Origin of the sequence: Paenibacillus cucumis (ex Kampfer et al. 2016), assembly GCF_019748695.1 — a bacterium.
GTDB lineage: Bacteria > Bacillota > Bacilli > Paenibacillales > Paenibacillaceae > Paenibacillus > Paenibacillus polysaccharolyticus.
Window position 1 is genome coordinate 1 of sequence record NZ_JACLIC010000057.1, and the last position, 41,414, is coordinate 41,414.

The window sequence follows — 41,414 nt, forward strand, 5'->3', positions numbered from 1 at the left end:
TTTAATTTGTCCTTTACAAGGGGTACATTTTAATGAAGGAGCGCCCCTTTTTAATGCATATGCAGCTTACTAATCTCGAAACTTCGTGCTCTAACCAAACCCTTCAAGCGTTCGACGGGTGAATTAATGTCGTGGCTGACGTTGGTTTAGCAACCACCCCTGTCCCATGCCCACGCTACTATTACACGTCTATCTCATGCTCTTGTCTGTCTATCCCACTCACTTGTTTGTCTATCTCACGCTCTTGTACGTCTACCTCATCCCATATCCTCTTGTATCTACTTTATACCTTATGCCTTCGGCAATTGGAATGAGCTTTTCAGCGATACAACCCGGTTGAATACGGGACGGCCTGGCTCGGAGTGTTTTGGATCAACACTGAAGTAACCGTGACGGAAAAATTGGAACTTGTCCTGTGATTTCGCTTCTTTCATCTCTTGCTCCACGAAGCCGTGAACGATCTCCAGAGAGTTCGGGTTCAGCTGATCCAGGAACGTTTTTTCCGGTTGCTCGGCAGTCTCTGCTCCAGCTCCAGTCACATCGGCCTCAATCTCAGCCCCTGCTACAGCAGCAACCACTTCGGCCTCTGCTTCCGCTTCCGGCGCTTCCGCCGAAATCAACGGCTCGTACAAACGGAATTCTGCGGGTACCGCTTGAGTTGCCTCTACCCAGTGAATCGTGCCTTTGACTTTGCGGCCTGTAAAGCCGCTGCCGCTCTTCGTTTCTACATCATATGTGCAATGAATCTCAACAACATTACCATCCGCATCCTTGATCACGTCATTACATTTAATGAAGTAGGCATGTTTCAAACGAACTTCATTGCCAGGGAACAAACGGAAGTATTTGTTCGGTGGATTTTCCATAAAATCGTCTTGCTCGATATAAATCTCACGGGAAAACGGAATTTGGCGGTTGCCCATCTCCGGATTTTCCACGTTATTCTCGGCTTCCAACCACTCCACTTGTCCCTCAGGATAGTTGGTGATAACCACTTTGAGCGGGTGCAGGACAGCCATGGTGCGCGGAGCTTTCAGTTTCAGATCCTCACGAACAAAGTGCTCCAGCGTTTGCAGATCGATCACGCCTTGGCTTTTGGAAATGCCTGTTTCGAATACAAAATCACGAATCGCTTCCGGTGTGTACCCCCGGCGACGCAAACCCGAGATCGTTGGCATACGCGGATCATCCCAGCCATCGACATGGCCTTCATCCACAAGCAACTTCAGCTTACGTTTGCTCGTTACCATCTGTGACAGGTTCAGGCGGCCAAACTCGTATTGACGCGGCTGACTTTGCATCTCACACTCTGCAACAACCCAATCATAGAATGGACGTTGATCTTCAAACTCCAGAGAACACAAAGAGTGTGTTACACCTTCAATGGCATCTTCCAGCGGGTGTGCGAATGCATACATCGGGTAGATGCACCATTTGTCGCCCGTATTATGGTGATGTGCATGAGAGATACGGTAGATGACCGGATCACGCAGGTTGATGTTAGGCGAAGCCATATCAATCTTGGCACGCAGTACCTTTTCTCCGTTCTTGAATTCGCCTGCACGCATACGTGTGAACAGGTCGAGGTTCTCTTCCACCGAACGGTCGCGGTACGGGCTGTTTTTGCCCGGCTCGGTCAGCGTTCCGCGCATTTGACGGATTTCGTCGGCGCTTTGGTCGTCGACATAGGCTTTACCTTTTTGAATAAGCAAGACCGCACGGTTGTACATCTCATCGAAATAATCCGAGGCAAAACGTTTCTCGTTCCACTCGTATCCGAGCCATTTCACGTCTTCCTGGATGGAGTTCACGTACTCCACGTCTTCCTTCACCGGGTTCGTGTCATCAAAGCGCAGGTTTGTCTTGCCGCCGAACTCGCCGCCCAGCGTAAAGTTGATCCAGATCGCCTTCGCGTGACCAATATGCAGATAACCGTTCGGTTCCGGTGGAAAACGGGTAATAACTTCCTGGACTTTGCCCGACCGGAGGTCCTCGGTAATGATATTTTTAATAAAGTTAGGTGGGGTTGTGAATCGGTTGTCCACAGTTATCAAACCTTTCATGAATGGATTGGAGCTTGCAAAAAGTACAATAGTACAGCAATTCCGGGTAAAATTCCTTAATGACGAAACCATTTCCTGAAAATATCTTCTTTCATGGAAAGTTTCGTACGCGTTTCATTTAAATATACCTTTAACGGGGAAGGAGTTCAATAAATAACAACATGAAAATCGGGATCAAACGCACACGCTACCCGATTCAAGTTAGGCCCAATACCATTTTGACGAGTTCGCACGAATCATGTAGCATATGAGTAAAACTAAATTTAAGGGAGGGTTTCCCAAGTGAACGCGCTAAAACTGACCAAAGAACAGCAGGATGAAGCCATTCGCACGATCCAGTCGTATTTTGAAGAGGAACGCGGCGAAGAATTGGGCGATCTGGCAGCATGGGGCGTCCTCGACCTGTTTATGACACAGCTTGCTCCCTACATATATAATCAGGCACTCAGTGACGCACGCACGACGGTAAACCAGCGCATGGCCTCCATGGAAGAAGATCTGTTTGCTCTGGAGCGCAAATTGCCCCGGCCTCCCCGCTAATCTACCTATTATATAAAGAAAGAAGGTTGCAATCATGTTTACCTATTCATTGGATGAATATACCGAGCTTCGCCCGCTCTTGATGGAGCACACCAAACCGCTGTTCGAACTGACGGACCGTTCCCGGGATCAACTGAGACATTGGCTGCCTTGGGTAGATCAGGTGACCGACATGGAACATACATCGAGCTTTATTACGAACGCGTTAAAACAAGCTGCGGAGAACGGCGGCTTCACAGCCGGCATCTGGTTAAAAGGAGAACTTGCAGGTATCATCGGTTTCCACGAGATTAACTGGACAAGCCGTTCCGTAAGCATCGGATACTGGCTTGGCAAAGGCTTTGAAGGACAGGGCCTAATGACCAGTGCCTGCCGTGTCTTGGTGGATTACGCCCTCGTGACACTGGATCTGAATCGGGTCGAAATTCGCTGTGCCACCAACAACAAACGTAGCCGTGCTATTCCGGAACGACTTGGCTTCGTGCTTGAAGGTGTCATTCGCCAGGCGGAAAAGCTGCCTAAAGGATACGTCAATCATGCGGTATACGGCATGTTACAGCATGAATGGGAACTTTTGCGATAAAACAGCCTTACATAATGGACATATCATCATACATCACCCTAATCCGCTTGCCCTTTGTCTGTGACGGCACATGTCCCATAGATGAGGGGTATTTGTGGTTAGGACACCATTTTTTACTTCCCCTTAAGGTTGAACTCATCTCTGCTTCATGCTCGGTGCCTAAGATAGCGTTGTGGCTGTATAACCACAAACTCTATTCAAGGAAGAAGGATGATCACGGATGAAGAAAACCACAACATCAAAGGCAGTCAAAGTAACCAGCGCTTTAGCTTTAACACTTGCACTTGGCGGGGGCTTGGTGGCAACAACTGCGGTTCATGCAGACCCTGCGGCGAAAGCATCCGATGCACTCCAAAACAAACGCACTGCCCCGATGGGGTCCCATATATTGAAACCACCTGGCGAAGCGGAACGAGGACTTGGACCTTGGTTCGGGCCTCATGCTGAAGAAGTTCTCTCTGTGCTGGGCATCACCAAAGATGAGTTGAAAGAAGCCATTAAAGCAGATAAGTCCCTTGCTGAAATTGCTGCCTCAAAAAAGGTTGAGACACAGACGATCATTGATAAACTGGTAGCCACGGAGAAAAAGGAACTGCAACTACAGCTTACCGACTCCAAGATCACACAAACCCAATATAATGAACGTTTGGCCGCTCTCACGGAACGCGTGAGTGAACTAGTAAACGAAAAACCATCCGCATTACGTGAGAAAAAACCAGAACATCCTGCGCCTGGAATGGGTTTGCCTGGACGGGGGTTTGGCCCTGAAGTCGATCGCAACCTGGACAAGCTCGCGTCTTTACTCGGAGTGACCACCAATGAATTAACTTCATCACTCAAAAAAGGGGATACCCTCGCAGCCATTGCCTCTGCCCAGAAGGTAAACGTGCAAACCCTTATTCAGCAGCTTGCAACCGATAGAACGGCCGATCTGCAGCAAGAGTTGAAAGACGGGAAAATTACACAGGCTCAGTATGATGAACGGGTTGCCGATCTAACCCAGCGCATCACAGACCTTGTTAATGGCAAACGCCCATCCGTTCAGCCCGAGCATCACCATGGCTCTCGTTTGAAAGACGAGTCTGGCACCCCAGTTAAACCTTTGCCAGAGAACGACAAAACAGACAAAGCAGGCACGACAGATCAGGCAGGTACGAGCACTTCTGATCTTAGTAAAGATCCTGCATAACCAACCGTTAGCAAGCAAATCGTACGTGGAATCTCACCTGTCTCTGCATCCTACAGGATGATTTCCATGCCAAGCCCCTCCTTCCCACGCTGTCAGCAGCGGTGAAGGAGGGGCTTTAATGTTTATCAGGTACATCGTCCTTTAGAGCGCGCGCACCATGCCACCATCCACAATTAATGATGTTCCGGTAATGTAGGAGTTGGCACCAGACAACAGAAATACGACAGCTTTGGCGAATTCCTCCGGCTGTCCATAACGCCCCAGCGGAATCTCTTTACGGAACTGCTCGGCAATCTCGTCTTCACTGACTCCATTCTGTTCTGCCCTCGCCGTATCCAACTCACGAATCCGATCTGTTGCGATGCGTCCAGGGGCTACGGTATTAATCAGAATACCGTATGGTGCAAGCTCCTGAGAGAGCGTCTTGGCAAGACCAAACACACCCGTACGAAACGTATTGGATAGAATCAGACCCGGAATGGGTTGCTTCACCGATGTGGAGGCAATGTTGACGATATGTCCTCCGCTTGCCTTCATATACGGAAGCACACCCCGAATCAGCCGCACATAACTAAGCATGTTTAGCTCAAACGCACGCTCCCAGTCCTCGTCGGTCAGTGACTCGAACGTACCGGAGGGCGGGCCGCCAGAATTGTTAACCAGAATGTCGATCTGGCCAAACTGTTCTGCTGTAGCCTGAATAAGTGCCGCGATGTCCTCCTTGCGTGTTACATCCGTTGCGACATATTCGACACATCCTCCGCCGCCAAGTGCAAGCAACTCTTCTTTGACGATAGCGAGCTTGTCCCCGCTTCGGCTGGCCAACATCACATCCGCACCTTCCAGTGCCAGCTGTGCCGCAACCGCTTTGCCCAGGCCTCGACTGGAGGCCAGCACGAGTGCTTTTTTACCGCGAAGTCCCATATCCATTGTGTATTCCTCCCTAAGCAAAGTTTGTTCTCCTACACATCCGTCTAACCGTCTAGGCATCAATAAAATAAGCCATTAAAATGTCGTCTACATCCCTGCCACCGATTCGGAACTCAGATACAAGCCTGCCTTCGGTTATAAACCCACATTGCTCATAGAAGGCAACCGCTCCCGGGTTGCTGGATAATACACGCAGTCTCAGCTTACGAATGCCCTGCTCCAGCGCGTGTTGCTTCATCGCTTTCATTAGAGCTGTTGCCACACCAGAGCGGCGAAAATCCGGATGAACAGCAATATGGATTTCATAGACATGCCGATTCACTGGCATCCCCGTAGGGGGATGGAAGCCCACGTATCCGCATACCTGATCCTCTTGTACCGCAATGAGCTGACTGCCAGGAGGACAATATTGCAAATACTGCTGTCTGGATCTCCATTGCATCGGTGCAGGCGAGGTGGATGCATTCCAGACCAGCATATCCAGCTCCATTAGCTGGTTTGCATCCTTCATCTCGGAAGCACGGATTTGATACGTATGACTGGTGAACATGCTGATTCAACCTTTCGATATCTTCATTCAATTTTTTGATTCGCTTCATTTAAATATCTTTTTCCCTAGCTTGATTACGCTATCTTTATCATGTTCTTTATTCTGTTATCTATTGTAGCATAGCCGCCGGGAGGACTAAAATTCCACCTTCGTTTGACCAAATCATGAAAGATTAGAGCACACTACAACTTGCCTGCTAGCATAGCCGATGCCCTCTAATTTCTGGACCCAGCAGAAAAAAGCAGATAACCATGGACTTCGACAAATCAATTTACCTTGCCGTAACGTCATACTTTATACTGATTCCATGGTAATACTTATAGATACGGTTCAATAAGGTAAGGAGGTACATCCGGTTGAATATCAAAGAAGCCGCTTCCCGGCTGGGGATTTCCGCAAGAGCCATTCGTTTTTATGAGGAAAAAGGGTTAATTCAGCCTGCCAAGCAGGTCAGCAACGGATACCGCACTTATACGGAAAATGACATTTGGCGTTTGCAGACAATAGCAGCGCTACGCGAAATTGGCATGTCTTTGCAGGATATTACTCACGCGCTCGCCGAGATAGATCAAGGTAACCAGCAGGGGTTAGAGGAATATCTGGAGTTGCAGCAAGCGGTGATGTACGCCCAGTGGGTGGAGTTAAAACGTATGATGGATACAACCCAGCGGATGATCGACCTGAACCGTCAGGACGGGGCGCTGGATGTCAGCCACCTGCATGATCTGGCTGGCAGTGCACGCAGACTGCGGGAAGCAAGGCAGAACTGGCATGACCGCTGGAATTATGATAAACAAGCGGCCATCCATGATCAGCGGGTTCAAACTATGACAGATACAGAGGATTACACTCCACAAGCAGATTCAACCCTATCCACGACTGCGTCCTTAGGCCACGTACAAACAACAGCAGACAAGCCATTTAACCTATACCGTAATTACGACGAAGCATTAGAACAGACCTTGCAGTCTATTGCTCCTCAGCCTGGAGAAACTGGCTTGGACATTGGCACTGGGACAGGCAATCTGGCTGGCAGAATGCTGCGTCAGGGTGCTGTCATGACCGGGATCGATCAATCACGGGAAATGCTGCGAACATGCCGCCTCAAGTATCCTCAGATGCAGGTGAAGCTTGGTAATTTTCTGGCCTTGCCTTTTGCCGATCAATCCTTCGACTTTGTTGTATCCAGCTTCGCCTTCCATCATCTGGGTCCGGATCAGCAACAGCTCGCTTTGGAAGAAATCCAGCGTGTGCTCAAAACCAGCGGCACGAGCAGAATCTGTCTCACCGACCTGATGTTTAGGGATTCCGCCCATCGTGACGCTTACCTACGACATGCCAAGGTCACAGGCGACAAGGAACAACAACGCGCTTTGCACGAGCGCCATTTCCCATTGCTGGACGAATTACACTGCCGTCTGACTCACCTGGGCTACGAGACCAAACATGTCCGTCATAATGAATTATTGCATACCGTACTTGCGGTTCCGCTATAATAGCAGGTATCTGACAACAACCTCCAGCGAAACACGAATGATATAGGAAAGAGCCAACTCTCCGAAAGGAGGTTGGCTCTTATTGCTGGTCTCGCTAGAGAGGACAGCAATGACTAGTTTACATATAAATATCAACAATCGTACGCTCAGCCGTGCCGCTTACTTCTTTGAACGCATCCAGCGAGATGCATACCCCGCCTTCACGATAACGGTTCACTGTACGCTCACCAGCCACGTCTTTGCCATTCACCGTTACACGGCTGACAGCTTTCTCATTCAGGTGGTAGATAAACGTCACCGGCGTGCCTGCATATTCGAATTCGAATTGCATGCCATCCAGCTCAGCTGGCAGTACCGGGTCAATGACCAGATTACCGCCTTCCTGACGAATACCGAGTGCATTCGAGATCAACTGGTTCATGTAGATTCCAGGGCCGCTGGAGTAGATTCTCCATCCGCCTTTCACTTCTACCGTCCCTTTGCGAAGCTGGTCAAAATGTTCCTGTGCCTCGTAACGGGTGTTGAACTTGCCATCCGAACTACTGAAGTACGCGTTCGCTTGGCGAATCTCTGCATTAGGCACAACCTCACGGATCCCCACCGGATTGATCATCGCCAGACCGTTCCACACTTGATCCGTTTTACCCAGCTTCGCCATCGCTTCCACGTAACGGATGTGGGCATGCACATATTGCAAACCGATCTCACGTCCGAAGTTGGATGCTTGCTCTGCACGTTTGAAGTGTGTGCTCACACCGCCAGCATATTGCGCAGGACGGTTCATCAGACGTACGCCATCCGGGCAGAGGAACTGTTCACGAATGAGTGCATAGTGTGACTCAGCCTGTTCTGCGTTCAGCAGTTCGCCGATCATGCTGCGTGTCATTGGCAACAGACGATATTGGATACCAGTCTCGGTGTCTGTCGGGTGCAGCATCAGCTTCGCCCGATCTGCCTCTTCCATGTACACAAAGCCTGGAATTACATCTGTGCCCAGCATGTAACGGTTGAAATCCTCGCGGATGCCCTGTGCCAGTTCGGCAAGCTCTTGCGCAAAAGCTTCGTCTTTGGACTTCAACGCCTGTGATAACACGTTCACGGACTGATACGTCAAGGCAACCGTCCAGCTACTCACCATGTATTGCTTGAGTTGTGCATTAGCTGGTTGCAGGGTATCATCCCAGTCTCCATCTCCATAGGAGGACAGGAACGTATCGTGCAGGAAGTGTGCACGGATATACTCGATCTCTTTTTTCGCGTGATCCAGTACGGTTGCTGTCTCTTCTGTGAATCCAAAGCTGTGTTTAACTGTATAAGGCACTTTCTCATCCAGAATGGCATAATCGCGTGTCGCAGTAAGGTAATCTGCCAGCACTTTCAGCGGCCATACGATGATATCGCCATGGCTCTCTTCCTGTTGAATCGCAAAGTACTTGTCAAACATAAACCATTGCGGCCAGTTACCATCATCTTCGTATTGGTGTGTGTACACCATTTTGATGATATCGCGAACCTGCTCATATTTTTGAGTGGCCATGAAATACTCTACCGGACCTTGGCACACATCACGCGTACCCCATGCCGCACCGCCGTATTGCTCCAGACCATGAGGCACAGAGTAGTGAACCAGCATGTTGTGGGTGTACCACCAAGCAAGTGCGTTGACTTTGAACAGATCTTCCGCATCCTGGCTCTCGCCGCGGGACAAACGGAAACCATTCATGACACCTGCAAAGAACTCACGGTATGCCTGCACTTCTTCTTCAAAAGAAAGAGTAGAAGTTGCTGTGTCAGCACCCGCAGTCGCCTGACCTTCCAGCACGCCCTGAACCTTCAGCGTCCATTCCGCAGTCTCTTCTAAGCTTAACGTTACAAGTGAAGCAGCACCACTGCGAACACCGCTGGCAAGAAGTGTTTCGTCCCCGGCTTGTACAGAGGCACCTTCAACAGTCATGCGGTACTCCAGCTCAGGATACGTTCCTGCACTCAGAGACTTCGAATCCGCTTTGAAAATCAATGTGCTACCATCCTGCGTCATGTGCAGTGGATACTCGTACTCATTCACGTTCATCGTAATCTGGTTCGTCACCAGGTAACGATAAGCTTTGCCACTTGTAGAACGCACATTCATGCGTACTTCCGTAGAATGCGTCGTTGTGTAATTCGTCACGATGAGTGTATCGGACTCCATTTTGTATATCCAGCGAGCATAGTTAAACCCAATCTCGAACAAAGACGGCATCGTCAGCAGACGATATTGCCCATCGATCTCAACATAGATGCGTTGTCCGGCCGTTTTTGGCACGTTCAGAGCATTGCGGGCATTACTGATCATTTTATTAAAATTGGTGTTACCAATGACAAGCTGTGAGTTAAACATTCCGTACATATACGAGGTGGTTGTAATAACCTGTGCACCAAGTTTTACATTACCGCCGCTCATCAGAATATGTCCGTGTGGACGCTCCACCAGCAGTTCTTTGGCTTTCAATACGATATGCTCGTAAGATTCGGTAAAGAAGGACAACAGCCGATCCCCGCTACGTTCTTCCTGATGACGGTCAGGGTACAGCTGGTTAATCTCTTCCTGCGTCAGATCCAGTGCCGCCAGTGGCTCACCCAGAGACGAGGAAAGTTTCACCTGTTCAAATACTTCACCTTGTTCTGCGTTCAAAGCCTGTACTTCGTTCCATGCTGCTGCAACTTCATCTCCATACTCCAGTGCGGTAATACCCGATGCATGGTTAGGCTTCGCCAGTCCGTAGAAAACAACCTGTGCCTCACCGTTCAATTCCAACAACTCGGATTGCAATGCAGTATAAGCGAACTCATACTGGTAAGTTTCGTTTGCCAGAGACGGGCGACTCAGGCTTTCAGGTTGATTGGTTTCTTTGTAAGATAGTCCGAAGAACTGGAATCCATCTGTTGAGTAACCCACCGCTTTGGTCAAAGAGCCTTGTTGCATGTAAGGGAACACGCCGCCCTGTGGCTGGTTTTGACGTGAACATACCACATAGCCTTTTGCATCATCTTCAAATACCGTATGGTCGATATATTGCGACAGATAGGCTTCATTACTACGTACTGCGCCCGGATCAGCAAGTCCCACATCTTGTCCATACACCACATCAACACGCTGCTGTTGTCCTGTAATCTTCACATCCCAGAACCAGATTCCTTGCGGGGCAAGCGTAAATACAACTTTATACTGGATCGCCTGTCCTGCAGGGTTCGGTTGCACACTGCCTGTCCAGATCAGCTGACGGTCTGCATGTAATTTGCTCGTAGATACTTGGCTACCGGAATGCACGCCGAGGAGAGGGAAGGAAAGAATCTCCCCATTTTCTCCGTATACACGCAGGTATAGATTATTCAAAGACCCATCAATCGGGTTGCTAAGTAGTTGATTCAGCATGGTTGAGCCGGAAGTGGCTTGATACAAATCTCCACTGTTCAAAAAAGTAAATGTGACTTCTCCGGCTGCCAGACGAATCGTTTCATTCATGGTTGTTGCCATCTCTCTATCACTCCTTAAATTAGTTTACGACTTAAAATCGAAACGTTTCGATATTTTTGAAAAAGAATAGGGCTCCCTTTGAACCGGTCGTTCCCGACCCGTTCCAACGATAACCCTCATGCTGTAATACAAGTAACACATTGTGTTCACTTACAGATCACACTTCTCGTCGTTATGTATCCATCTTAGCCAAGTCTTGCTGTGATGAATACTTGCTCTGCCTTTTGCATCTACTGCCCCAGTTGCCACCAATATTACATACCATGATGCAAACTCGGTAACCTTATTTCCTACTCTCGACCTTAAGGAGACCCCACGGACCCGCGCTCTACCAGATCAATCGTTAATGTATAGGATGGATTAACACTCTCTCCATTCAACATCTGGAACAGCAGATGCCCGGCCAGTGATCCCGCCTCATGCTTCGGCTGACGAATCGTGGTCAGCGGTGGTTGAATATATTCAGACAGCTGGATATCATCGAATCCAATAACGGAAACATCTCCCGGCACCGAAATACCACTCTCTTCAAATGCCTTCAGTCCACCAATAGCCATCTCGTCATTCCCGTAAAACACTGCTGACGGCAGCTCTCCCTGCATAATCATCATCTTGGTCGCGCTGAAACCGCCCTCGCGCACAAAATTGCCGTTCAAACGCCACTTGGATTTTTCGGTAAGGCCTGCTTCCCGCATCGCTCGGAGATACCCCTGGTAACGTAGCGCATTATCATAGGAATTGGACGGTCCGCTGATATAAGCAATATTCTCATGCCCCGCTCTAATTAGACGGCGAGTCGCCAGATATCCTCCCTGCTCTCCATCCACCAGTACGCTAACAAGATGATCGCCAGATAGCTGTCGATCCATGACAATAATGGGGAATCGCGACCCGGCAGACTGAACCAGGATATCATCATCGATGTTATGAGCCAGAACAACGGCTCCGTCCACTCTTTTTTCACGCAAAAAACGTACGGCCGTTGAATCCCCTCCACCCATCGAGCTGCACGCAATCAGGTCATACCCGTTCGCCAGCGCCACATCCTGCACACTACGAATCAACTCGGAGTAATAAGGTCCCGACAAGTCTGTCAAGATTAGCGCGATGGTATTGGTCCGGCTCCGTTTCAGATCCATGGCAAAGCCGTTTTTACGGTAATTCAGTTCCCGTGCTGCCTCGAGCACTTTGGCTTTGGTCTTGGCACTAACCTTGCTGTCCCCATTCAATGCATAGGAAGCAGTAGAGAGTGCTACACCCGCCAGCTTTGCCACATCCTTGATCGTTGCCATTCCTAGTTCGCCCCTTCTTGCTTCACTCGTCCATGACTATTTCGTTCTGTGCTCTGTTCTTTTATAGTTACTATTCATTGTAATGCAAATATTTTGAGATGATGTTTCAGGGTACCTCTAAAGTATGTTATGGTTGTACTATTATTATAAATCTTGAGTTGCTTCTAAACCATTTCAATTATGGATCGAAACGTTTCGAGGTATTTCCAAAAAAATAATTCATGCTCAACCTTCTTGTCTCTCTGCTGTAGTACAAACAAAACTGTAGTCATGATTCGTTCCTTCGTAATCAAATTCTTCTTAATCATATAAAAAGAAATATTGAGAAATCTGCTCTACACAACAGATTGAAACGTTTCGACATTCTCATTATAGTCGCTAGTGATAGCGATTTCAACCATTTTATTTGATTTTCGCAGAAAAGAAGAACATATTCAATACGTTCATATCTCACTTTGAACCTCACACAGGCTTCAACGCTTATGTTCAGCATCAATGATTATAAAATGAGGACTTGCTTTATAGGAAAGCCTATACCTCAAATTGTCCCAAGATCAGCCTTAAAAATCCAACCCTAAGATCAAAATAAAGATTATAGATAAATATCCATATAAAGCAAGTCAAACGATCTAACGAATGAGACTTACACAGAATCAGATTACTTTTTTACCGCATGAATAAAATGAATCGTCTCAAAAGCAGACAAGTCATCTGTTCGTTGACTGAAATACCGCTCCTGTACTTCTTCAGGGGATAGATGCTCATAGATGAGAAGACCTGCTTTTTCCAGCAGATGCTCCATGTCTTCATACGTGAAGCAGGATAGCATCGGTTCGCCCCCCATCGTAGCCATTTTGACCATGTTTTCGACACGGTTATATTTGCCCTTTTCCTGAAAGAGATGTTCATCTGCATAATCAAACACGATTGAACTTCCAGCTGGAAGAGGTGCAAAAGCGTGATGAATTAAACGACAGAGGTCTTCTTTGGGCAAATAATACGAAACGCCAAGCAGTGTAAACATGGTTCTCACATCTCGGAATAGACTGCTCCAAGAATCCGTACGAATCATCTCACGGGTGAAGTCCATGGGTACAAAATGAAGATTGCGTGGAATAACCAGCTCTGCCTGCCTCAAACGCTCTTTCTTTAACTGCTGTTCAGATGGGAGATCTACCTCGAATATGTCCAACTCATCCCCCAATTCCGGGTGTCTAAACGCAAACGTGTCCATACCGGCACCAAGAACAATCATCTGCTTCACGCCCAGCGCAGCTTCCTGTAGCATCACCTGTTCACTGTAGGCAGAGCGAGCCAGCGTGATCGGTGACAGCTGGACTTGGGTTATCCATTTTAATATCTGATTTGAATCACCCCTGAACTGATGATCCGCATCCGGGTGAAAGAAATGAATGCCTCGTATCATGTTTTCGCTAATTGTTGCGAATTCTTCTGAAGTGATCAGTTTTCGACTTACAAAATCATTAAAGATAAGTGGTTCATCATGCTCCATATGGTAGGCTCGGGCAAATGCTGAAATCAGAGACGTTATACTGGACTCCTTCTTCTCGCTCATCATGTTCCTCCCGTATCAACAAAAATAAGGTCCCCCTGGCCAGGAGAACCTTAGTATATACGGAAAGTTTATATATGTAAATTATATCATATATAAACTTTTTTGTCAATCTCATTTTTAGATAAGTTCATTAGAATCTATATTATTTCAGTCGTCTCTGTTGTTTAGATTCAGTACGTTCATTTTGTCCGTTTCACTTAGAATCCTATGCGTCCAAGCCGTATTCCCGAGTCTCCCGGTTACGGTTCAGCGCAGCATGTAATACAAATCCAAGCAGGGCTATTGAAGCCGTCCCGGTTGCCAGCCATGCTACAGGGATTAGACCCTGTTTATCATACATAACCCCCATCGCATACGGCCCGATTACACGTCCAACCGCTCCAATTCCGCCCGAGACACCAATGTAAAAAGGGGCTGCCCTCCCCGCATGCTCCGATATAAATGCCGGTGTTGCCGGTGAGATTAACATCTCTCCGAAAGTAGCGAGCACCATCGCAAGTACCATGCCCGGATAATTGTACATCGTGATCATAACAATGTAGGCGAGCCCATAAAATAAGGCACTTGCTGTCATCTGGGCGCTGGAGGTACGAGCCATCGTACGTTTTATCCAACTGGTGAATGGTTGCCCCACAAAGATCAGCACCCCGTTAAGTGTCCAGAGCAGACCGTACATTCTTTTCTCCAATCCTTCTGAAATAATATACGGGGATACGCCTGTATTCCAGATGGAGTTGCCAAACAAAAGGAACAACACACCAAGACTCATAAACAGATACAGCCGAGTGTTTCCCAGCAGTGTCCAGATGCCCGGACCGTCTGGTACGGTTTTACGTTTCGTCAGCTGTACTTCTCCCTGCTCCGGCTCCGCCCGGGAAAGATAAAACCAGAAAAACACTGCAAATCCTGCTGAGGTCACCCCGTTTAACACAAAGCTCAGATGATATGAAAAGTCAGCGAGAAATCCGCTAAGCGCCGTTCCAATCGCCACACCGATGTTGTTCGCCACATAAATAATGTTAAACAGTTCTCCGCGCCGCTCGGCAAACCGGAAGCCGATAAACGCTTGAATTGCAGGCAACGATAATGAACTGAATAACCCAATCCAACCCATTGCACAGATAAAAACAACCCAGTACGCGCTAATCCAAGGCAATGCGAACAATCCTGCCGCGTTTAGTGCAAGCGAACCAATGATTAGTTTTTTCACACCTACACGATGGTATAGAGAGCCACCAAGCAGCTGTCCAAAAATACCACCCAGAGATTGAATCAAAATAACAAAACCTGCGTTTGCCATCGTGCGCCCCAGCTCGTCGAATACATACATAGTCGTCAGCGGCCACATGAGAGCACTACCCGTGGCACTCACCATGCTTGCCAGCAAAAACACTTTCACTTCTTTTGGATAGTTATCCAGCCATCTCAACATTTTACCCATACTCCTTACATCTTCTAGCCTGACATACCCTTACCATTGTCCGCACAAAAGGCTCCCGCACACGTGGCACAACTCGCCACGGCGGAAGCCTGTAAGTTAAAGATATTATAATATGAATCTATATTACATCAAAACTATCTGGCTGCAAGCACACTCATTGCCGCTTCACTTCAACAGTGGCCGAGAAAAAGGTTGCACCGTTCCCCATATCCGACAAGCGGCCCGATGTCAGGGAATTGGAGCGCTGTTTTTTGCCCTCGCCGTCCCACCACAGTCCTTGGCTGATGACCGTTCCCGGAAGCATGGCATCCGTAACTTTGGCGGTCAGTTCAATACGTCCCCGTTCATTCCATACCACAACCGCATCGCCATCCTGTACTTCGCGGCGAGCCGCGTCCTCTGGATGAATTTGCAATAGCGGCATCTTCTCCAGCCGTTGATGTTTAGCTGAATTACCAAAGTTGGAATTCAAGAAATTATGGTTCGGCGGAGATACAAACATAAGTGGATACGCTTCATCTGGACCAGCCGGATTCTCTCCATCAAAACCTTCAACTAACGCGGCGTATGTCGGTAATGGCGGTAGTCCCTTCTGCTGCATCTGCTCGGAGTATAATTCAATCTTGCCTGATGGCGTAGGCAAATGTTCCAGGAAAGATTCATGAGCCGACATGTCCAGCTTCACAAACCGCTGTTGCTTCAGACGATCCAGTGTAATCCCATTCATATAAGGGTTCTCCGTGCCCTGAAGTGCATTCTCAATCATCTGCTCCGGCTTCTCACCAAAGATGTCCGCATCATAACCCATGGCTTGGCCAAGTAACGAGAACAGCTCCACATTGCTTTTACTCTCGCCGATTGGTGCGATCACCGGCTCTTGTAACTGGACATATTGGTGCCAGTAGGACAGGTACAGGTCTGTTGCTTCAAAAGAAGACGTTGCCGGCAGCACAATATCTGCATATTTTGCCGTATCCGTCATGAACAGGTCATGAACCACAGTAAACAGATCTTCCCGTGCAAAACCTCGCTCCACTCGTTCCGTATCCGGTGCTACCACCAGTGGATTGCTGCAGTAAACTAACATAGCCCGGATCGGCTGCTCCGCCTCCAGCAATGCTTCGCCAATCCGGTTCATGTTTACGACCCGCGGATTGGCATTTTGCCTTAGGTCAGGCCGCTCCAACGCGTCACCGTTGGTGCTCCCGTAGCTGTTCGTGCGAACTGCACCGCCGCCGCGCTTCAGCCACTGCCCTGTAATTGCAGGCAAGCAGGCGATGCTGCGCACGTTCATGCCCCCATTGTCATGGTGCTGCAAGCCATTGCCAATGTGAATATGAGCGGCCTGCGCTCTTCCGTAGAGCTGTGCCAGCTCTACGATCGTTTCTTCCGGCACGCCTGTAATGCGTGCTACGCGCTCCGGTGTGTAACTACGGACATGCTCGCGTAGTGCTTCGTGTCCCACGGTATATTTTTGCATAAATGCTTCATTCGTCAGTCCTTGCTCAAACAGCACATGCATCATTCCCAGTGCCAGCGCACTGTCCGTACCCGGATAGAGCGGGATGAACCAGTCCGCCCATTGTGCCGTACGATTTCGGTGAACGTCAATGACAACGATTTTGGCACCGTTCTTACGAGCCTTCTCCGCCAGTACAACCTGATGCATATTGGTGCTGACAATGTTCCCACCCCACACCACAATCAGATCTGCATGCTCTGTATCCTCAGGCAACGTGCCGTGGTTGGCTCCCATCGTATATTTCCAGCCTGTGTTACCGGCAGCATTACATATCGTCTGCTCCAGCACGCTTGCGCCAAGCGCATTGAAGAAACGCCGATCCATGCCGTCGACACCTAGCACACCCATATTACCGTAAAAACTATAAGGTAGAATGCTCTCAGGTCCATACGTTGCAGACAAGTCTTTGAACTTTCCTGTGATTTCCTGAATCGCTTCGTCCCAACTGATACGCTCGAACTTGCCTTCACCTTTGGCGCCGACACGTCGCATCGGATATTGAAGTCGCTCGGGATGATACACCCGCTCCGTCATATTTCGAACTTTATTACAGATTGCACCCTTCGTAATCGGGTGATCCGGATTACCGGTGACCTTCGTAATTTTACCGTTTTCTTTATGTAATAGCAGACCACATGTGTCTGGACAATCGAGCGGGCATACCGCTGGAAATACACCATTCTCCTGTTCAATCATCATTGGGCTCCCCCTCTTTCAATAGCTATCCCTATATCATATCCCGTTCAGTGTTATAACGTAAAGAGAACAGAATAAATCGGCCAAATCTTCATCATTGCTGGGTAGCATGTTATGAGTGCAAACTGGTCATTCCATTCAAAAATTTTAATTTCGAAAAAAGTTTTCTGCCTATGATTCATTCTCTGAACCCTAGGGTAAATTAAGAACAAGGCATTAGGCTGGTGTTTCCCCACTTCCTCCTCATGCCATATCATGGACCACTCCCGAAATTCGCCATGCTCAGGTTTCGTTCCCCCGAACCTTGTCATGGCGAATTTAATTTTGGGCAAAAAAAAGATGGCCACCTCCCATCTCCCCACGATCAACCCTGTCGTGAAGCGATGAGATGCACCATCTCACTTCGTTATTCCGTATTCTTACAAATATGATGCTACAATGCTCCTAAGTGTCGACTCTCCCATAAATTACGCCTGTTTACTCCACATCGCTCTGCCTTCTGCTTCCACTGAAGAAACCATAGCAGGAACAACCGTCTCCGGCTTGGCCGCTGGCTCTGTTTTACGCAGATATACCATCCAATACGCAGCCGCTACGAACAACGCTCCACCCGTCAGATTACCTAGCCAAACCGGAATAAAATTCATGACGTACTGGCCCCAGGAAAAGTGCCCCTCAAAGATCGCCGCTGGAATCAGAAACATGTTGGCCACAACGTGCTGAAATCCGATAGCCACAAACGCCATCGTTGGAAACCAAATGCCCAGAATTTTACCGCTCATCGTATCGGATGCATAAGACAGCCAGACAGCCAGCGCTACCAGCCAGTTACAGCCTATGCCTGAGATAAAAGCCTGCAGGAAGCTGTCATGCAATTTGTGTCCTGCCATATCAACCACTTTGCTCAGGTATACACCCTCTGCGGTGAGCCCAAGCACATGACCAAAGAAAAAGGCCACAAACAATGCACCGAGCAGATTACCCACGGTCACAAGTAGCAGGTTCTTCAACATGCTGGCTGGAGAGATTTTACGTGTGATTGCAGCGAGCGGTACAGCCATCATATTGCCCGTTAACAGTTCTCCACCACCAATCAAGACCAGAATCAGACCTACCGGGAACACCGCCGCTCCGATAAACGTTGCAATGCTCCCCCACTCCGCTGGTGCAGATGCAATTACGCGAATATCGAGCAGAAACCCAAGCGCAATAAAGGCTCCCGCCAGGAAACCAAGAATCAGCACAGAAGAAACCGGATTCTGTGCTTTCTTAACACCAGCCTGCGCCGTATATCGTGCAACCTCCAGAGGTGTTTTGGTCGCCATATGTCATCCTCTCCTTTGTCTTCTATCCGTTCGCAAATCATTGAATTCATCTATGGTTTTATTGTATCTCGACCTTGTCGAAAACTTTGTGCAAATAATCACAAAGTAATCTAAGAAGATGATTCAATTTGCTACTTAGACGACAAAAAAAGAAGACTGACGATATGATCGCCAGCCTTCCTTCTGTCTTTATTTTATGATGTACCCAATTTTAATATCGTTGCTAGCCGCCTACATTCATGACTCACCTCACCGACTTACACCAGCGCTGGCGCTTTAACCTCTACCGGAGGCAGGGCTTGCAGACCTGCTGTGTTCAGGAAGTTCCAAGGTTTGTTGTAGTGCGGTTGGAAGAAGAAGTCGATAAACGCCAGCTCATCCACCGTCATGTTGTTCTGAATACAAACCGAGATCGTATTGATCGACTGCGTCAGATCCACTTGTGACATTACCTGTGCACCGACAATCCGGCGAGTCGCTTGTTCATAAACCACTTTAAGCAACAGTTTCTCAGCCGTTGGCATGAATTCAGGACGGTAGCTGTCTTCCAGAACAACCGATTCGACAACAAGCCCCTCTTCTTTAGCAGACATCTCGGTCATTCCTGTTCCTGCAATATTTTGCTCATAAATTTTGATGCCCGATGTGCCCTGTGTTCCCATATAAGGTGTCGTTGGACGAACCAGGTTTCTCGCTACGAGTGTACCCATCCGCACGGCGTTTGTTGCTAGTGGAATGTAAGCCGCTTTGCCGGTTGGATTGTAGTGGATCGCACAGCTGTCACCTGCAGCAAATACATCTTCCTGACTAGTTTGCATATATTTATCGACGATAATTGCACCGTTTGGCAACATATCCACTTGGCCTTTAAGCAGCTCTGTATTCGGGCGGAATCCGATGCAGAGAATGACCAAGTCAGTCTCAAACTCCCCTTTGGATGTGATGACTTTGGTTACTTTGCCGTTCTCGCCCGTAAATTTCTGTACGGTTTGACCGAGAGCCAGTTTAATGCCTTTATTCGTGAGCGTATCTTCAATTCCATCTGTAAATTCAGGATCAAGGTATTTGTTCAAAATACGATCCACACTGTCGATCAGCGTCACTTCTTTACCGTTCATCTGGAATGCCTCGACCAGTTCCACACCGATGTATCCTGCGCCGACTACAGTAACACGTTTCGCATCTTTGGCTTTTTCGATAATAGTGTTGGAGTGATTGTAGTTTTTGCAAAGCAGGATGTTTTCCATCTCGATGCCTTCCAGCTTCGGTACAACAGGCCATGAACCTGTAGTCACGATCAGTTTGTCAAATGTATCTTCAAATTCTTCCCCGGTTTGCAGATTTTTAGCCCGCAAGGTGTGGCCTTTGGCATCCACTGCTGTAACTTCGTGAAGCATCTTGGTAACTACCCCGAGATCTGCCAATTGATTCGGCGAAGAGTAGAACAGGCCGTCAGGGTCTCTGACCACTCCACCTACGTAGAGCGCAATACCGCATGACAGGAAAGAGATATTATCATTGCGTTCATATACGGTAATGGTGGCATCCGGGTATAATTTGGCGGTATTTACGATGGCTGCTGTTCCTGCGTGTGTACATCCGATGACTGCGATTTTCATGAGAGTTCCTCCTTGGAGTATATAAAATAATGAGTTTAATAAACATGGTTAAGGTTGTGAAATATTTCACTATTCATTCGGTAGATCACTTGTGATTTATTTCACTTTATATACTCATTATAATGTGATCTTTTTCACATTGCAATAGGTTTTGCAAAAATAAATTCAAATTCCTCATAAAACATGCGACAGTTCTACTTTTGTCTTAAGTTCGCCATAGATTTTTATACGTTATAAGTACGGACCCAATCTTATTTTCACTGCTTACATTTTCCCCGAGTTGCCTATTGCTTATGCCCTCCAAATCATTCAAATTCCGTTTTAGCGCAGTACCAGCTATCTTCTATCGAACACACAATAGGCAGGATGAATGAACAGAATGCGAAAATGGATGCCATTTAAAATTAAAGGTTGATTTCTTTATTAGTAAGCGCTCACAATATATAGAATCCTTTTATTGGATTATATAATATATATGTTCCATATTAGTTCGGGAAAATAATAGCTTAAGGAGGCGTTCATTTGAGTAAACCTAAATTGTTAGCCCCATTACGCATCATACCCCTTGCACTTTCTATGGCCATGATCACTGCCGCATTAGTCACTCCACATGCCGCTGCTGCCGATGTTAATGCTTCCTCCGCCCCAGTGACAATTAAAACCGAAGTGTTGCCGAGCCAGAAATCCAGTTCTACCCTTGGAGATGTGTCCTCTTTGTTGCAGAAATTCAGGGATATAAGCAACTTCGCGACTGGGGATCTCGCCAAAGATACGGCTTATGCACTGAATATCGTATCCTGGCAGATGCCGCACGGAGGCTTTTACAAAGACATGGAGAAACAATATGCAGCACCTTGGGATGGTGTAACGGAACGTTCTGGCTGGAAAGACCCGAGCGGTGTTGAGCTTGGAACCTTTGATAATGATGCTACAACATCGGAAATCCGCTTCCTGACTGAAATGTATGTCAAAACCGGTAATCCGATCTTTAAGGACAGTGTCCGCAAAGCCGTTGATTTTATTCTCGTGTCACAGTACCCTTCGGGTGGCTGGCCTCAGGTCTATCCTAAACGCAGTAATTATTCGGATGCCGTAACGTACAATGACAATGCGATGGTGCAAACGATGATTCTGCTGGACGATATCACCCAGCGCAAACATGGATTCGATAATGATATCCTGACGAGCCAGGAACGCAGTAAACTAAAGGCCGCATTGGATAAAGGTATTGCTTATACCCTGAAAGCCCAGATTATAAATAATGGAGTACCTACTGTCTGGGGTGCACAGCATGATCCTGTGACCTATGAACCGTTACCTGGCCGAGCCTATGAGCTGGCTTCCAAATCGGGATCAGAGTCCGTTGCCATTACCGCTTTCCTTATGTCTTTACCTCAGACACCTGAAATCGAACATGCTGCTAAAAGCGCCTTGCAATGGTTTGATACCGTTCGTGAAGATGGCACCAAATACAATCGGCAAGGCCCCGTTTATTTCGAGCCTGATGCTGGCAGTGTCATTTGGTATCGTTTCTATAACGTCGATGAAGATGTTCCCTTTTACGCAGATCGGGACGGCAAAAAATATATGAACATTCTCGATATCAGCGAGGAACGCAGACATGGCTATTCATGGGCTGGAAGTTATGCTCGTAATCTGCTGAAGCTTGCCTCCGAACAAGGGTATTACAAGCTTAGCAAGCCACTTCCCAAAACATAATAATTTTGAGTAGAGTATTCTGTGTAGATACAACACTTTAGACAAATAAAAGAAGCCTGTCCCTGCGAAATAGCAGGACAGGCTTCTCGTCATCATACGTTTACCTTACAGCAGATGTAGCACATTAACCGAGCAATTGCTCAATCGTTGCACTCATGGACTCTGGTGATTCTTTCGGTTCAACGCGGCCAACAACTTCACCTTCGCGGTTTACAAGGAACTTGGTAAAGTTCCATTGAATATCGCTGGTTTCACCTGATCCGGGCTGTTGTTCTTTCAAATATTGAAAGAGGGGATGAGCCTCTTCTCCGTTCACATCTACTTTTGCAAAGACCGGGAAATTAACGCCGTAGTTAATCTGGCAAAAAGATTCAGCTTCTTCGCTTGTTCCCGGCTCCTGCCCACCAAATTGGTTACAAGGAAATCCGAGTACGACGAGGCCTTGATCACGATAACGGTCATAGAGCTTCTGCAATTCACCGTATTGCGGGGTCAATCCACATTTACTCGCTGTGTTTGCAATAACGAGCACCTTGCCTTGATACATATCCAGCGGCACTTCCTGATTTGCGGTGGTTACCGCCTTGTACGAATATACGGACATTGCTAATTCCTCCTATGAGATCGTAATATCCCAATTATAAACGTGTTCAAGTGTGAACTTCAAATTTACCGGGAAGCTACAATCGCCTCATATCGAGTTTGCCGCTCAGCTTTGCTCAGTTTGGGACACGTGTAACAATAATCTTGACCCCCGTCCACCTTATAATACAGGCAGCATGTTGACTTCATTAAGATCTTCTCCCCCGGTTGATACGGGCTGTCTATCTCTACCGGCTTGAATTTCAACAGATTTTTACGTAATCCCAGAACTTCCGGTGGCATCGTTATGACATGCTCATACCCCTGAATAACAGCTTCTCGCTCCTGATCTGTAATCTCCATCTGAACAGCCAGCGTTTTGAACCATCTCAGGATCGACGCAAGCTGTGCCCACATCTGACCTGTATTCGCCCCGCCAGCCAGTGCCACTCCTTCAATTAAAGGCCGAAGCTGTTCTCCGTAATAAGCTGTAAGCATCGCCTGACGTGTAGATGTAGAAGCTACCGCTGAGTGGTGCTCGTCGTTGACGGGGGGCGCTGGATGAGCCTTTTCAGCGTCATCTAGCAGTTGAAAATGAAATGCGGGATATCCGTCCTGCAGCGTGAGTTGTAATCGAATATTATCCAGAGAAATATCCAGCACCTTGTCACACATCGCGTTTAGGTAATGTATACCCAAGAGCAAACCACGAACGGAATGCATGAAATACACCGCTGCGGTTTGCAAGCTATCTGCACGCAAATGTTCGTTATATGTTGTTAGCATATCTCTTGCCTGCTCTGCGTCCCTTAACGAAGCCAGAGGTGCAGCGTAAACAGAGTTCAAAATGGGATTCCTCGAAATACGTGCATATTGTTCAAGCCAGGTGTAATTGATTGCGCTCATTAATGAAACCTCCTGTGAATGCGAATGAGCCGCGTGCTAACAGCGCACAGCGGCTTCATTTCTATAATTCAGGATCGCACATCCGATCCAGCTCGTTTATTTTAACTGCCTGTTGCTTGCACACGATGTTCGGCGCGACCTGCCGCATGAACCATCGCACTGTTCACTACCTTGGTTTCAGGAGCAACTGGTTTTGGACGTTCGCCAGCGAGCGCATATGGCAAGCAGAGCGGTACATTGGAGCGCGGGTCCATAACGATGTCGGCTTCAATGTTAAATACTTCACGCAGCACGTCTGAGGTCATCACTTCAACTGGGGAACCTTCTGCAATGGCTTTACCTTGCTTGATGCCGATCATATGCTGTGCATACCGAGATGCATGATTCAGGTCATGGACGACCATCACAATGGTACGATTAGCAGTGGCATTTAGATGCTCCAGCAACTGTAATACTTCAAGCTGGTGAGCCATATCGAGGAAGGTTGTCGGCTCGTCCAGGAACAGAATATCTGTTTCCTGTGCAAGTGCCATAGCGATCCACGCACGTTGACGTTGTCCGCCGGACAACTGATCGATCGGACGGTCATGGAATTCCGTCATGCCAGTCACTTCGATCGCCCACTCAATCATGCGTTTGTCTTCTGCACGCATGGAACCGAATCCTTTTTGATAAGGGAAACGACCATAGGAAACCAATTCTGTAACGGTCAGCCCTTCCGGTGCTGTAGGATTCTGAGGCAGAATCGCTAGTTGCTTGGCAACTTCACGCGTAGACTGCTTATGGATGGACTTGCCGTCGAGTAACACGCTACCTGCCTTCGGAGACATAATACGTGCCATTGTCTTCAGAATCGTTGATTTCCCCGAACCGTTGGCCCCCACAAGTGCGGTAATTTTCCCTTGGGGAATCTGAATGTTCAGATCCTCAACAATCAGTCTTTCCTCATAAGCGATATCCAGCTTGGACGTCTCCAGACGAAACATGCGATCATCCCTCTCTCATTAATCCCGGTATGTATTCCGGCTATCATAACGACAACGAAATTGAAATTATATTCTGATTCATTACTTCTGAATTTTCCGACGCTTTAACCTTCTAAAAGAAACTGTTTAATCTGCTACACTAAAGATACTGATAATCATTATCACTTGTCAACCAAAAATCCCAATTTTTTTGATGATATAAGGCATTTTTTGCTCGAAATCAGCATCTCGATGGCTACTATGACACTTATTATATGAGAGTATTTCTCAGTCATTCCGTGCGATTTTTCACCGCTCGCCTAATTACCTTAATTTGAATCAATTGATATATGTCTAATTTGTGAACAAAAACAACTCATCAGCACACTTCATCTAGAAAAGATAATTGTTACACAAAAAAAGATGATTCTGAAACCTCCGTTTCAGAATCATCCCTCAAATCTCACTTTATAGTTCCTTGCCTGTTCCGATTCAAATGGGGCCTAATACACAAATTCAACTTGGCTCCCGCATCAGGTTAATCGTGATCTCCGAGCCTTCTGCACCTTGCTGGATGCTCACAACATGCTCGGGTTTGATATTGTCTGGCAACTTAATCTGCATGCCATAGGGGTACAAGCGATCTGCTTCTGCCAAGGTTAACGGTGCCTTGGTGTCCGTTTTATTCTGGCCCTCTGGTGAAGCTTCATCGGTTGAATTATCACCTGTTTTATTTTGGCTTTGCTCCGGTGATTCATTTGTTGTGCCTGTTGACGCGTTGTCAACTTCGGATGGAGCACCCTTATCCGCTTCACTCGTTGAATCAGCTGAACCTTGACCTGTATTTTCTGTATCAGAGCCTTCACCACGATTCAGGCTTTCCCACTGGTCTGTAACATCGATATCCTTTGTGCTTCCGTCATCCATACGTAGCTGAAGGTTCCCCTTTTCAAAAGGAATTCCGCCTGTCTCGCTCCGAAAGCGGATGACTAATTGGGCTGGTGATTTAGACCCTTCCTGCTTGTTCTCTGCAACAATATAAGCAATGTAGTCTGCTGGCTTCTCTTCTGGATTCGTGGCAACTACAGGTTCCCGATCTATCGGTGGCTGTACCTCAGGTTCAGATGAATTGTTCATCAGAGCATACGTACCACCTGCAACACCGAGAATCAGGAACAACAGCAACATTCCCATCCACCGTGTTTTCTTCCTTCCTGTTAACATGCGCATGAACGGAGAGGCAAGTTCCGCTTTGGCCCGATCATAGACCGGCTTCAGCGCTTTTCCTGCTTTGGCATAGTACGGCTTAAAAGCAGACTTGGATCGGAACGCTTCCCGATCATGCGTTTTGAAATACAGGATGATGGCATCTGCATATCCTTTATGTGCGTTAGAACCGCGAACAAACATGCGCTGCGCACCAGACCATTCAAAAAAAGTATAGATCTCTTCGGGGTGCCCCATATGACTGCGTGCAAACTCGATCAGACCCGAATAATCAAGCCGATTACTCCCGCTACCCCCACGATAAAACGCAAGAGACAATGCCTCATACGCTGGTGTTCCGGGCTGATTCCGTAGCTCTGCCGCGAGCCAGCGACGAGTCCAGCGCTGAAGCTCATCCCGCTCAGCAAGGGAGAGAGATTCCATTCCTTCTTCCGCATTACCGTCACCGCTAAGCCATGCTCTGGCTGCCAGCATCATATTGGTTCTTGCAACGACATCCGAGCCTTGACGTACCGCCCAATCCCGAACCTCATGCTCATGCTGCAAAATATCGATCTGCAACAGTTGCTCCCGATTCACCCGTTCCAGATCAAGATCCTGGATCATAAACAGGTTGATGACATAAGCAAGTTTGTCAGCTAGCTTGGTTAAAGCCTCCTGATATGCAACCGGTTGTTTACCAAGGGACGGAGTGGTTGGTTTGCTGGTAGGATGCGTAGTTGTAGCCTGCTGTCCTGAATCGGCAAAAAACTCTGTTTGTCCGATATATCCGGTAATTTCCGATTCCATCGCACTACTCTCGGTGATAAAGTCCAAAACGCTAACCCGTTGAAGAGCTTCGTTCGCTGATTGCACCGGATTGGGCGCAGAACACAGTCTTTCCCGTAGCTCGGTACAAGACCGTTCCACTAAAAAAGCGGATTGGATGGCAGATGGATGAGCCGTAACCCATCGCTGGATAAGCTCAATCACGCTTGCTGCCGTTTCGGTACGTTTCAGCTGATTGTCCAGATATGGCTCAAACAGCAGTTTGGTTAAAGAAGCATTACCCAGCACCTTATCAAAGAAGGCCTGATTCAACTGAGCATCCCGATCCAAAATGGTATACAGCTCCTGCACAGCGCGCAATCGTTTCTGCGCTCGTGCATTGTTTACACCGTAGATAAAATAATCCACAATCCGGGCCTTCACCACTGGTGCAGCGACCCTAAAATACTCACCGATGCGAGAAGCCACCACTTCTTCGGGTACATTTTCCCGGCGTACACTATCCAGCTCCCGGCTGAGCAAGGTCAGGAACAGTTCGTTCAGACGTGAACGCTGCTGTAATCCGCCCTCCGGCTTCAGATATGTCAACAAGCCGCTCAAGACCTCATGTTTGTTATTCAGATATAAATCCTCTACGCCTTGTTCAAGGCTGTAAAATACAGATAGCTCCCCATAGGCTTCGATGGAAAGTTCACGTCCAGGCTCCATGCCTGCCAACATCTCATCGGCAAATCCATAAAACTCGGCCGACCTTGCCTGATCCTGCATCAAAAACCACGCAAATTCTGCGTATGGTAACTTCGCAACTGAAGCATCCGCGTGTGTGACACGCCCAGAGACGAGATCAAATGTAAAATCCTTCTCCGTATTTCGATCCTTGGGACGCAGTGTGCCACGCTCCACAAATTGCACATGAATACCTTTCTTGGCCTGTGGCTCTTTGGCAAATGTCATAAAACCAAGCTGACGTCGGAACGCATACGGCAATGCCTTGTACAGCAGACGAAGCAATGCCTTGGCTCCTGCTGTTACTTCCTCTGCTGGCACATCCAGTGCTATGTATACCTTGCGACGTGCAGCCACAGATTGCATCACGGCATACAGCATACGCTTGAACAATGTCTCGTCCATTTTCAGAGCGCTTAGAATCTGGCTCGGTGACGTGTTTGCCTCAAAGCTACCACCGGGCAGTTCAGTTCCAAGTCCTGCTCCACCTTCTGTCGCTAAAGGTAATGCTGCCAGTGCAGGTAGCTCTGTACCCTGCTCGATATCATATGAGTTGGCGAACACGGCATCTAGCCAGTCGCCACGTTTCATATATTCTTCCGAGCTTGCCGGTGATAGAACATAATTGTGAGCGAAAAACGCGCTGCGCAGGCCGGTAAAATCCGCAGCCTGATACACATTTTGCCCGAGAATGGTCTCGCCACTCTCCAGATGTAGCAGATGCATCGAAGCCGGATACTTGCTCTCGTCCTTCTCACTTCGGCCTGTCAGCTCCGCAGGAGCATCATAGACACAGTAAGGATGAAGTATTTTTTTGATAAAAGAAGGTTCCAGTCCCGGTGATGCAGCCACCGTGTCAAACCCCTCCGTTGTCCGGAATACCCCGCGCCGCTCTCTCGTGTACATCTGCTGTTCAATGGGCGGAGTGTTAGTAGAACGCATCATCCCACTCTCCCCTCAATGTACTTGAGTTTGTATAGCAGCCACAGGAAAGGCTCGTCCACTCGGATGGGACTAACTACACCCTGAATTTTCATATCTACCGGATTACTTCCCAGCGCAGATACGGCAAAATAAGCGGTGTCTTTGAAATACACATCCATCGTACCTTTAAACGGACGGTCCACTTTCTCGATAAAACGGCGGATCTCCCCGTCGATATTCTCGAACTCGGTCAGGTCGAAAGAGTCGCGGTGCACCATGTTGCGGAACACATTGCTATTGGATTTGATGTAATCGCCCTCCTCGTCCTTGAGGGAATGTAACATGTCACTTTTGGTGAGCACGACAGCGGTTGGAATATTGGTTTTGGCCTTGTCTTGATAGGCGATGAAGTCACCAAAAAGGGTCAGTACCACATCGCGTGGCTCATCGTACTTCGGCGTCCATTCTCCCGGTTCGTTACCCAGGTTAATGCGGATTTTGTCCCGGATCGAACGAATCTGAAGCGGGTCAACCATGAACAGAATACCTGCCGAGTTTTTGATATGCTGTCCGTGCAAGCCCAGATAATCCTGCTCCACCATACCTTCACCTGCCACGTCAAAAAACACCAGGGTCAGCGGCGCTTTATCCTCGTCCTTGAACACAAACTGAAAAATAAATGGCTCCTGCAGCTTTTCCTTCTGCGTGGAATCCAGCAAGTCGCCTCGTTCGAACAGCGGCTCTTCATAATCCGCACGGAAACGGCGGCTGATCTCGGCATTCAGCGGCATACAAGCGGCATCAAAATGATCCGCAGTATAATGCTGCAACGTATGAATTAAGGAAGTCATATACACGGATTTCCCGACCTGGGATGCACCAATAATTGAAATGATATTGCTTGGTGCCTTACCCGCTGTTACAGGCAACTCATTATGACAATGCGGGCACAGACGGCGGCGTGTCATCACACCGTAACGATCATTCAGGCCCATGACAATGTTATCCGAATAGATCCGGTGCTCCTCCGGTACATCATAAGGTGACAGCACAGCTTCCATATCAAATACCGTATCCAGCCCAAAGCGTTCCCGATATCGGTTGAGCTTGGCATCTTCTCCGAGTGCATAATCCTCGTCATCATCACGATGGTGAGCCGCACGGAACACAACCTCTTCCGGTGAGAATTTGCTAAAGCAGTATGGACATACGATATCGTAGAACAACGGCCGTTCCTCCGGCTGCTGTCTCTTCAAAAACCGGCTAAAAAAACTCATAGACACTCCCCTCCCCTTATCTGTGTAAAATACATCCAAGTTAAATGGAGTTATTTACACGGTACACTTCGATGACAGAACAACCTTCCAATCGCTTGAAAGCTCAACTTCAGTCGTCATGTCTGTTTAATCTGATATCAGCCGATAGGCAGCTCCGTACTTGGGGCCGTCCGTGAAGAATAACCTGATATAGTCGTCTTTGGCCACTTCCACGGGCGGCATTTCATTTTTCCCCGGTACAAAATCACTCACAAATGGATACACCGTTCCATCGTCCTTGTTCAGCGGAACGCCACCTTGTTTACGAACATAACAAAGCGCTTCTTTAGGCACAGGTACCTCAGCAGTTACCGTGATCAACACCGTCTTGCGTTTCTGAAAAAAACCGCTCTTATAGCGAATGGCAAAGCGGATATCCGCCTTGCCTGCACTTGCAATGCCCTGATTATCTTCATCCTGCTGACGGATCAGTACAGGCCCATCCTCATGCATCTGGCATGCGTACACCGTGTACTGAATCGCACCAAAGCCGGTCATTCGATCCACATACCCGTTATTCGCCTTGTACTCCTCTCGCGTATACAGCTTCAGCTTGCCCTGTGTCGATCCGCCCACATGGTCTCCATAATCAACAACGCTCCCGTGTTCTTCACCCACACGATCCGTATTCATAAGATTAAGTTCCAATCGTTCCACGTATACCGCCTCAAGTTGCTCCGGCCAGAGCCAGCGAAGTGTGCAACGACCTTCGTCTACTGCGAGCGTCAACTTTCGAATCCGGGGAGCCGAAGGATCTGCATCTGCATTCATAAACCGCATATTCCGTTGACCTCCCCGATGTTAGAATCCTTTGCTGTGTGTATCTCTTGGCCGCCTACCGAATCCTTCCGCAGAAGAAGTTCCACGGCCAGCATCCCGGCGCCCTTTACTCTTGCGTGGTGTGTTCTCTTTGATCGGAACAATCCAGGAGAAAAGGGTAAGTATACCTGACAGGATCAGCATGGCTCCAAATCGAACGAAAGCATCACCCACACTAGAACCGTTTAACCCCCACTCCAGTAACAGTCCGGCTAGCAAACCTGATACTGCACCACCTACACCGAAGCTGAGTGCAAGATGACGGTTATCAAACACAAGTCCAAGGGATACGCCAAGCGCCACACCGATCAGCAGCAAAGCCACAACACGGAAAATGGCCAGATACATACTGTGTTCCATCGCACCCGTACGCTCCGTCACGAGAGTACGTTCATCAATCGTATCGTAAATCTGCTGAAACGCGACATTCAGCCCACCTGCGTCAGGTACATCATAGTACATCCCGCCGGTTTGCTGAGCAATGCTCTTAAGCAAATCCGTACCCGAAGGGTCTACCAAGCTCAGACCAACAGTATGGATAGCTACTTGTTCCTGTACATATTGTGGCAAAATACCTGCGATATCAGCATCACTGAATCCGTCCGATAACAGGATAACGACTGTTCCCCGTTTCGGATCTTGTTTGCCTTCGATCAGTTTCATGCCTTCCCGGAGTACCGCATCAAAATTCGTCCCCCCGGATGTGGTGACAATGCCGTCGATTTTGCTATTCACTTCGCTTTTGGCAGCTTCACTATCTACGGCAATAAACGGCTGCAACAGTTGAGGCTGATCGTCAAACGTAATGACAGCCACCTGTTTGTCGCTCTCCATCTGATTAATGAGCGTCTTGGCTGCTTCAAACCGCCCGTTATTGGGATCAGTCTCGTTCATGCTGCCTGAATTATCAATCATCAATATGATGTCTTTGACCTGTTTTGCTCCGCCCGGATTGATCTGGTACAGCAATTGCAATCCCATCCCTACAACCAGTAGCAGTGCTAGCGTTGCAGGCACAAGCAGCTTCCAGGACAAGCTGAGATACCTGAGCTTCCACGAAGCACCGTTCAGTCTTGGTGAGATCATCTCTGCCAGTAGGCAGAACAGCCCCACGCTAAGTGCTAGCACACCGAAATATAACCCCATCAGCAGCAGGCGCGGCATTTCCCCAAGCCACTGATGCAGCATGATTTCTCCTGCCGCAAAACCAACTGCTCCGCCAATTAGGCTGAACAGCACCAGGAGAAGATTGATTTTTCGCTGCATGTCTGCATGCATCCTTTCTCAACGCCCGCCAGAAGCGGGCTGACTTAGTACCCACGAAACATAGAAGGACACCTCTGCTTAATCTAAGCAAGTTGAACTTAAAGATGGTTTACCTCTACACTCCCTTAACAGGATGCCCCTTCCAACGTGCATTGTGCTATATGTTCTTTCATTCCGCTACCGAAGCGGAGACAGTTTCTCTGCTAGCTCCGCAGGGTGAAGCTCATAACCATTTTCCGTATAAGAATCGTAGTACACCTTACCATTACGGTACACCATAAGATCCTCCAGATGGAAACCACCCATCAGATTAAGCTTCTCTACCCCGCTACTACGTTCCTCATAGACTATACCCAGTTTATAAATGCGCGAGGTTTCCTCTGCATGTGCCGCGTAGTCCATAAAAGCACTGTGATGGTCGCCAAAAAAGTACTTCTCTTCATACCGATGCTCTTGCGTATAGTCGAACACCCGTATCCGAACAACGGCCTGATCTTCTAATGTGCGATACAGCCTGCGGAATAGATCATCACGGGTCAACACATCCCGATCCCTGTACGTAATCGTCACATTAGCTCGCTGCAGTAGTTCCTCTTCAAACGATAAGCGTAGCGGTTCCGCGGAAAGCAACAAGTCACGGCAAACTTCCATTAAGCGTGCAAGCAAACGGTCACTGCCTTTGATCGCAAGCTCATTCATATCTCCCATGTAGCGATCTTCGAACCATACTTCCCGCCCCCGTCTTGCCTCCAGATCGGCGATCAGTTCTTCCGTTACTTTGCCGTAATACTCCATGACGTTCTGACCAATGTATTCGTCAGCAGCGGCAATGCTCTCTTCCGCTACTTCACGCAATGTACGCTCCAGCGCTTCAAGTGAGGTTGTAACTTGACGACTGTAGCGATGCAGTTCTTCCATTTCCGTATCGTAGATACGAAGCAAATGCAGTTCATTTTCTAACCGTAGCAGGTCTACCTTGGGTTCATATACACGTTCCAGTAAACAATCGATTAGATTGCGCACGTTCTGCTTATCACGGAAGAGCGCACGTTTGATCGGTTGATCCTCCACCCGCTCTTGCTGACGCTGTTCCATCAGTGCCCGTGCGGATTCGAGTTGCATCGATTTGTCGCGGATCAGTGCGAGCAGAGCTTCACGAACACTCCCTGGCTCACCGTCGCTCCAGGCAGCCCACTGAAAGTATCCTATTTCGGGATATTCCATATGAGACTGCTCGGCCTGACGGCGAAGCGACCCCGAAGAACTGCGCTCGCGTACACGTTCCTGCACCGGACGGACAATATTTTCACGGAAGTAGGCTTCCGCTCCTTCTCCATATAGCGCTCGCTCAGCCTCTCTTAAAGAGAGCGGCTTGAGTTCAGCAAAGCTGCGATTATGCGTCATGATGCCGCTCATGCCACTAACGAGGTCTTCGCTTGGCAACAGCCCCTCCACCTTACGTTCCACGGAGGAGGCATCCAGTCCGAAAAAGGTCATTTTGTCCTTGATGCTCCAGTCTGGCTCCTGTTGCATCCGGCTGAGCAGATAACGGTACAGATGGTACAGCACGGTCAGTGCGATCGGTTTGTTCGGCCGCCTGATCTCGGCAAAACCTGCACTGGCATACCCATGCTGATCCGAGGTGGTACGGATATTATTTTTAAACGACGTATTATTGTAGGTATTCGCGCCCGTGCTGGCGATGGCAGCCCGGTCTTCATAGCTTTCCTCCTGCTTTCGGTTCTTCAGCAGGCAGATGCGGCAGATGATCTCGGCATTTTCAATCCAGCCGCCAGGTACACCGGTGCCACGTTCGTTTTTGTCCGAAAGTACATAGACCAGATCAAACAAGGGCGCTGCAGGATGGGTTACGGGAATGGATATCCCGTCCTCCGTCACCAGCAACTCGCCGCTGAACATGTAATCCAACGATTGCATGTAATCGAGCTCACGCAGAAAAGCAAGTCCCGCTGCGCTGGCATATCCAAAGGAATCGACCTGCTCCATCTCACTAACCAGCACATGAAGATCCGTCTGTACCGACTTGAAAGACTGTGCCAGAATGGTCTCGGCCAGCTTCGTTATCTCCGGCAACAGTACATTCAGCGGATCATCGGCCCGGGTAATGACGGTTACGTAAATTCGATCAAAGGACGAATACAGCCGTCCATATTCAGCAATACGGTTGCTTACCCGCCGCATCATTCGATTTAATCCAAAAAGCGCCGCTGCCGACTCGTGAAAGCGACGGTGTACATCCTTGCGCAGCGTTTTGGAAGAACTCCGCTGTGAATGCGAGGTGGAGATTGGTAAACGGTGGTACGTGACCTGAGCGTTTTCATAGGATGACTCGGCCCCGTAACCTGATTTTGCTTTCTCCTGATTGTGAGACGAATTCGTTGCATTCACTGCATCCACTGGATTCAATGTGTTTGAAGCATTTGAAGGACTCGAAGGACTCGATGCATTTGCAGCATCGGCTTCATTCGATGTATCATCTGTCCCAATGTGTACGTATACTACACCGTCTTCGTTATCCCACTTCAACTGGTTAATATCATGCACAGCGGACACTGCTGGTTTTACCAGATCACCGACAAAAAGGAACAGCGCCGGGTAATGGATGCTGCTGCGTCCATCCCCTTGGCTTCCTTGGCGTTCCTGTTCTACGGCGTACCGGGAAGCGTACTTGTAAAGCTCACGCTTTAAGGCGTGCTGCATCCCGTTTTCTTTTTGCTGCATATTCATTGGTACATTCATACCATCAGCCACCTTATTTCAGCCTTCTGCGAATATCGTTCAGCTTCGACGACATCGTTCTGTAGAACTGGTAGATGTCTTCTCCGTTCGCGAGTTCTACCCGTTCATACTCCAGACGGTCACGTGACTCCATAAACAGTGCCGCCAGATCATCCAGCTTGCTCAGGAGCGGTGTAATATCCTCGGAAGCGGTCAGGTCGTTGTCGCGACGGGAGGATTTGCGTAGCAATGTACTGCGATCCTTCTCGGACAGGCCGCGGAAGTTGCCAAACACTTCGTATTCAGCGAAATTACGGCTTTTCATCAGGTTAGCGAACGGTTCCCATGCGTCTTCCTCCGGATCACGGTCATAGACGTATAGTGCACCCTTTTTAACAATCGTATCTGTATAGAGTGCTTCGATGAAGCGATCATACCACTGCTCTTCATCCTGATACTGTGCGAGAATGCCTTCCAGTTCAGCCACTTTCGCAGTGATTGCATTCATCTTCGCCAGTTCCTCACGTACCCGCGCGATAAGCTGTGGAGAGCGTACAAGGTTTTCTTTCGCCATATCTTCATTAATACTTCCGAAAATATCCTTCACATCCACCCGCGGCAGTCCTTCGGATTGCAGGCGTTTCAGCTCCATAACAGCTCGTTTCACCTCACCCAGATTCGGTGCGTTCGATGTGAGACGCATGTCGTAAGCAGCCAGCTTGGCAGACAGGTCAAACGGTTTCGTCGTGACAATCGCATATCGGTTACTTGTATTTTCATCCTGCGATTTGGCAGTGACAATGTTATAACCGAGCGCTTGCTCGAATTCATTGCGAACCCGTGCATTATACTGCTTCACGCGGGCATTCTCGTACACATCTCCCCAAGACTTTTCCGGGATTGGAGATGGCAGGTACGTCCAGTTATTTTTCTCCGTCTGCACCAGATGGCGTCCAATGCCCTCTTTGTCCAAAATCGTGCGTTCATAGCTCTCTTCATACACTTTGAGCGGTGTATATACAAAGAGTGGTACCCCGTTGCGTGTATTCAGCCAGAAAATACGGTTCCGCACTTCGCTCTCTTTAACAGTAAAGTGGGATTTGCCTACGGCATTGTTCTGGTAGTTACGAATCCCTTTCAAGATACCCGGAGCCTGTGCTGGCACGGACACAAACCCCCAGGAAGGGAAATGTAGACTGCCTGTGCTATTGCTCAGATTAAATACCGGCACGGCCTCGTCATCCAGCTTACCTGCAATAAAACGTTCCACGAATTTCTCAACGGACTCGTCTTTCCCATATTTGATCACCAGGAAATCTTCCATGGAGCGAGTAATGAGATCACCAAACTTCTCACTCAGGAAATCAGAGATGGAGCTGACGATATCAATCTCGTTTTCCTTCACCCACTGGCTCGAATTCTCCAGCAGCTCACGCGAGAAGTCGCGGATCAGATCATCCGTGTCGCGTTTGTCCAGCAACCCGTCCACCACGCTCACGATATCCGGTACACTTACCACGTTCCAATAATAGGTTTTGTTTCCTTTATGATCCGTTTGCTCTTCGCCGCGTGTCAGCAGATCGCCGTTCTTGGCAAAGATGGAGCTGAGTGCATTCAGCGTCTCGGAAAATACGTTATAAATGCGACTGTTCTCTTGATTCAGCAGCTCATACAGATCTTCATAGAACTCGATCATCTGGTCGTTGCGTTCCACATCGGCGTGCAACCAGTATTCATGAATCTTCGCTTCGATATAAGCATTCTTTTTCTTCTCTTTGGAGACAAAAGCACTCTTCGCATCACCCAGCTTCTCTTCGGATTGCTCCTGAGCCGCTTCAATATCACGTGGAATGCGGAATGCATTTTCCCGTAGCGTTTCGATGTACGACTGAATCATTTTCAGTACACAGAATCCTTTTTCGGTATAAATCAAACGAGAGACATAGAACGGCCCCTGTTCAGGATGCAAAAACATCCGCCGGATCTGCTCGGTAAACTGACCCGCAATCTCGCCCGGAAGCTGTTTCTTCGCCTTGATATATTCCTCACGGGCACGTGCCAGGAAGTTCTGTTCCAGCTCCGTATCCATGTTGACGACCTGGGATTTCACCACGTTGCCATAGGATAGACGTTCGCTGTTCTGGTAACCCGGTAGTGGTTCAGGTACGCGGGATTCGAAGGATTTGACGACACTTTCGAGATCGATGCCCAGCTTACGTGCAAACTTCTCGGTATCTTCCTGATTCGGTGCTTTGGAGAACATGGTGCTCATTTTGTCGAACATCCGGTAGGCCAGATATGTTGTCATCTCTTCAATCGGCAGTACAGCCGAAGATGCACCGATGATGTTGTAGTCGTAGTTGGCCGGGTACACTTTGTTCATCTGTGCGATGTTGGTGCGAATGTTGCTGATATAGTCATGGATCGCAAATTCCTCACCCGACTGCTTCTCTTCACTGGAGATAAAGTTGGTGATGTTCTCCGCCGTAACGTTCATGCAGTAGTCGTAGGCATTCTCCAGCAATTTACCTTCCGTATTCGTCGCCGAGATCAGATGACACAGGTTAAATGGCGGCAGCGGTGAGTTCACGGCCAAAATGTTGCCGTACTTCTGGGTAAACCGCTCACCGCGGCTGTCCACGTTCATCCAGTAATCCAGCTCTTTAAGCGCTGCATATCCATTCTTGCGAATATATTCGCGTGTATGCTCACTCAGGCTTTTATTGGACAAGTTCACGTCTGGCGTAAACAGGTAACCGAGCGTGTTGACGCGGTCAATCCCGGCAGAGCCGTGATCCCGCTCAATGATGCCACGCACGATATAGGAAATATCGAGGAAGCAGCCGCTGCCTGTACCACCGGACAATCCGGTGAGCAGGAATACCATTAGTTTTTTATTCGTACCAACGGATAATGTTTTGATCTTTTTATCGATGGCCTGTACGACTTGATTGATCTTCGTAAACAGCAGCAAACGTCCAGCCTGACGCACCCCTGCGGCTCCGTTCATACCGTCCGTGATGCTCAGTTCAGGAGACAGCCAGTCTGTAATATACGGCTCCAGCACGCTGCGGTTCTGCAAAAGGCCACCAATCTCGGCATTCGAAAGCAGTACAAATTCGTTGATCGGATCAAGTCCGATGCCTCTGTATTTCTTCGCGCGATCCTGTTCGTTCGTTTCAAACGCCAGAAATTCAACGTTGTCCGGCTTCTCCATCTTTTTCTTGGACACCGGGTCTTGTGGCAGCTTGAAACGACGATTGATCTGATATTTCAGACGCAGTAGCGCGTCAATTCCCGTTCCGCCCAGACCGATAATCAGAATCGGGTTGTCAATCGTATCGACCCTGATTTTCTCACTGACGATACCTCCGCCCAGTGATACATCCAGTTGTTGAATATGTTCTCTCACGATCGGTTTCATTCAATATCCTCCCTGTATTTCAATTAAAAAGACTAGAAATATCATTTACACTTGCCACTCCGATGACAGAATAATCTTACGATCGCTGTTATCCCCGGATATCTTTGAATATGTTTTTCAAGGTTGATATCCGGTGATAAAGGCGAACGCTTCGCTTCTCCAGCTTTTTTCTGTCCTCTCCGTTAACGTGTAAATTGAAATCTGTCTTTTAAAGCTCTCATTCACTGAGCTCTAACACGTTACACCAAATACTCAATCAAAATCGTTTTATCCGCCTGTTGCAGCGGGATGCTCAGTCGATCACCGTTCTTCAGTTCAACGCCTGAGCTTGCATCTACCGCACGACCTGATTTCTCCAGCGTACCTCCTGCGGTATTGCGAATGATCAATCGGTCTCCATTGCCAGGAGTAAATATATATTTTTCGGTTTCCTTCAGTTCAGGATCAAGCTGCAACAATTGATGCAGGTGGAACTTGCCCCGGAAGGATGCCAGCTTTTTGTATTGCGGATAGGATTTGTCTCCAGTGTTCTCATCCCGAATCTCCACGATGATCTGACCGACAAAGCCGCGGTTTTTGCGTTTCAGCCAGCCCATCAGGAACCAACCGCAGGCCGCCACCACGATCAGGGCAATCACACCCAGGATGACGGGCAACCAAGGGAACGGCTTATCATTCGCAGCAGGTGGCGTTGTAGGTTTTGCCTGACTTCCGCCTGTGCTCCCTGCGTTGATGACAATCGGTGCACTTTCACGGTAAAAGCTGTCTTCCTCTGCACGGATGATCAGTTCATAGTTGTGATTGTCCGGCACTTCAAAGGTTCCGGCAAAACCGGAGCCGGTGTTCTTCAGCGGTTGCTCTTCACTCTTGCCTGCGTCCTTGTCATTCACGATCAAGGTGGCCTTCATGTCCGCGTACAGATCTTTATCTTGTAGCGGTTGACCGCCATTTTCCAGCCTCGCTGACAGGTCGATCTTGTCGCCTTTCGTATAGGACTTGGTCTTAATTGGGTCCGCAACGAGTTGAAGATCGTAGTTAAACAGCAAGTTGATATCGATGCTGTCTTTGGGAGCCCCTTTTACCCGAAGTTTCCAGTCGCCCTCCTGAGGTTTCAAGAGCTTCACCAGCGAATAACTTTTGGAGGTAGATAGCTTGGCCTCATTCGAATTCAGGTTTACGTTCTTGCCAGAAGGATCGGTTAACTGTACCTGTACTGGCTTCGAAGACATGATGGAAATATTGGCCTCGAGCACGCTGTCATTCGGCACGTTCACGGTAACTTCCTGATAACTGCCGTTTCCGGTTACAGAAGGTAGCTTCACAACATTCAGCTTGGCATGATCGGCGAAAATTTCACTCAAAATCTGCGGCAGATCATCCGGTGTATCGGTGATAAACGACTTGCCTTTTGTTTGTTTGGCAAGGTCTGCAAGTGCATTTTTGTTCAGCTTGCCATCGGCATTCAGTCCGATCGTGTAGACTGGAATACCTTTCGCTTGCGCATCCTTGACGGCTTTTGCCAGATCCGCGTCCGACTCGGCCTGGGTGCGTCCTTTGCTTTTGTTAAAATCGTTATTGCCATCCGCAAGCAGTACAATCATGGGCGAGTGCGACGGGTCGGCCCCATGGCTCAATATGTTCATGGCTTCCGCAACACCTACGGATATATCGGTGTATGGGCCTCTGCCAAGCTGGTCGATAAAGTCTTTCAGATTACTTTTATCTGCATCAGACTGAATCTCAAGCATTGCCTTTTCTCGCTCCACCTGATCGGTGTAAGCCACGATACCTACTTTATCGCCGACGGTGGGCAGCATATCTATAAACATTTTCATCGCTTCGTTACTGATCTTGTCGCGATCACTTGTATTCATCGAGTTGCTGACATCGGCTACAAGCACCGCGTCGATTCCACTCGTTTGTGCCTGGGCAGCTTCCGCTTGGGGGAGCAATGCCGAAGGCAGCAGCAGGGTTAGTAATGCCAGCAGAACCAGAGTTCCGCTAAGCCAGCGTTTTTTGCGTATCCGCAGCATGGGCTGTACTCCTTCACGTTTGAGATTAAAATGCGAATAGTTTATTATAGGCGTCAAGCCTTAAGGAAATCTTAACAGTCTTCTAATAAAATCTGAAAAGCACCCCTATTCTGAGTTACAATTTTGTAATGTCTGACAAAAATCGACGATTTTAGCGCTTTTGTTGGAATTCAAATTCCAACTATGGAAATATGATATAGCTATTACCAACAAACCGCAATATAACAGCGCTTGATCTTCAAGCCTTAGAAAGGGACGGAATTATGGTTACATACGTATGCCTCGCCATAGTGTTTCTTTTTGTTATGATCAAGGTGATCACGTTTCAGGTTCATCGGCGAAAGACCGTCTCCCGTGAAGACACGGATCGTACCCTGTACAATATTCTAAATGGTGGGCGTGATGGAGCATGAGTAGTACGAAAAAAGTAGTATCCATCCGGCCTTTCTATCGAACGACATATGCCTACCAAAAGTTGCATATCTGCAAACGCTGCGGGCAGTATACCTGCCTCTGGGAAGATCAGTGCACTTCCTGCGGACGTAGCACCCTTGTCACCGTAGAGGAAAAAGCAAGTTCACGAGTAAAACGCAGGATGGTCCGTGATGCTTTCTTTGTTCTTTTGATCGGCGCCGCAGCTACTTATTTCGGTGAAACGCTGGACCAGTCTATGATCGCTGTTACGGTGACGCTGTTACTGTTCGGCGGCCTGATCTTCTTGCAGCAGCGTTCATTCCAGATTGAACAACGGCGCGAAATGAGACAGTTGCTACGATTGGACGAAGAGATCATTCGCCAAGGGATCAATCGGAACTGGGCCCTTGTTGCCGAAGCGCGAAAAGAAGACGAGGCACTCGCCTACGAGATGTTGCGCGAGATCGGCTCCCTGATCTATAACGACCGGATTCGTCTGCAACAGATCGCGTTACTGCAATCTTTCGTGTTACGCAGCGATATGGACTTGCAACTTAAACCGCTACTGCTCCAGAACTTCGAGCGGCTGCTCGCCGAGTATATTGGCGAAATTGCCCGGCTGAAGCCGGAACTGATTCGTGAAGACGCGATTCGATATATCGCCACGTATGAGGTTCACATTTTACAGTTGCATAATGGCATCCAGATTCTGACCGCCGTGGCGGCCGCTGCCGTGCGTAAGAGCAAATATATTGAACTGTTTCCCAGTCTGATCACCCGCTATGCACGTTTCATGCCCAAAGACCGGTTTATGCGGCTTTATCACACGATCGAGCGTTATCCAACCAAGGCACGCGGTGGACTCGCGGAGTCCGTCGGCCGGGTATATAACGAGAAATACCGCGACCAGTATGCTGATGTCCATGGGTGACCGTCTGTGCAACAAGCCGGTCTATATCGTATCAAGACTGGCTTACGTTCAGATTCGGATTTATAAAAAGTGAGCGAACCGCGTGTAATAACCAGTTAACCCGTAAGTAAAATAATGCAAATCAGCTCCCTAATTATAGACGAACGGTACACCGAGCTTCCCTGCATTGTTGTGATCTAGTAAGCAAGATATCGTGCCATCTTTTAATCATATAAGTTTTAAACCAAAAACACCCCGTCCTTAGGTCTAGGATGAGGTGTTTTGTCGTTCTGGTTCATATTGTGCGAATTCTAGCTATGATGAACGTAAACAAGGA

At 48.3% G+C, this 41,414-nt stretch carries 26 protein-coding genes; 6 read left to right on the top strand and 20 right to left on the bottom strand.

Features of this window, described 5'->3' with window-relative positions; genetic code table 11:
• Positions 1-290: 290 nt before the first annotated feature.
• Entirely contained in the window at positions 291-2,063 is a 1,773-nt protein-coding gene (locus tag H7T88_RS28055; protein WP_221791680.1) for a glutamine--tRNA ligase/YqeY domain fusion protein, read from the bottom strand.
• Positions 2,064-2,345: 282 nt separating this feature from the next.
• Here H7T88_RS28055 and H7T88_RS28060 point away from each other — a divergent pair, with 282 nt between their 5' ends.
• The 3 genes from H7T88_RS28060 (at position 2,346) to H7T88_RS28070 (ending at position 4,375) form a co-directional block, all read left to right on the top strand.
• Positions 2,346-2,603, top strand: a complete 258-nt coding sequence (locus tag H7T88_RS28060; RefSeq protein ID WP_090924184.1) for a DUF2164 domain-containing protein — start codon at positions 2,346-2,348, stop codon at positions 2,601-2,603.
• Positions 2,604-2,637: 34 nt separating this feature from the next.
• The gene (locus H7T88_RS28065) at positions 2,638-3,186 is read left to right on the top strand and encodes a GNAT family N-acetyltransferase (RefSeq protein WP_154891995.1); all 549 of its coding nucleotides are present in this window, start codon (positions 2,638-2,640) and stop codon (positions 3,184-3,186) included.
• A gap of 220 nt (positions 3,187-3,406) precedes the next feature.
• Positions 3,407-4,375, top strand: a complete 969-nt coding sequence (locus H7T88_RS28070) for a LysM peptidoglycan-binding domain-containing protein (RefSeq protein ID WP_221791681.1) — start codon at positions 3,407-3,409, stop codon at positions 4,373-4,375.
• A 141-nt stretch (positions 4,376-4,516) separates the two neighbouring features.
• Here H7T88_RS28070 and H7T88_RS28075 read toward each other — a convergent pair whose 3' ends face one another.
• Together H7T88_RS28075 and H7T88_RS28080 are read right to left on the bottom strand one after the other, a co-directional pair.
• On the bottom strand, positions 4,517-5,305 hold the full coding sequence (locus H7T88_RS28075; protein WP_154891997.1) for an SDR family oxidoreductase: 789 nt from the start codon (positions 5,303-5,305) through the stop codon (positions 4,517-4,519).
• Between the two features lie 52 nt (positions 5,306-5,357).
• Positions 5,358-5,855 carry a GNAT family N-acetyltransferase gene (locus tag H7T88_RS28080; RefSeq protein WP_090924180.1) on the bottom strand — a complete coding sequence of 166 codons (498 nt, stop codon included), beginning with the start codon at positions 5,853-5,855 and terminating at the stop codon, positions 5,358-5,360.
• A gap of 356 nt (positions 5,856-6,211) precedes the next feature.
• Here H7T88_RS28080 and H7T88_RS28085 point away from each other — a divergent pair, with 356 nt between their 5' ends.
• Complete coding sequence (locus H7T88_RS28085; protein WP_090924179.1) at positions 6,212-7,351, top strand: methyltransferase domain-containing protein; 1,140 nt, start codon at positions 6,212-6,214, stop codon at positions 7,349-7,351.
• Positions 7,352-7,469: 118 nt separating this feature from the next.
• Here H7T88_RS28085 and H7T88_RS28090 read toward each other — a convergent pair whose 3' ends face one another.
• From H7T88_RS28090 to H7T88_RS28120, 7 genes are all read right to left on the bottom strand, one after another.
• The gene (locus tag H7T88_RS28090) at positions 7,470-10,868 is read right to left on the bottom strand and encodes a GH36-type glycosyl hydrolase domain-containing protein (RefSeq protein ID WP_154891998.1); all 3,399 of its coding nucleotides are present in this window, start codon (positions 10,866-10,868) and stop codon (positions 7,470-7,472) included.
• Positions 10,869-11,170: 302 nt separating this feature from the next.
• Entirely contained in the window at positions 11,171-12,160 is a 990-nt protein-coding gene (locus H7T88_RS28095; RefSeq protein WP_090924177.1) for a LacI family DNA-binding transcriptional regulator, read from the bottom strand.
• Between the two features lie 658 nt (positions 12,161-12,818).
• Positions 12,819-13,739: a class I SAM-dependent methyltransferase gene (locus H7T88_RS28100; protein WP_154891999.1), complete on the bottom strand. Its 921-nt coding sequence runs from the start codon at positions 13,737-13,739 to the stop codon at positions 12,819-12,821.
• 202 nt (positions 13,740-13,941) lie between these two features.
• Positions 13,942-15,165, bottom strand: coding sequence for an MFS transporter (locus H7T88_RS28105; protein ID WP_154892014.1), 1,224 nt, complete (start codon positions 15,163-15,165; stop codon positions 13,942-13,944).
• A gap of 166 nt (positions 15,166-15,331) precedes the next feature.
• Positions 15,332-17,395: a molybdopterin-containing oxidoreductase family protein gene (locus H7T88_RS28110; protein WP_221791691.1), complete on the bottom strand. Its 2,064-nt coding sequence runs from the start codon at positions 17,393-17,395 to the stop codon at positions 15,332-15,334.
• 467 nt (positions 17,396-17,862) lie between these two features.
• Positions 17,863-18,720, bottom strand: a complete 858-nt coding sequence (locus H7T88_RS28115; protein ID WP_221791682.1) for a formate/nitrite transporter family protein — start codon at positions 18,718-18,720, stop codon at positions 17,863-17,865.
• Positions 18,721-18,977: 257 nt separating this feature from the next.
• Complete coding sequence (locus tag H7T88_RS28120) at positions 18,978-20,339, bottom strand: FAD-dependent oxidoreductase (protein ID WP_221791683.1); 1,362 nt, start codon at positions 20,337-20,339, stop codon at positions 18,978-18,980.
• Between the two features lie 576 nt (positions 20,340-20,915).
• Between H7T88_RS28120 and pelA the strand changes: the two genes are divergently transcribed.
• On the top strand, positions 20,916-22,058 hold the full coding sequence (gene pelA, locus H7T88_RS28125; protein WP_221791692.1) for a pectate lyase: 1,143 nt from the start codon (positions 20,916-20,918) through the stop codon (positions 22,056-22,058).
• 124 nt (positions 22,059-22,182) lie between these two features.
• On the opposite strand, the gene H7T88_RS28130 is transcribed toward pelA, so the two are convergent.
• From H7T88_RS28130 to H7T88_RS28175, 10 genes are all read right to left on the bottom strand, one after another.
• Positions 22,183-22,662: a glutathione peroxidase gene (locus tag H7T88_RS28130; RefSeq protein ID WP_090924172.1), complete on the bottom strand. Its 480-nt coding sequence runs from the start codon at positions 22,660-22,662 to the stop codon at positions 22,183-22,185.
• Between the two features lie 65 nt (positions 22,663-22,727).
• Positions 22,728-23,546, bottom strand: coding sequence for a ferric iron reductase (locus H7T88_RS28135; RefSeq protein ID WP_221791684.1), 819 nt, complete (start codon positions 23,544-23,546; stop codon positions 22,728-22,730).
• Positions 23,547-23,647: 101 nt separating this feature from the next.
• Positions 23,648-24,532: an ABC transporter ATP-binding protein gene (locus tag H7T88_RS28140; RefSeq protein WP_090924170.1), complete on the bottom strand. Its 885-nt coding sequence runs from the start codon at positions 24,530-24,532 to the stop codon at positions 23,648-23,650.
• 495 nt (positions 24,533-25,027) lie between these two features.
• Positions 25,028-28,177, bottom strand: a complete 3,150-nt coding sequence (locus H7T88_RS28145) for a GAP1-N2 domain-containing protein (protein WP_221791685.1) — start codon at positions 28,175-28,177, stop codon at positions 25,028-25,030.
• Complete coding sequence (locus H7T88_RS28150; RefSeq protein WP_090924168.1) at positions 28,174-29,433, bottom strand: TRAFAC clade GTPase domain-containing protein; 1,260 nt, start codon at positions 29,431-29,433, stop codon at positions 28,174-28,176. The genes H7T88_RS28145 and H7T88_RS28150 overlap by 4 nt, the downstream gene beginning before the upstream one ends.
• A gap of 126 nt (positions 29,434-29,559) precedes the next feature.
• Positions 29,560-30,252 carry a beta-mannanase gene (locus H7T88_RS28155; RefSeq protein WP_221791686.1) on the bottom strand — a complete coding sequence of 231 codons (693 nt, stop codon included), beginning with the start codon at positions 30,250-30,252 and terminating at the stop codon, positions 29,560-29,562.
• Positions 30,253-30,273: 21 nt separating this feature from the next.
• Positions 30,274-31,557: a vWA domain-containing protein gene (locus tag H7T88_RS28160; RefSeq protein WP_221791687.1), complete on the bottom strand. Its 1,284-nt coding sequence runs from the start codon at positions 31,555-31,557 to the stop codon at positions 30,274-30,276.
• A 177-nt stretch (positions 31,558-31,734) separates the two neighbouring features.
• On the bottom strand, positions 31,735-34,317 hold the full coding sequence (locus H7T88_RS28165) for a transcription initiation factor TFIID (RefSeq protein WP_260511204.1): 2,583 nt from the start codon (positions 34,315-34,317) through the stop codon (positions 31,735-31,737).
• 13 nt (positions 34,318-34,330) lie between these two features.
• The gene (locus H7T88_RS28170; protein ID WP_221791688.1) at positions 34,331-37,720 is read right to left on the bottom strand and encodes a tubulin-like doman-containing protein; all 3,390 of its coding nucleotides are present in this window, start codon (positions 37,718-37,720) and stop codon (positions 34,331-34,333) included.
• Between the two features lie 239 nt (positions 37,721-37,959).
• Entirely contained in the window at positions 37,960-39,753 is a 1,794-nt protein-coding gene (locus H7T88_RS28175; protein WP_221791689.1) for a vWA domain-containing protein, read from the bottom strand.
• A gap of 409 nt (positions 39,754-40,162) precedes the next feature.
• On the opposite strand from H7T88_RS28175, the gene H7T88_RS28180 reads away from it, so the two are divergent.
• On the top strand, positions 40,163-41,098 hold the full coding sequence (locus H7T88_RS28180; protein ID WP_221791690.1) for a hypothetical protein: 936 nt from the start codon (positions 40,163-40,165) through the stop codon (positions 41,096-41,098).
• The last annotated feature ends 316 nt before the right edge of the window (positions 41,099-41,414 follow it).

Coding starts and splice junctions, on each gene's coding strand:
- H7T88_RS28120 (WP_221791683.1), bottom strand. CDS start 20,339: ATGAAAATCGCAGTCATCGGATGTACACACGCAGGAACAGCAGCCATC.
- H7T88_RS28155 (WP_221791686.1), bottom strand. CDS start 30,252: ATGCGGTTTATGAATGCAGATGCAGATCCTTCGGCTCCCCGGATTCGA.
- H7T88_RS28135 (WP_221791684.1), bottom strand. CDS start 23,546: ATGAGCGCAATCAATTACACCTGGCTTGAACAATATGCACGTATTTCG.
- H7T88_RS28150 (WP_090924168.1), bottom strand. CDS start 29,433: ATGAGTTTTTTTAGCCGGTTTTTGAAGAGACAGCAGCCGGAGGAACGG.
- H7T88_RS28055 (WP_221791680.1), bottom strand. CDS start 2,063: ATGAAAGGTTTGATAACTGTGGACAACCGATTCACAACCCCACCTAAC.
- H7T88_RS28090 (WP_154891998.1), bottom strand. CDS start 10,868: ATGGCAACAACCATGAATGAAACGATTCGTCTGGCAGCCGGAGAAGTC.
- H7T88_RS28070 (WP_221791681.1), top strand. CDS start 3,407: ATGAAGAAAACCACAACATCAAAGGCAGTCAAAGTAACCAGCGCTTTA.
- H7T88_RS28095 (WP_090924177.1), bottom strand. CDS start 12,160: ATGGCAACGATCAAGGATGTGGCAAAGCTGGCGGGTGTAGCACTCTCT.
- H7T88_RS28170 (WP_221791688.1), bottom strand. CDS start 37,720: ATGAAACCGATCGTGAGAGAACATATTCAACAACTGGATGTATCACTG.
- H7T88_RS28160 (WP_221791687.1), bottom strand. CDS start 31,557: ATGCAGCGAAAAATCAATCTTCTCCTGGTGCTGTTCAGCCTAATTGGC.
- H7T88_RS28065 (WP_154891995.1), top strand. CDS start 2,638: ATGTTTACCTATTCATTGGATGAATATACCGAGCTTCGCCCGCTCTTG.
- H7T88_RS28110 (WP_221791691.1), bottom strand. CDS start 17,395: ATGATTGAACAGGAGAATGGTGTATTTCCAGCGGTATGCCCGCTCGAT.
- H7T88_RS28165 (WP_260511204.1), bottom strand. CDS start 34,317: ATGAATGTACCAATGAATATGCAGCAAAAAGAAAACGGGATGCAGCAC.
- H7T88_RS28075 (WP_154891997.1), bottom strand. CDS start 5,305: ATGGATATGGGACTTCGCGGTAAAAAAGCACTCGTGCTGGCCTCCAGT.
- H7T88_RS28100 (WP_154891999.1), bottom strand. CDS start 13,739: ATGATGAGCGAGAAGAAGGAGTCCAGTATAACGTCTCTGATTTCAGCA.
- H7T88_RS28175 (WP_221791689.1), bottom strand. CDS start 39,753: ATGCTGCGGATACGCAAAAAACGCTGGCTTAGCGGAACTCTGGTTCTG.
- pelA (WP_221791692.1), top strand. CDS start 20,916: ATGGCCATGATCACTGCCGCATTAGTCACTCCACATGCCGCTGCTGCC.
- H7T88_RS28080 (WP_090924180.1), bottom strand. CDS start 5,855: ATGTTCACCAGTCATACGTATCAAATCCGTGCTTCCGAGATGAAGGAT.
- H7T88_RS28180 (WP_221791690.1), top strand. CDS start 40,163: ATGAGTAGTACGAAAAAAGTAGTATCCATCCGGCCTTTCTATCGAACG.
- H7T88_RS28145 (WP_221791685.1), bottom strand. CDS start 28,177: ATGATGCGTTCTACTAACACTCCGCCCATTGAACAGCAGATGTACACG.
- H7T88_RS28140 (WP_090924170.1), bottom strand. CDS start 24,532: ATGTTTCGTCTGGAGACGTCCAAGCTGGATATCGCTTATGAGGAAAGA.
- H7T88_RS28130 (WP_090924172.1), bottom strand. CDS start 22,662: ATGTCCGTATATTCGTACAAGGCGGTAACCACCGCAAATCAGGAAGTG.
- H7T88_RS28115 (WP_221791682.1), bottom strand. CDS start 18,720: ATGGCGACCAAAACACCTCTGGAGGTTGCACGATATACGGCGCAGGCT.